Source organism: Sulfitobacter sp. PR48 (assembly GCF_028807335.1).
GTDB lineage: Bacteria > Pseudomonadota > Alphaproteobacteria > Rhodobacterales > Rhodobacteraceae > Sulfitobacter.
Genome location: NZ_JARAMM010000013.1, coordinates 1 through 55665 on the forward strand (window position 1 = coordinate 1; position 55665 = coordinate 55665).

At 64.0% G+C, this 55665-nt stretch carries 55 protein-coding genes, 1 tRNA gene, 1 pseudogene and 1 riboswitch (1 of these 58 only partly in view); of the genes and pseudogenes, 25 read left to right on the forward strand and 32 right to left on the reverse strand.

What is annotated here, in order from left to right; all coding sequences use genetic code 11:
* Positions 1-517: 517 nt before the first annotated feature.
* Genes PVW51_RS16890 through PVW51_RS16905 form a run of 4 tightly spaced genes read right to left on the reverse strand, consistent with a single transcriptional unit; the run spans position 518 to position 2584 of the window.
* Positions 518-1006 carry a periplasmic heavy metal sensor gene (locus tag PVW51_RS16890; RefSeq protein WP_274576191.1) on the reverse strand — a complete coding sequence of 163 codons (489 nt, stop codon included), beginning with the start codon at positions 1004-1006 and terminating at the stop codon, positions 518-520.
* Between the two features lie 36 nt (positions 1007-1042).
* Positions 1043-1390 (reverse strand): hypothetical protein, encoded by a 348-nt coding sequence (locus tag PVW51_RS16895; protein ID WP_269365495.1) that lies wholly within the window; start codon positions 1388-1390, stop codon positions 1043-1045.
* A complete protein-coding gene (locus tag PVW51_RS16900; protein ID WP_274576196.1) occupies positions 1387-1968 on the reverse strand; it encodes an RNA polymerase sigma factor in 582 nt (193 codons plus the stop codon). Before PVW51_RS16900 ends, PVW51_RS16895 begins: the two co-directional genes overlap by 4 nt.
* Positions 1969-2023: 55 nt before the next feature.
* Positions 2024-2584 (reverse strand): EF-hand domain-containing protein, encoded by a 561-nt coding sequence (locus PVW51_RS16905; protein ID WP_274576198.1) that lies wholly within the window; start codon positions 2582-2584, stop codon positions 2024-2026.
* 201 nt (positions 2585-2785) lie between these two features.
* On the opposite strand from PVW51_RS16905, the gene PVW51_RS16910 reads away from it, so the two are divergent.
* Positions 2786-3202: a DUF983 domain-containing protein gene (locus tag PVW51_RS16910; RefSeq protein WP_114273154.1), complete on the forward strand. Its 417-nt coding sequence runs from the start codon at positions 2786-2788 to the stop codon at positions 3200-3202.
* A gap of 35 nt (positions 3203-3237) precedes the next feature.
* On the forward strand, positions 3238-3933 hold the full coding sequence (locus tag PVW51_RS16915; RefSeq protein ID WP_274576201.1) for an NUDIX hydrolase: 696 nt from the start codon (positions 3238-3240) through the stop codon (positions 3931-3933).
* A 179-nt stretch (positions 3934-4112) separates the two neighbouring features.
* On the opposite strand, the gene PVW51_RS16920 is transcribed toward PVW51_RS16915, so the two are convergent.
* Complete coding sequence (locus tag PVW51_RS16920; protein WP_274576203.1) at positions 4113-5030, reverse strand: DMT family transporter; 918 nt, start codon at positions 5028-5030, stop codon at positions 4113-4115.
* Between the two features lie 14 nt (positions 5031-5044).
* Positions 5045-5998: a fatty acid desaturase gene (locus tag PVW51_RS16925; RefSeq protein ID WP_274576206.1), complete on the reverse strand. Its 954-nt coding sequence runs from the start codon at positions 5996-5998 to the stop codon at positions 5045-5047.
* Between the two features lie 107 nt (positions 5999-6105).
* Between PVW51_RS16925 and PVW51_RS16930 the strand changes: the two genes are divergently transcribed.
* On the forward strand, positions 6106-6966 hold the full coding sequence (locus PVW51_RS16930; RefSeq protein WP_274576208.1) for a helix-turn-helix domain-containing protein: 861 nt from the start codon (positions 6106-6108) through the stop codon (positions 6964-6966).
* Positions 6967-7249: 283 nt separating this feature from the next.
* Here the strand turns inward: PVW51_RS16930 and PVW51_RS16935 are convergent, their stop codons facing one another.
* From PVW51_RS16935 to PVW51_RS16955, 5 genes are read right to left on the reverse strand one after another with little or no spacing between them, the layout of a single operon-like run.
* Entirely contained in the window at positions 7250-7996 is a 747-nt protein-coding gene (locus PVW51_RS16935; protein WP_274576210.1) for an SDR family oxidoreductase, read from the reverse strand.
* The gene (locus tag PVW51_RS16940; RefSeq protein ID WP_274576211.1) at positions 7993-9465 is read right to left on the reverse strand and encodes a carnitine 3-dehydrogenase; all 1473 of its coding nucleotides are present in this window, start codon (positions 9463-9465) and stop codon (positions 7993-7995) included. The genes PVW51_RS16935 and PVW51_RS16940 overlap by 4 nt, the downstream gene beginning before the upstream one ends.
* Positions 9462-9635 carry a hypothetical protein gene (locus tag PVW51_RS16945; protein WP_269365510.1) on the reverse strand — a complete coding sequence of 58 codons (174 nt, stop codon included), beginning with the start codon at positions 9633-9635 and terminating at the stop codon, positions 9462-9464. The genes PVW51_RS16940 and PVW51_RS16945 overlap by 4 nt, the downstream gene beginning before the upstream one ends.
* Positions 9632-10114: a lipocalin gene (locus tag PVW51_RS16950; RefSeq protein ID WP_274576212.1), complete on the reverse strand. Its 483-nt coding sequence runs from the start codon at positions 10112-10114 to the stop codon at positions 9632-9634. The genes PVW51_RS16945 and PVW51_RS16950 overlap by 4 nt, the downstream gene beginning before the upstream one ends.
* Positions 10115-10119: 5 nt before the next feature.
* Positions 10120-11031, reverse strand: coding sequence for a 3-keto-5-aminohexanoate cleavage protein (locus PVW51_RS16955; RefSeq protein ID WP_274576214.1), 912 nt, complete (start codon positions 11029-11031; stop codon positions 10120-10122).
* A gap of 79 nt (positions 11032-11110) precedes the next feature.
* Here PVW51_RS16955 and PVW51_RS16960 point away from each other — a divergent pair, with 79 nt between their 5' ends.
* Positions 11111-12058: a GlxA family transcriptional regulator gene (locus PVW51_RS16960; RefSeq protein ID WP_274576216.1), complete on the forward strand. Its 948-nt coding sequence runs from the start codon at positions 11111-11113 to the stop codon at positions 12056-12058.
* Positions 12059-12573: 515 nt separating this feature from the next.
* Here the strand turns inward: PVW51_RS16960 and PVW51_RS16965 are convergent.
* Positions 12574-13617, reverse strand: coding sequence for an aldo/keto reductase (locus tag PVW51_RS16965; protein WP_274576217.1), 1044 nt, complete (start codon positions 13615-13617; stop codon positions 12574-12576).
* Between the two features lie 182 nt (positions 13618-13799).
* On the opposite strand from PVW51_RS16965, the gene PVW51_RS16970 reads away from it, so the two are divergent.
* Positions 13800-15032 carry an MFS transporter gene (locus PVW51_RS16970; RefSeq protein ID WP_274576219.1) on the forward strand — a complete coding sequence of 411 codons (1233 nt, stop codon included), beginning with the start codon at positions 13800-13802 and terminating at the stop codon, positions 15030-15032.
* A gap of 64 nt (positions 15033-15096) precedes the next feature.
* Positions 15097-16809 carry a methionine--tRNA ligase gene (gene metG / locus PVW51_RS16975; protein ID WP_274576221.1) on the forward strand — a complete coding sequence of 571 codons (1713 nt, stop codon included), beginning with the start codon at positions 15097-15099 and terminating at the stop codon, positions 16807-16809.
* Positions 16810-16898: 89 nt separating this feature from the next.
* Here metG and PVW51_RS16980 read toward each other — a convergent pair whose 3' ends face one another.
* On the reverse strand, positions 16899-19487 hold the full coding sequence (locus tag PVW51_RS16980) for a methyl-accepting chemotaxis protein (RefSeq protein ID WP_274576223.1): 2589 nt from the start codon (positions 19485-19487) through the stop codon (positions 16899-16901).
* Positions 19488-19643: 156 nt separating this feature from the next.
* On the reverse strand, positions 19644-20570 hold the full coding sequence (locus tag PVW51_RS16985) for a hydrogen peroxide-inducible genes activator (RefSeq protein WP_274576225.1): 927 nt from the start codon (positions 20568-20570) through the stop codon (positions 19644-19646).
* Positions 20571-20666: 96 nt separating this feature from the next.
* Here PVW51_RS16985 and katG point away from each other — a divergent pair, with 96 nt between their 5' ends.
* Positions 20667-22892, forward strand: a complete 2226-nt coding sequence (gene katG, locus PVW51_RS16990) for a catalase/peroxidase HPI (protein WP_274576227.1) — start codon at positions 20667-20669, stop codon at positions 22890-22892.
* A gap of 434 nt (positions 22893-23326) precedes the next feature.
* Positions 23327-24331, forward strand: coding sequence for an aminoglycoside phosphotransferase family protein (locus tag PVW51_RS16995; protein ID WP_274576228.1), 1005 nt, complete (start codon positions 23327-23329; stop codon positions 24329-24331).
* Positions 24332-24591: 260 nt separating this feature from the next.
* Here PVW51_RS16995 and PVW51_RS17000 read toward each other — a convergent pair.
* Positions 24592-24675: transfer RNA gene (locus tag PVW51_RS17000), tRNA-Leu, on the reverse strand.
* A 163-nt stretch (positions 24676-24838) separates the two neighbouring features.
* On the opposite strand from PVW51_RS17000, the gene PVW51_RS17005 reads away from it, so the two are divergent.
* Complete coding sequence (locus tag PVW51_RS17005; RefSeq protein ID WP_269365531.1) at positions 24839-25360, forward strand: Hint domain-containing protein; 522 nt, start codon at positions 24839-24841, stop codon at positions 25358-25360.
* A gap of 2 nt (positions 25361-25362) precedes the next feature.
* On the opposite strand, the gene PVW51_RS17010 is transcribed toward PVW51_RS17005, so the two are convergent.
* Positions 25363-26967 (reverse strand): NAD(P)H-hydrate dehydratase, encoded by a 1605-nt coding sequence (locus tag PVW51_RS17010; protein ID WP_274576230.1) that lies wholly within the window; start codon positions 26965-26967, stop codon positions 25363-25365.
* A 175-nt stretch (positions 26968-27142) separates the two neighbouring features.
* Here PVW51_RS17010 and PVW51_RS17015 point away from each other — a divergent pair, with 175 nt between their 5' ends.
* From PVW51_RS17015 to PVW51_RS17035, 5 genes are all read left to right on the forward strand, one after another.
* Positions 27143-27481, forward strand: coding sequence for a P-II family nitrogen regulator (locus tag PVW51_RS17015; RefSeq protein WP_114273140.1), 339 nt, complete (start codon positions 27143-27145; stop codon positions 27479-27481).
* A gap of 31 nt (positions 27482-27512) precedes the next feature.
* On the forward strand, positions 27513-28919 hold the full coding sequence (gene glnA, locus PVW51_RS17020) for a type I glutamate--ammonia ligase (protein ID WP_269365535.1): 1407 nt from the start codon (positions 27513-27515) through the stop codon (positions 28917-28919).
* Between the two features lie 160 nt (positions 28920-29079).
* Entirely contained in the window at positions 29080-29328 is a 249-nt protein-coding gene (locus PVW51_RS17025; RefSeq protein WP_274576231.1) for a hypothetical protein, read from the forward strand.
* Positions 29329-29438: 110 nt separating this feature from the next.
* Complete coding sequence (locus PVW51_RS17030; protein WP_269365539.1) at positions 29439-30242, forward strand: lytic murein transglycosylase; 804 nt, start codon at positions 29439-29441, stop codon at positions 30240-30242.
* Positions 30243-30506: 264 nt separating this feature from the next.
* On the forward strand, positions 30507-30959 hold the full coding sequence (locus PVW51_RS17035) for a glyoxalase superfamily protein (RefSeq protein WP_274576233.1): 453 nt from the start codon (positions 30507-30509) through the stop codon (positions 30957-30959).
* A gap of 398 nt (positions 30960-31357) precedes the next feature.
* Here the strand turns inward: PVW51_RS17035 and PVW51_RS17040 are convergent, their stop codons facing one another.
* The gene (locus PVW51_RS17040) at positions 31358-32074 is read right to left on the reverse strand and encodes a heme-dependent oxidative N-demethylase family protein (protein WP_269365543.1); all 717 of its coding nucleotides are present in this window, start codon (positions 32072-32074) and stop codon (positions 31358-31360) included.
* 123 nt (positions 32075-32197) lie between these two features.
* On the opposite strand from PVW51_RS17040, the gene dddP reads away from it, so the two are divergent.
* Positions 32198-33541, forward strand: coding sequence for a dimethylsulfonioproprionate lyase DddP (gene dddP, locus PVW51_RS17045; RefSeq protein ID WP_274576234.1), 1344 nt, complete (start codon positions 32198-32200; stop codon positions 33539-33541).
* Between the two features lie 13 nt (positions 33542-33554).
* Here dddP and PVW51_RS17050 read toward each other — a convergent pair whose 3' ends face one another.
* Both PVW51_RS17050 and PVW51_RS17055 read right to left on the reverse strand, forming a co-directional pair.
* A complete protein-coding gene (locus tag PVW51_RS17050; RefSeq protein WP_274576235.1) occupies positions 33555-34031 on the reverse strand; it encodes a TetR/AcrR family transcriptional regulator in 477 nt (158 codons plus the stop codon).
* Positions 34015-34242, reverse strand: a complete 228-nt coding sequence (locus PVW51_RS17055; protein ID WP_274576236.1) for a hypothetical protein — start codon at positions 34240-34242, stop codon at positions 34015-34017. The genes PVW51_RS17050 and PVW51_RS17055 overlap by 17 nt, the downstream gene beginning before the upstream one ends.
* On the opposite strand from PVW51_RS17055, the gene PVW51_RS17060 reads away from it, so the two are divergent.
* Positions 34207-34887 (forward strand): DUF1295 domain-containing protein, encoded by a 681-nt coding sequence (locus PVW51_RS17060; RefSeq protein ID WP_274576237.1) that lies wholly within the window; start codon positions 34207-34209, stop codon positions 34885-34887. The two genes, PVW51_RS17055 and PVW51_RS17060, sit on opposite strands and share 36 nt — an antisense overlap.
* A 456-nt stretch (positions 34888-35343) precedes the next feature.
* On the opposite strand, the gene PVW51_RS17065 is transcribed toward PVW51_RS17060, so the two are convergent.
* Positions 35344-36498 carry a trans-sulfuration enzyme family protein gene (locus tag PVW51_RS17065; protein ID WP_269365550.1) on the reverse strand — a complete coding sequence of 385 codons (1155 nt, stop codon included), beginning with the start codon at positions 36496-36498 and terminating at the stop codon, positions 35344-35346.
* Between the two features lie 163 nt (positions 36499-36661).
* On the opposite strand from PVW51_RS17065, the gene PVW51_RS17070 reads away from it, so the two are divergent.
* On the forward strand, positions 36662-37876 hold the full coding sequence (locus PVW51_RS17070) for a bifunctional alpha/beta hydrolase/OsmC family protein (RefSeq protein ID WP_274576239.1): 1215 nt from the start codon (positions 36662-36664) through the stop codon (positions 37874-37876).
* Positions 37877-37890: 14 nt separating this feature from the next.
* Here PVW51_RS17070 and PVW51_RS17075 read toward each other — a convergent pair whose 3' ends face one another.
* The gene (locus PVW51_RS17075) at positions 37891-38109 is read right to left on the reverse strand and encodes a DUF6500 family protein (protein ID WP_274576240.1); all 219 of its coding nucleotides are present in this window, start codon (positions 38107-38109) and stop codon (positions 37891-37893) included.
* A 205-nt stretch (positions 38110-38314) separates the two neighbouring features.
* Between PVW51_RS17075 and purB the strand changes: the two genes are divergently transcribed.
* Positions 38315-39634: an adenylosuccinate lyase gene (purB, locus tag PVW51_RS17080; RefSeq protein WP_269365554.1), complete on the forward strand. Its 1320-nt coding sequence runs from the start codon at positions 38315-38317 to the stop codon at positions 39632-39634.
* A gap of 338 nt (positions 39635-39972) precedes the next feature.
* Here purB and PVW51_RS17085 read toward each other — a convergent pair whose 3' ends face one another.
* Entirely contained in the window at positions 39973-40521 is a 549-nt protein-coding gene (locus PVW51_RS17085) for a contact-dependent growth inhibition system immunity protein (RefSeq protein WP_274576241.1), read from the reverse strand.
* On the reverse strand, positions 40518-42086 hold the full coding sequence (locus tag PVW51_RS17090) for a minor capsid protein (protein WP_274576365.1): 1569 nt from the start codon (positions 42084-42086) through the stop codon (positions 40518-40520). Before PVW51_RS17090 ends, PVW51_RS17085 begins: the two co-directional genes overlap by 4 nt.
* A 408-nt stretch (positions 42087-42494) precedes the next feature.
* Between PVW51_RS17090 and PVW51_RS17095 the strand changes: the two genes are divergently transcribed.
* The 4 genes from PVW51_RS17095 (at position 42495) to PVW51_RS17110 (ending at position 45503) form a co-directional block, all read left to right on the forward strand.
* The gene (locus PVW51_RS17095) at positions 42495-42656 is read left to right on the forward strand and encodes a hypothetical protein (RefSeq protein WP_205388116.1); all 162 of its coding nucleotides are present in this window, start codon (positions 42495-42497) and stop codon (positions 42654-42656) included.
* 199 nt (positions 42657-42855) lie between these two features.
* Positions 42856-43383 (forward strand): tetratricopeptide repeat protein, encoded by a 528-nt coding sequence (locus PVW51_RS17100; protein ID WP_274576242.1) that lies wholly within the window; start codon positions 42856-42858, stop codon positions 43381-43383.
* Between the two features lie 62 nt (positions 43384-43445).
* Entirely contained in the window at positions 43446-44525 is a 1080-nt protein-coding gene (locus PVW51_RS17105; RefSeq protein ID WP_274576243.1) for a flagellar motor switch protein FliG, read from the forward strand.
* Positions 44526-44606: 81 nt separating this feature from the next.
* Positions 44607-45503 carry a lysophospholipid acyltransferase family protein gene (locus PVW51_RS17110; protein WP_274576244.1) on the forward strand — a complete coding sequence of 299 codons (897 nt, stop codon included), beginning with the start codon at positions 44607-44609 and terminating at the stop codon, positions 45501-45503.
* Positions 45504-45934: 431 nt separating this feature from the next.
* Here the strand turns inward: PVW51_RS17110 and PVW51_RS17115 are convergent, their stop codons facing one another.
* From PVW51_RS17115 to PVW51_RS17125, 3 genes are all read right to left on the reverse strand, one after another.
* Entirely contained in the window at positions 45935-46234 is a 300-nt protein-coding gene (locus PVW51_RS17115; protein WP_274576245.1) for a DUF6958 family protein, read from the reverse strand.
* A complete protein-coding gene (locus PVW51_RS17120; RefSeq protein ID WP_274576249.1) occupies positions 46227-46748 on the reverse strand; it encodes a GFA family protein in 522 nt (173 codons plus the stop codon). Before PVW51_RS17120 ends, PVW51_RS17115 begins: the two co-directional genes overlap by 8 nt.
* 446 nt (positions 46749-47194) lie before the next feature.
* Positions 47195-47893: a DUF1223 domain-containing protein gene (locus tag PVW51_RS17125; protein WP_274576252.1), complete on the reverse strand. Its 699-nt coding sequence runs from the start codon at positions 47891-47893 to the stop codon at positions 47195-47197.
* Positions 47894-48117: 224 nt separating this feature from the next.
* Here PVW51_RS17125 and acnA point away from each other — a divergent pair, with 224 nt between their 5' ends.
* Positions 48118-50907, forward strand: a complete 2790-nt coding sequence (gene acnA, locus PVW51_RS17130; protein ID WP_274576257.1) for an aconitate hydratase AcnA — start codon at positions 48118-48120, stop codon at positions 50905-50907.
* 201 nt (positions 50908-51108) lie between these two features.
* Positions 51109-51795 (forward strand): SDR family NAD(P)-dependent oxidoreductase, encoded by a 687-nt coding sequence (locus PVW51_RS17135; RefSeq protein ID WP_274576260.1) that lies wholly within the window; start codon positions 51109-51111, stop codon positions 51793-51795.
* 69 nt (positions 51796-51864) lie between these two features.
* Here the strand turns inward: PVW51_RS17135 and PVW51_RS17140 are convergent, their stop codons facing one another.
* The 6 genes from PVW51_RS17140 to PVW51_RS17165 all read right to left on the reverse strand — a co-directional run bounded on the left by PVW51_RS17140 (position 51865) and on the right by PVW51_RS17165 (position 55077).
* The gene (locus tag PVW51_RS17140) at positions 51865-52398 is read right to left on the reverse strand and encodes a DsbE family thiol:disulfide interchange protein (protein ID WP_274576263.1); all 534 of its coding nucleotides are present in this window, start codon (positions 52396-52398) and stop codon (positions 51865-51867) included.
* A complete protein-coding gene (ccmD, locus tag PVW51_RS17145; protein ID WP_443288316.1) occupies positions 52391-52546 on the reverse strand; it encodes a heme exporter protein CcmD in 156 nt (51 codons plus the stop codon). The genes PVW51_RS17140 and ccmD overlap by 8 nt, the downstream gene beginning before the upstream one ends.
* On the reverse strand, positions 52546-53280 hold the full coding sequence (locus PVW51_RS17150; RefSeq protein ID WP_269365577.1) for a heme ABC transporter permease: 735 nt from the start codon (positions 53278-53280) through the stop codon (positions 52546-52548). Before PVW51_RS17150 ends, ccmD begins: the two co-directional genes overlap by 1 nt.
* 83 nt (positions 53281-53363) lie before the next feature.
* Positions 53364-54020: a heme exporter protein CcmB gene (gene ccmB / locus PVW51_RS17155; protein WP_274576265.1), complete on the reverse strand. Its 657-nt coding sequence runs from the start codon at positions 54018-54020 to the stop codon at positions 53364-53366.
* Positions 54017-54634, reverse strand: coding sequence for a heme ABC exporter ATP-binding protein CcmA (gene ccmA, locus PVW51_RS17160; protein WP_274576266.1), 618 nt, complete (start codon positions 54632-54634; stop codon positions 54017-54019). The genes ccmB and ccmA overlap by 4 nt, the downstream gene beginning before the upstream one ends.
* Before the next feature lie 89 nt (positions 54635-54723).
* Positions 54724-55077, reverse strand: coding sequence for an Mth938-like domain-containing protein (locus tag PVW51_RS17165; RefSeq protein WP_274576269.1), 354 nt, complete (start codon positions 55075-55077; stop codon positions 54724-54726).
* A 165-nt stretch (positions 55078-55242) separates the two neighbouring features.
* Positions 55243-55449, forward strand: a riboswitch (cobalamin riboswitch).
* 125 nt (positions 55450-55574) lie between these two features.
* Between PVW51_RS17165 and PVW51_RS24325 the strand changes: the two are divergent.
* Positions 55575-55665 (forward strand): annotated as a pseudogene (locus tag PVW51_RS24325) (TonB-dependent receptor) (it continues 505 nt past the right edge of the window).

The window sequence follows — 55665 nt, forward strand, 5'->3', positions numbered from 1 at the left end:
GCCATTGGCGCGGTGCATACCCCCAAGCGCCTCCGCCCGGCGTCAGCCGGGCATCGCCCGACCTCCCCCCGGAGGGCGATTTTGCACTGTCAGCCAAGCCATGATCCGGTCTGCGGGCTGAAACGTTTCCCATCACATGCAGGTCAGGAACGCCCTCCAGGTCGGGCGATACCCGGCTGACGCCTCATGTCACTCCGGACTCAATCCCGCCGTTCACTGCAATTTTCACGGATGACCGCCTGGCCCCTGCCCCGTCCTTCGGTCGTAGCGCCGCGCTCCGGTTCAGCGATGTGACGCAAAAATCGGTTTAGCCTGGCAACTGACACACGCCCCGGATGTGAGACCGGTCAGGGTTCGGCAAAGTCAGGCCGCACCCTCGATCATGTCATCTTTTGGTTGATCCCCAACATTCGGCAAACGTGGTCCCAGCTTTGCGGTTGCAAAAACAGCGCAAGATCCCGGCCGTTCACGCGCGCACCACGCCGGAACAATCAGCCAGCTGCCCGGAATTCCGCCGTCAATCCTCGGCTTCACGGCCCTCGCGCGGCTTCTTTCCGTGTTTGCCCGGCCTGCGCGTCAGCTCCGCCGCGACCCGGTCGGCATAGGCGGCCCGTTCCTCCGGCGACATCGAAGACACCTCGGCCAGCCATGCGCCTTCCGCAGCGGTCTGCAGCGCCAGCGCCACGCGCCCCTGTTCACGCAGGACATCCTCCACCTCTGCGGCGTCAAACGGCTCCTGGCGCAGGGCGGCAAGCACCCGGTCAAAAAGCGCCCGCCGCTCCGACCGGCTGGGCATGCCGCTGCCCGACCGGCGCAGATCACGGAACATTGCGCGCCGCACCTCGCGCGGCAACGCCCTGACATAGGGCGTGGCATAGCTGCGCGCGCCCGGACCACGGGCATGATCCCCCGCACCCGGCCCGCCCGCATGGCGATAGGCCGCCCCGGCAATCAGCCCGACGAAAATCAGGTTCAGCGCCAGCGACGCAATCAGAACCCAGCGCATCCGGCGCCTTGCAGCTGTGCCTGTCTTATCCATCCATCAACCCTCTTCGCTGTCCCATCCGAAACCGGACAAATCCGGCGCGGTTTCATCCATCACCACCTGCTGACCCAGGATCTGATCGGCCAGGTCCGGCATCCCGTCCGGTGGCGCCACGCCCAGCCAGAAGCCGACGCAGGTCGCCGTGACCAGCCCGCCCAGACCCGGCAGACCACCCAGCATCCGCCACCATCCGCCAAAGAGGCTGCCGGCGCGGGTGGGTTGCAGGTGCCGGGCATCGTCAAGGACCCGCGCCAGCAGATGCTCCGGCATTTCCGGCGGATGTGACCGCGCCCGGGCAAAGAGCGCCTCCAGCGCTCTGTCGTCGTCATGTTCTGACTTAGTCATGTTTCATACCCCAATGCCTCTTTCTGCCCCGCAAGGGCCACCGCAAGCCCCCGCTTGCCCCGCGCCGTCAGGCTCTCGACCGCCTCCACCCCGATGTCGAGGATCTGCGCGATCTCGGGGTTGGCCAGCCCCTCGATATGCCGCAAGACCACCGCCTGCCGCTGCCGGTCCGGCAGGCTTTGCAAGGCGGCCTGCAAGGCATCGACCCTTGCGCGTTGCTGCAACTGCTGCGCGGCGTCCGGGCGCGGGTCTTCGGGCTCGGCCACCTCGTCCAGCGGCACCGACCGGCGCTTGCGCAGCCGGTCCGTGCACAGGTTGGCCACCACCCGGTAACACCAGGTGCTGACCTTCGCCTCGCCCGCCCGCCAGTCCGGGGCGATCTTCCACAGGCGCAGCAAAGCCTCCTGCGTCACATCCTCGGCCTCGTGACCGTCGCCCAGCACCCGGACCGCATGGGCAAAAAGCCGGGGCGCAAGCTGCACCGCCAGCAGGCGCGCCGCCGCAGCATCGCCGCCGGCATAGCGCGCCAGCAGCAAGGCCTCCGCATCGGGGGCGGGATCGGGCGGAAAATGACGCATAGGTTCAGGGCGTAGCGCGACCGGGCCCGCCAGGCAAGCAGGCCCGGACCGCATCTCAGCCCTTGTCGCCGTGGTGCCGCTTGCCGTGATGCCCGCGCATCTTGCCAAATTCCTCGGCACTCAATGCCCCGTCACCATCCGCATCCAGCTTGTCGAACATCCTGGCCGGATCGCGCCGGGCCGTCATCTCCTCAAGGCTCAGCTTGCCGTCCTTGTCGCCATCCATGCGGTCCATCATCCGGGCCTGCCATTTGCCGCCCCGCCCCGCACCTGCGCGGCCTTCGCCCCGCGCGGCAAGTTCCTCGGCGTTCAGGGCACCATCGCCATCCTTGTCCAGTTCCCTGACCATCCGGGCAGAGCGTTCGAGCCGCATCGCATCGCGCGCCGCCGTCATCTCTTCCGGTGTCAGGAAACCGTCACCATCCGCATCTGCCGCCGCAAAGCGGGCTGCGGCATGTGCGGCAAGCTCTTCCTGTGTGATGGCGCCATCGCCATCGGCGTCAATCTTGCTGAACATCCCGGCGCGGTCGCCGGTCCTGGCCTGGGCGCCTGCAACCGCAGCCACCGCGATCAATGTGCTGAGGGCAACCAACTGGACTTGTGCTCGAAGTTTCATGTGATCTCTCCATTGTTCCCGCGCCCCTTCGTGCGGCGCGATACCCCCTCTAACGGGGCGGACTCTCACTTCCGTCGCGAAACGCCGGATTTTTTCGTCCCAACCCCGCCGGGCTTTGCGACACAGCGCCGCAAGGCCCGCCTTTGCTCTTCCATTCCAGGCGCCTTGCTTCCATTTAGATGCAAGACCAAGGAACAGCTCATGCAACAGAACCTCGACACCGCCTCCATCGAAACATCCCCGGCCGACCACCAGGATCGCGCCCGCTGGCCCGCCATGCGCAGGGGATGGCGCGGCAAATGCCCGAACTGCGGCTCGGGCCCCCTGCTCAAGGGCTATCTCAAGGTCAACCACGACTGTGCCGTCTGCCGCGAGGAATTCCACCATCACCGCGCCGATGACGGGCCGGCCTATCTGACCATTCTGCTTGTCGGCCATCTGATGGCCCCGACACTGCATCTGGCCTTTGTGACCTGGCGTCCGGAGCCGCTGACCCTGTTCACGATTTTTGCGGTTGGCTGCGTCGGCCTCTCGCTCTACCTTCTGCCCAGACTGAAGGGGGCCATGATCGGCTTTCAATGGGCCAAGGGCATGGGCGGCTTCGCAACCTCGGCCTGATCTCCCCTTTCGGCAGTGCTGAACCGGGGGAACAGATGACCATCGACAAAAGCCAGATCCGCAATGCCGCCACGGTGATCGTACTGCGCGACAGGTTCGACGCGCCGCGCATCCTGATGGGGCAGCGCGGGTCCAAGGCCGTTTTCATGCCCAACAAATTCGTCTTTCCCGGTGGCGCCGTGGATGCGGGCGATGCCGAGGTGCCCCTGGCCAGCCCCCTGCCCGAGACCTGTGCCGCCCGCATTGCAGAGGATGCGGAGCCCGGTCTGGCCCATGCCATCGCCGTGGCCGCCATCCGCGAACTCTGGGAGGAAACCGGCCTGATCCTGGGCCGCCCCGGCAGTTGGGACAGGCCCCCGCCCCCCGATTGGGAAAGCTTTGCCGCCACCGGCCATGTCCCCCATGCCGCCCCGCTGCAATTCACCTTCCGCGCGCTCACCCCGCCGGGCCGCCCGCGCCGCTTTGACGCGCGGTTCTTCCTGGTGGATGCCGATGACATCGCCTCCGACCTCGATGATTTCGACGCCGCCTGCGATGAACTCAGCCACCTGCAATGGGTGCCGCTGTCAGAGGCGCGGTCCTTTGACATGCCCTTCATCACCGAAGTCGTCATGGCCGAGGTCGAGGCCCGCGCCCGCGACCGCAACCCGCCCGCATCCGTCCCGTTCTTCAAGAACAATGATGAGGAAAGCCTGTTCCTGCGCCTGCGGGGGAAGCTGCCGACCGGTTAGCAAAGAAACAGGGCAGATGATGGCCATCGCCCGCAACACGATCTGCTTCTGGCACGACAGGGATGCGGAAACGGCGGCGCGCCGGGGCCGATCAACAGAAATAAATTAACCCATTGTTGGGTTTCGCGGCGAAACCTCTTCTGCTTCGGGGGCACGAAGCCTGCCCGGCATCGCGCCGCTCAGATCACCAGGATCAGCATCAGGATCGACGCCACCAGCACCGCCATCCCGGCCCATTCGCGTCTGGTGATCTTTTCGTGGAAGAACAGCGTGGTGGCCGCCACGCTCAGAATCAGTTCAACCTGCCCCAGCGCCTTCACATAGGCCGCGTTCTGCAGGGTGAAGGCGATGAACCAGCACAACGATCCGCCCATCGAGGTCAGCCCGATCCACAGCGCCAGCCGCCGCGCCGCCCAGACGGCCCTGATCTGCCCCGGCTCGCGCCACCGCAGCCAGACCAGCATGATCGCAGTCTGCATCACCACCACCGCCGCCAGCGTCACCGCCGCGCGCAGGATCGGATCGGCCTCCGCCACGCTCAGCGAGGCGCCCCGGTAGGTCACCGCCGAAATCGCGAACAGCACGCCCGAGGCGATGCCCAGCCCCGCCGCCCGGTTGCGCATGTCACGCCAATGGAACCCGGTCACCTCCGGCCCGCCGGAAAGCAGCAGCAGCCCGACGATGCCCAGCGCAATGGCCGCGAAACCGGGCAGGGACACCCCCTCGCCCAGCACGATCCAGCCTACCAGCACGGTCTGGATGACTTCGGTCTTCTTGAAGGTGATGCCCACGGCAAAATTGCGCTGCTTGAACAGCATCACCACGCAGACCGTCGCCAGGATCTGTGCCGAGGCCCCCGCCAACCCATAAAGCCAGAACCCGTCGCCCAGGGCCGGAAGCGGCTTGTCCGCCGCCACCAGGTATACCGCCAGCAACAGCAGGATGAAGGGAACCGAATAGAGAAACCGCGAAAACGTGGCCCCCGCGGCAGAGAGCGTCGCTGTCGCCAGATGTTTTTGCAGCATGAAGCGCACCGTCTGAAACGATGCGGCGGCAAGGGTGACGAGAATCCAAAGATCGGGCAAAACAGCACTCATGCCCACCGATTAGGTCAATCCTGCGACCCACGCCAGAGCGGATGTGCCACCGGGTCCTTTGCCGAGAAGAGATGCCGACGGAACACCTCGGCATAGCTGCGGTAGACATAGCCATGATTGCGGCGCAGAAACTTGTCCCGCCGCGCCGCATAGACCCCCGGCAGCCGGTACCAGGGCAGCTGCGGATGCACGTGATGCACCACATGGAAATTGTTGTTCAGAAACAGCAGCGCCAGCAGCCCCCGGTCCTCCACCACCACAGTCCGCCCCGAGGCGCGGGCATGGGCCTGATGCTCCAGAAAGGTGCGGATCTTCAGCACCGACAGGGCACCGTAACAGGCCACCAGATACAGCCAGACCGGCAAGGGCGACCAGGCGACCACCAGCAGCGTCACCACAACCCCCGGCAGATGCAGCAGCCAGTGGCGGCGGACTTCGGCATGGCCCGCCCTGATCAGGCGCAGGTCATCGCGCAGAAAGGCCCCCATCCCCACCAGCGGCCCCAGCAACATCCGGCCCGCAAGGGTGTTGTTCAGCATCAGCACACGGCGGTGCCAGCGCGGCAGCTGCTCCCAGCGGTCGGGGTCCAGATAATTGCTTTCCGGATCGTCGTAGGGATCGGTCAGGCGGGAATCCTGGTGATGTTCCAGATGCAGCGCCTTGAAACGCAGATAGGGCACAAAAAGCCCCGGCTGTATCAGACCCAGCATCGTGCCCGCCCGGACCGAGCGGAACGGACCCCCATGCAGGAATTCGTGGCTGAGCGAGGAATGCAGCGTCAGCGCCAGGACCAGCAGGATCAGCGATACGCCCCCCGAGGTCAGCAGCACCGCAACAGCCCAGATCAGGACAACCGCCAGGAACAGGCCGATCGTGGGCCATTCCCAGCCCGCCATGGCCCGCAGCGCGGACCGCAGATACCGGGGGATGGGGGTGGCGTGGTTCTGCCCGGCCTCGCTCAAATGCATCGCTGGTTCCCTGTAAAAGTCCTTTGCCGCAAGGTGATCGCCCTTGCGCGATCAGACCATTCCGATAATGATGAACAAAGCTTACAATTGGTGATAAAAGTTAACACATGCCTAAGGCAGACAACAAATCGGCACGCGCCCAGGTCTTTCGCACCCGTCTTGCACAGGCGATCCGCACCGCCGGGATCAGCCAGAGCGCGCTGGCACGCGGCATCGGCGTTGACCGTTCCACCCTGTCCCAGGCGCTCTCGGACCATGGCGCCCGCCTGCCCGGCGGCCATGTTGTCGGTGCCTGCGCCCAGGTGCTCGGCGTCTCTGCCGACTGGCTGCTGGGAATCTCGGACCGCCCTGAATCCGCCGCCGATCTGATGTCCAACAGCATCTCCATGTCACAGGCTCCGCGCGCCTTTGTCGATGATCAGCTTTTTGTCTGGCACCAGGAGGCACGGGGTTACAAGATCCGCCATGTCCCCGCCGCCCTGCCCGACATGCTGAAAACCGACGACATGCTGGCCTGGGAATACGGCCCCCACCTGCGCCGCACCGCGCAACAGGCGATCAACGCCTCGCGCGACCGGCTCGACCTGATGCTGGACGCCACCTCCGAATATGAAATCGCCCTGCCGCTTTATGAGCTGGACTGCTTTGTGCGTGGCACAGGCTATTACCGTGGCCTGCCCGCTCCCGTCCGTCTGGCACAATGCGACCATATGATCCGGCTCTCGCGGCAGCTTTACCCCCGGCTGCGGCTCTACCAGTTCGACGCCCGCAGGCTTTATTCCGCCCCGATCACCATCTTCGGCCCGCTCATCGCGGTCCTTTATACCGGCGGCCACTACATGGCCTTCCGCGACCGCGCCCGGATCGACATTTTCACCCAGGACTTCGACACCCTGGTGCGCGAAGCCTCCAACACCGCCCGCGATTTCCCCGATCAGCTGAGCGAGATGCGCGCCCTGATCCGCTGACCCGCCTCTGGTCCGGAGCCGCCCTCGCTTGAGACCGGGACGGCGCGGCGCAGACCGGCGGTCCGGCAAAATCGCCGAGGGGCCCCGCATCGCGGGGAGACGGCTATTTTGCTGGAGGGACGGGCGGCGCGGTGCCAGACCGGGGATCAATCGCGGGCGGCTCCGGGCCTCTGGGACGGTGAGACCCGAAGCGGCAAACCAGGAATGGAATGCGCGCGCAGCGCGCGCCTTTTGACAACACCAAAAGCCAGAACACCAAAGGACACGTTACCAAAACATACATTCACGGCTTCGGGTCGGGGTTCTCCGTATGCCCATCCACCGCGATCACCTGCCCCGAGACCCTGCGCGCCGCGTCAGAGGCCAGAAAAACCGCCATCTCCGCAACATCGCGTGCCTCGACAAAGGACCGCATCGACGTACCTGCCGCATAGCCCTGATAGACCTGATCGCGGGTCATGCCCTTGGCCGCAGCTTCACGCGCCAGCACAGCTTCCATGCGCGGCCCCTCAACCGCGCCGGGGCAGATCGCATTGGCCCGCACCCCGAAGGGACCCAGCTCCATCGCCAGCGTCTTCATCAGCCCGATCACCGCCCATTTCGCCGCCGCATAGGGCGCGCGGTTCGGATAGCCGAATATCCCCGCAGTGGAGGAGGTCAGGATCATCGCCCCCTGCCCGGCCTGTTTCATCAGCGGGGCGGCATGTTTGGCGGCCAGGAAAGCGCCCTCAAGATTGACACTGACACAGGCGCGCCAGTCTTCCAGCGCCACATCCTCCACCCGCGCGGTCGGCCCCGCGATACCGGCATTGGCGCAGAGCACGTCAAGCGCTCCCATCTCGGCAAAGGCCCCGCGCATGGCCTCTTCATCGGCCGCCCCGGCTTCGCGGCACTGCCAGGTGGCGGGACAGCCCGCGAGGGCCGCCCGGTCCAGATCCGTCACCCAGACCTCATAGCCCGCCGCGTCAAATGCTTCCCCCATCGCCCTGCCGATGCCCGAGGCACCGGCGGTGATCAGGACAGACTTCACCGCGGCGCGCCGATGTGGCGACCGGCTCCGTCCGGCGCAGGGAGCGCCGCGTGAGCTTCGGCGAAACGTCTCAGCGCCGCCTCGATCCCGGCAGAGGGCGCCGAGGGCTTGCGGGTCTCCAGCGAGACATGCAGCAGGAAATGCTCGCCCGTGGCCAGCAGCCTGTCACCCTCCGTCATCTCATGGAACAGATGCATCTTCTTGCCCGCCCCGGCGATCACCCGGGTCCGGATCTCGATCACCGCCCCGGCATGGACCTCGTCCAGGTGCCGGATATGGGTTTCGGCGGTAAAATAACTGCCACCCGAGGCGATATATGCCGCATCGCAGCCGATGATCTCCATGAAACGGTCGGTGGCATCGGCAAAGGCGTGCAGATAGCGCGATTCCGTCATATGGCCGTTATAATCGGTCCAGTCCAGCGGCACGGTCCGGCGGGCGGTCAGCACCGGAGCATCGGCGGGCAGGTCTGCTGCCCGGGCACCCAGGGCGGTGCCGGAGCGCATGGCCTTCTCCTGCACGTTCAGCAGGGCGCCTGCGCCCCAGTCCTGTGCTTTCAGCCCCCGCATCATGGTCACCAGGTTGTTGTCGCGGATGCGCTCCAGTTCCCGGATCGAATGCGCGCCCGATTGCGCGTCCGACTGGCCCGCGATCAGATCCACCAGCTCTTCGGTGAACTCCGGCACATCGGTGAGCTTTGTCCAGGGCCATTGCAGGCAGGGCCCGAACTGCGCCATGAAATGCTTCATGCCTGCCTCGCCCCCGGCGACGCGGTAGGTCTCGAACAGGCCCATCTGCGCCCAGCGGATGCCGAAACCGTAGCGGATGGCGTTGTCGATCTCCTCGGTCGTGGCAATGCCATCCTTGACCAGCCACAGCGCCTCGCGCCAGACCGCCTCAAGAAACCGATCCGCCACATGGGCGTCGATTTCCTTTTTCAGGTGCAGCGGATACATCCCCAGGCCGGTCAGGATCTCTTTCGCCCGGTCCACCATCGGCCCGTCGATCCCGTTGCCCGGCACCAGTTCGACCAGCGGCAGCAGATAGACCGGGTTGAAGGGATGGGCGACCATGATCTGTTCGGGCCGCGCCGCGCCCTGCTGCAGCTCGCTCGGCTTGAAGCCGGAGGTGGAGGAGCCGATGACCGCGGCCGGATCGCAGGCCTGCTGGATCGCACCAAAGGTCTTGTGCTTGATGTCCAGCCGCTCCGGCACGCTTTCCTGGATCCAGGCCGCGCCCTCGACCGCCTCATGGATGCTGTCGTGAAAGGTGATCGCCCCCTCGGCGGGCAGCGCCACGTCGGTCAGCCCCGGCAGGGACCGCCGCGCATTGGCCATGACCTCGCCGATCTTGCGCGCCGCTTGCCGGTCGGGGTCAAAGACCCGCGCGTTCCAGCCGTTCAGCGCAAAGCGCGCCGCCCAGCCGCCGCCGATCACACCGCCGCCGATGATTGCTGCCGTCTTGGTCATATGTTCAATCCCATCAAAATCACGCCCGCCAGCGCCATCCCCGCACAGAGCGATGCACAGGCCCTGACGCTCCAGCCGAAGGGCGGCGTGTCACGCACCCCCAGCACCATGCCGCCAACCCAGAAGGCGCCAAAGGCCAGAGCCACGACAATCAGAAGAACACCGATCATTGTGCCACCCCCCGCAATTGGCTGACGTCCCAGCCGTTGAAATCAAGTATCTCGCGCGCCGCTGCGATCCGGTCGGCCCCGCCGGTCAGGCTGCGGTCGATGATCGCGGCGCGGCTGCCGTCCGCCAGCCCGACGGCGGCGGTGCGGAACCCCTCGTCGACCCACATCACCACCAGCACATCATCGCCCGCCGTCGCGCGCAGGACGCCCGGCGCATCCGGCAGATAGGCGCGGCTGCCCCGTGCGTCACTTTCGGAAACCGCGCCGGTCAGGCTTTGGGTAAAGCTGACCGATGGCACGCAGGGCCCCATGCAGGCGCGTGTCACCCAGTCACCGGAAAAGCGCCCCGGATCGAAGCGCGCGCTGCCGCCCAGCGGGGCCGTCGGGTTGCGCAGCGGCAGCGTGCCAGTGGGATAGCCCGCCTGTTTTGCCGCGCAGGCCGCCAGCGCCAGAACCCCGGCGATTGCAAGGGCGCGCAAAAGCCTCACGCCTTGGGCGCCCGTTTGGTCAGGCCCAGCTTCTCGCGGACCTCTGCCGGGCCGATGATGCGCGCGCCCATGTTCTCGATGATGGTCCCGGCCCGTTCGACCAGCTGCCAGTTTTCCGCCAGTTGCCCCTTGCCGAGCCAGAGGTTGTCCTCAAGCCCCACCCGCACGTTGCCGCCCGCCAGCACCGCGGCGGCGACATAGGCCATCTGGTTGCGCCCCAGCGCAAAGGCGGAAAACGTCCAGTCTTCCGGCACATTGTTGACCATCGCCATGAAGGTGTTCAGATCGTCCGGCGCGCCCCAGGGCACGCCCATGCAAAGCTGCACCAGTGCCGGCGCGTCCAGCACACCGTCCTTCACAAGCTGCTTGGCGTACCAAAGGTGACCGGTGTCAAAGGCCTCGATCTCGGGCTTGACGCCAAGATGCGTCATCATCGACCCCATGGCGGTCAGCATGCCGGGGGTGTTGGTCATCACGTAATCGGCTTCGGCGAAATTCATCGTGCCGCAATCCAGCGTGCAGATCTCCGGCAGGCATTCCGCGATGTGCTGGACCCGTTCGGAAGCGCCGATCATGTCGGTGCCTGCAATCGGGGGCATCGGGTGTTCGGTGGGGCCAAAGACAATGTCGCCCCCCATGCCGGCGGTCAGGTTCAACACCACGTCGGTCTCGGATTCGCGGATCCGCTCCGTCACCTCGCGGTAATAGGCCAGATCCCGGCTGGGTTTCCCGCTTTCGGGCTCGCGCACATGGCAATGCACGATCGCCGCCCCGGCCCTGGCCGCCGCAATGGCGCTCTCGGCGATCTGGGCGGGGCTGCGCGGCACATGCGGGCTGCGCTCCTGGGTACTGCCCGATCCGGTCACGGCGCAGGTGATGAACACCTCCTGGTTCATAGTCAGCGGCATGGCATGGTCCTTTCTGATGCTTGCCGCGATCATGACGACACTTGGCAAAGAGCGCTTTGCACAATACGAAGGATGATTGATGAAATCCGCAGAAATCACCCATACCACCCTTCTGGTTCTCGACGGCTGCAACACGCTCACCCTGGCCGCGGCGGTCGATCCGCTGCGCGCGGCAAACCGGCAGGCGGGGCGGCCGCTGTATGAATGGCACTTCGCCACCCCGCGCGACCGGGCGGTGCAGCTGACCAGCGGTCTGGAAATTCCCGCAGCACCGATCCACAAGATGCCTGCCACCGATCTGCTGATCATCGTCGCAGGATTTGCGGTGGAGGCGCAGACCACGCCGCAGCTGACCGCCAGCCTGCGCCGGATCGCGGCGCAGGGCGCGATTGTGGCCGGGATCGACGGCGGCCCCTGGGTGATGGCGCGGGCCGGTATTCTGGATGGGCACAGCGCCACCACCCATTGGGAGGATTTCGAAGGGTTTTCCCATAACTTTCCGGCAGTTGAGCTGATCAACACCCGCTATCAGGTCAGTGGCAAACGGCTGACCTCCGCCGGGGCGGCCCCGGCGCTGGAGATGATGCTGCACCTGATCGGGGACCGGCACGGTGCAACGCTGGCCGGGCGCATCGCCACCGCCTTCATCTTTGACCCGGCGCCGCCGCGCCCGCAAAGCCGCGCCCAGAACCCGCGCCATTCCCGGCTGACCGCCCGCGCCCAGCAGAGGATGGAAGCGGCGCTGGAAACGCCCCTGCCCCTGCGGGACATCGCGGCGGAGCTTGGGGTTTCCGACCGGGCCTTGCAACAGCAGTTCCGGACCCATCTGGGGGTGACCCCGCAGGCGCATTACCTTGCCCTGCGGCTGTCACAGGCGGAACGGTTGGTGCGCGACACCCGGTTGCCACTGCAGGAGATCGCGCTGAACACCGGTTTCGGCTCTCCGGCCAGCTTTGCGCGGGCCTTCAGGACGCGGTTCCAGATGTCGGCAAGCCAAATGCGACAGCGGACAGGCAAGTCTGGCTAGCCGATTTTTTTGAAAAAAATCGGGCCGGAATTTTGCAAAATTCCGCCCGACTGTCAGATGTCAGGCAAAACCGGCTTTTGCGTCACATCGCTGAGCCGGAGCGCGGCGATACGTCCGAAGCACGCGACAGGGGCCAAACGGTCATTCGTGAAGAATGCGGCGAAGGGCGGGAAGGAGGCCAACCTGTGCTCTCAAAGTAAGGACCCATTGCCAAAGCAAAGCTTTGGCAGCGCCCGAACCGCCCCCGTCGCGCCGGAGGCGCGCCAGTTCATTTGCAAGAGGCACGCCTGAGGCGTGACGCGGGCGCTACTCGCCCACCCCTCGGTTCGGGCGCGACCTGTTTCGAATGTCGGACATGGCAGCAAAGTCCCGCTCACCTAACCTTGCCCCATACCAGACCCAAGGTCTGGCTTGGGTCGGAATTGCCTGGCACGGTCCGCTGACGAAATTCAGAAAACTCGCCCCCAAGAGGCGGAAATGCGCGGCATTCGACACCCTGCATCCGACAGGTCGTCTCAATAGGGCATCGGATGCGCCTTGTGGACCGCGTTCAGCGCCGCGTTGACCTCATCGCTCAGCGTCAGATCCGCCGCGCCCAGCGCGCGTTCCACATGGGCGGTGCTGGTCGCGCCAAAGATCACCGACCCCATGAAAGGCCGCGCCCGGCACCAGGCCAGCGCCATCTGCACCGGGTCCAGATCGTGATCGCGCGCCACCTGCAGATAGGCGTCAACCGCGTCAAAAACCCGCTCGGTCTTGCGCCCGCCCAGATCGCCATTCAGCGCCATGCGCGAGCCCTCGGGCACCGCACCGCCCTGGTATTTGCCCGTCAAAAGGCCCGCCGCCAGGGGGGAAAAGGCAAAAAGATCAATGTTTTCGTTGATGCAGGCCTCTGCCACATCGGTATCGGCCAGACGGCAGAGCAGCGAATATTCATTCTGCACCGAAACCGGCCTTGGCCCGCCAATACGGTCGGCCACATGCGCCCATTGGCTCATGCCCCAGGCGCTTTCATTGCTCAGCCCGAAGGCACGGATCGTGCCGCGTTTCACCTCGGCCTGAAGCGCGCCCAGCGCGTCCTCCATATGGGCGATGGTTTCCGCGCGGTTCTGATCGGAGGGGTCGAAATCCCAGTTCTTGCGGAACATGTAGCTGCCCCGGTTCGGCCAGTGAAACTGGTAGAGGTCGATGTAATCGGTCTGCAGCCTGCGCAGGGACCCTTCGATGGCGGCCGGGATCGTCGCTGCCGAAATCGGCGCGCCGTCGCGGGCATGGGCCATGCCTTCGCCGGAGTGTTTGGTGGCCAGCACCACCTCCGCGCGCCGGTTGTCGCGTTCGAACCACAGCCCGATGATCCGTTCGGTCCGGCCAATGGTCTCGGCGCGGATCGGGTTGACCGGATACATCTCTGCGGTGTCGATGAAATTCACCCCCGCATCCAGCGCCAGATCAATCTGGTCATGCCCCTCTTCGGCGGTGTTCTGCGTGCCCCAGGTCATCGACCCCAGGCACAGGTCTGTCACGGCCAGGTCGCTGCCGCCCAATTTCCGTTTTTGCATCGTCGTCCCCTTGTTTGGCGGGCAGACTACCCGGCAGCAATCCGGCTGCAAGCGTCAATGCCCCGGCAGGTGACCATAACTTTCTCACAAAAGATTAAGATTTCGGGACCAAACCCTGAAATGCGACGCGCCCTGTCGGGTTTCGGCTTGGGTTGGGCGCAAGGATGGACCAATGATGCCCCATGCGTTTGCTGATTTCATTTGCCGCCCTGTTTTTCTCGGTCATCCTTTTGCAGCTGTCCTCTGGCGGCGTGGGGCCGCTTGATGTGTTATCCGGCACTGTCCTTGGGTTTTCGCGGCAGGAAATCGGCCTGCTCGGCTCCGCGCATTTCCTGGGCTTCTTCATCGGTTGCTGGTGGGCGCCGCGCCTGATGGGATCGGTGGGCCACAGCCGCGCCTTTGCCGCCTTTACCGCAGCCGGTTCCATCGGGCTGATGGCGCATATGCTGGTGGTGGATGCCTTTGCCTGGACATTGATGCGCGTCGCCTCGGGGCTTTGCGTGGCGGGCTGCTATACGGTGATCGAGGCCTGGCTGCAGGCCAAGGTCACCAATGAAACGCGCGGGCGCACCATGGGCATCTACCGGATCGTGGACATGACCGGGTCGATGGCCGCGCAGATGATCGTCGGCATCCTCGCACCCGCGTCCTATGTCTCCTACAACATCCTTGCCATAGTCTGCTGTGCCGCCCTGCTGCCGATTACACTGTCCACGGTGCGGCAGCCCGAAACACCAAGCCAGCCGCGTCTGCGGCCGCGTCTGGCCTTTGACCGCTCCCCGCTTGCCGCGGCCGGCGTCGTGGTCGCGGCCCTGTCGAGCGCATCCTTCCGGATGGTCGGCCCGATCTACGGCCAGGAAGTCGGGCTGAGTGCGGCACAGATCGCCTGGTTTCTGACCGCCTTCGTTCTTGGCGGCGCCATTGCGCAATGGCCGGTGGGCTGGCTTGCCGACAAGTTCGACCGGCGCTGGGTGCTGATCTGGCTGTCGGTGGCCGCGATGATGGCCTGCGGGGTCACGGTCTCTTCCGCCGGGCTGGGGACGGTGGGCATCTTCCTGACCGCCGGGCTGTTCGGGTTGACCACCTTTCCGATCTATTCGGTGGCCGCGGCCCATGCCCATGATTTTGCCAGCGACGACGAAAGGGTCGAACTTTCCGCCGCGCTGATGTTCTGGTTCGCGGCCGGGGCCATCTTTGCCCCCTATATCGCCTCGGTGCTGATCGAGAACTTCGGGCCTTCCGCGCTTTTCATGATGATCTCGGTCGGGCATGGGGTGCTGGTGGTCTTTGGCCTGCTGCGGATGCACAGGGGCCGGACCGGGGCGAAACGCACACGTTATGTCTATGCGCCGCGCACCAGCTTCCTGATCGGACGGCTCACGGGTCGCGCCCGCGACAGCCAGCGTCGCGATTGACGGGCTGGCATGCGGCATGCGGTGCTGATAAAGCAGCGCTGTTCACTGACCAAAGGCCGGCCCCTTGACCCGACATCTCATCACTTCCGCGATCCCCTATATCAACGGCATCAAGCACCTGGGAAACCTCGTGGGCAGCCAATTGCCTGCCGACCTTTATGCCCGCTATCTGCGCGGCCGGGGGCATGAGGTTCTGTTTCTCTGTGCCACCGATGAACATGGCACCCCGGCAGAGCTGGCCGCCGCCAAGGCAGGCAAGCCGGTGGCCGAATATTGCGCCGAGATGCATCAGGTGCAGGCGCGCATCGCCGAAGGCTTCGGGCTGTCCTTCGATCATTTCGGGCGGTCCTCGTCGCCGCAGAACCGCGTGTTGACCCAGCATTTCGCGGGTGTGCTGGCAGATGCCGGGTTGATCGAGGAAGTCTCCCAGGAACAGATCTATTCCCCCACCGACGGGCGTTTCCTGCCGGATCGCTATGTCGAGGGGACCTGCCCCAACTGCGGATTCGAGGATGCGCGCGGCGATCAATGCGACAATTGCACCAAGCAGCTGGACCCCGCCGAGCTGATCAATCCGCGCAGCACGATCTCGGGCGCCACCGACCTTGAGATGCGCGAGACAAAGCACCTGATGCTGCGCCAGAGCCAGATGAAGGATCAGTTGAACGACTGGATCAATGCCAAGGCCGACTGGCCGGTGCTGACCACCTCCATTGCAAAGAAATGGCTGCATGATGGCGACGGGCTGCAGGACAGGGGCATCACCCGCGACCTGAACTGGGGCGTGCCGGTCAAACGCGGTGATGCCGATTGGCCGGGGATGGAGGGCAAGGTATTCTACGTCTGGTTCGATGCGCCGATCGAATATATCGCCTCCGCCCAGGAATGGGTGGACGCGGGCAAGGGGTCCGACTGGGAGCGCTGGTGGCGCACCGACAAGGGGGCCGATGACGTGCGCTATACCCAGTTCATGGGCAAGGACAACGTGCCCTTCCACACCCTCAGCTTTCCGGCGACGATCATGGGGTCGGGCGAGCCCTGGAAGCTTGTCGATTACATCAAGTCCTTCAACTACCTGACCTATGACGGCGGGCAGTTCTCCACCTCCCGGGGGCGCGGGGTGTTCATGGATCAGGCGCTTGAGATCCTGCCGGCGGATTACTGGCGCTGGTGGCTGCTGAGCCATGCGCCGGAAACTTCGGATGCGGAATTCACCTGGGAAAATTTCCAGGCTTCGGTGAACAAGGACCTTGCCGATGTGCTGGGCAACTTCGTCAGCCGGATCACGAAATTCTGCCGCTCCAAGTTCGGCGAGGCGGTGCCGGAAGCAGGCAGCTATGGTCCGGAGGAAGAGGCGCTGATCGCGGATATCACCGCGCGCGTCGCACGCTATCAGGCGCAGATGGATGCGGTGGAGGTGCGCAAATCAGCCGCCGAATTGCGTGCGATCTGGGCGGCGGGCAACGAATACCTGCAGGCACAGGCCCCCTGGTCCGTGTTCAAGACCGACCCGGACAGGGCGGCGGCACAGGTGCGGCTGGCCCTGAACCTGATCCCGCTTTATGCCAGGCTTTCGGCCCCTTTCATCCCCGATGCCGCGGCGCGGATGCTGGCCGCGATGCGGGTCGAGGCCCCGGTCTGGCCCGATGACGTCCCCGCCGCCCTCGCCGCGCTGCCGCCGGGACATGGCTTTGACGTGCCGGAGGTCTTGTTTGCAAAGATCACCGATGAAGAGCGTGAAGGCTGGGCGGAACGGTTTGCGGGCAAACGGGACTGACCCGCCTGCCCGCATTTTCGTTTCCTGAAGCTGACCGGATCATCCGGTAGCGCCTGACCGGCGAGGCGGATGACCTGCGCCTGCGCGCCTCAGAATTCTTCCCATCCGTCTGCATCCACGTCCTGTGACATGTCCAGCGCCGCATTGCCCTGGGTGGCCGGGGCCACGGCGCGCGGCGGGGTCATGGGCACCGATGCGGCGGCGGGCCTGGGTGCGGTTGCGCCCGCGGTTTCGCCGTTCAGCCGGAACCGCGCCACGGCAGCCGCCAGGGCATCGGCCTCGGCGGTCAGCGCATGGCTGGCGGCGGTGGTTTCCTCGAACATGGCGGCGTTTTGCTGGGTCACGTGATCCAGTTCGTTGACGGCGGTGTTGATTTCCGCCAGCCCGCTGGATTGCTCCCGCGCCGATGTGGCGATGTTCGACACCCGGTTGGAGATTTCAGACACGGAAGTCACGATGGCGGCAAGGGCGGAGCCGGTGCGGTCCACCAGATCGACACCCTGGCTGACCTGTTCGCCGCTGGAGGAGATCAGCGCGTTGATCTCCCGCGCGGCATCCGAGGAGCGTTGCGCGAGGGCCCGCACCTCTGTCGCGACGACGGCAAAACCGCGCCCCGCCTCACCGGCGCGGGCGGCTTCGACACCCGCGTTCAGCGCCAGCAGATTGGTCTGGAAAGCGATATCGTCGATGACGGAGGTGATTTTCGAGATCTCCTGCGAAGAGGTTCTGATGCCGTCCATCGCAGCCACGGCCTGACGCGCGATCTCTCCGCCCTGCTGGGCATTTTTCTGCGCTTCGGCGGACATGCTGCTGGCATCGTCGGCACCTTCGGCGGCAGATCGCACCGACACCGTCAGTTCATCAAGCGCCGCGGCGGTTTCCTCAAGGGTTGCCGCCTGTTTCTCGGTCCGCCGCGACAGGTCGTCGGCCGCGGAGGTGATTTCTGCAGTCTCGTTGCGGATTGAATCGGCATTGTGCATGACCGCCGACATCGCTTCGCGCAGGGATTCGACCGTGCCGTTGAAATCGCGGCGCAGCTTTTCGTAAGAGGCGGGCATATCGCTGGTCAGATCGGCCCGCAGATCGCCATTGGCCAGCTTGTTCAGCGCATCGCCAAGCAGGCTGACCACATTGGCCTGCTCTGCGGCGCTTTGCTCGCGGGCGGCTTCGGCGGCACGCATGGCCCGGTCCTGCTCCGTCACGTCGCTGCCCAGGAAGATGAGCCTGTGCGGCTTGCGTTTATGGTCGGTCAGAACGGCGAAACTGCCGTCGATCACAAAGGTCTTCTGCGCATGGACGCTAAAGACGTTGAAGCGGCCCCGCATGGGTTCTCCGGAAATGACCTTGGTGACAAATTTGCTGCCATCGTGGTCGCCGTCGAGGTTCTTGGCAAACATCGAGGCCAGGTTGCACGCGCGGGTGTCTTCCTTGGTCCCGTCAATCAGGTCAAGGAAGTTCTGGTTTGCATCCTGTATCTTGCCCTTCAGGTCGTATTCCACCGTCAGCTGGTTCGAATCCAGCGCATGGTGCAATGCAGCGTTGCGCTGCGCATCGGTCCGGTCCGTCCATTCAATGACGCAGCCGATCATCTCCCCCTCCTGCCCCAGCGCCGCATTCAGCGATATCCGCAGCAGGCGGTCGCCCATCTGCACCATCTCGTTGACGGTCTCTGTTCCGCCGCGCAGGCCGCCACGCTCGACCTGTGCAACGGCATCCCGCACGGGCTGGAAATTGCGCAGGTCGCCGCCGATCAAGGTCTGGCCCTGCAGGTCCGGCCATACCTTTGCCAGTTCTTCCAGATTGGCCTTTACCAGTTCCTCGCAGGCAGGGTTGGCAAAAATCACCCGGAAATCACGATCCACCATCATCAGGGAGGCCGAAGACCCTGCAAATGCCGCGCTCTTGAATGCGGTTTCATGGGCTGCTGCATCTGCCTCGCGCAGCACCGCGCGCAGGGCCTCCAGCTGGGTGGCCATCAGGCCGATCTCATCCCGGCGGACGGTATGCGGGACAGCGGTTTCATAATCCCCCTGCGCCACAGATTTCATCGAACGGCCCAGTACGTTGAGGGGTGCCGTGATCAGTTTGTGCAGCAGAAAGGACGCGCCGGCCAGCGCGCAAAGCAGCGCCAGCAGCCCGGCCAGAAGGCTTTGAAAGGCCGAAGCCCTGTAGTCTGCCAGAATGAATTCATCCGTCCAGCGCGTTGCGATGGCACCGACCGGCAAGCTCTGGTCTCCGAAAAGGACTGGCGTCGCCATGATCAGCCGGTTCCGGTCCACGACCGGTTCACCAGTTTTCATTGCTTCGCGGGCAAAGGCAAGCAACTCTGGCTCCGGCGGCGGGCCCTGAACGGCCTGCATGGCGGCCCCCGCCGCATCGACTGCGGCGGCCGCAACCGCGTCCGGTCTGGAGTGTTCCAGCGTACCCACCACGATTTCCGACAGCGCGTCGTAATTCTCGAATTTGATGGCCCCGCCCAGTTGCAGGGCCAGCAGATCCGTCATTTCCGTCGCGCGGGTCATGATCGTATCGTGCAGGCGCGCCTGTGCGGTCCGCATATTGATCACCTCGATCGCGGCCACAACGCCAATGGCGCAAATCGCCACAATAAGAGCCGTCTTGAAAAACAGGCTGCGCATCGGATGAACGCGGGCAGGCTTCTTTGCCGGTTCTGACATTGACATTTTCCCTTCGAAGAACAGATTCGGCCCGGCCTCGGGCGATGATGCTGAACCATAGGGACCCATGTCTTACGACCCGCTTAACGCGGATGCGGGCATCCCCGGCTCCGGCGCGGCGCGAATGCATTGGATTTTAGGCAAACCGTCCCGGTTTCAGCCCTGCGGGCGCTCTTCGGGCCGGATATCCGCCGCATCCCCGGCGGCCTGTCGCACCAGCTGGGCAAATGCGGCCTGGTGCCGGGTCAGGGGGCTGGCCTTGCGCCAGATCATGCCCACGGTGCGCTTGGGCTGCGGTCCGGCAAAGGGCACCCAATCCACCGCGGCCGAGCGGGTTTCCACCCGCACGGCCATCTGCGGGATCACGGTCACCCCGATCCCCGCGCCGACCATCTGCACCAGCGTTGCCAGCGAACTGCCGTCCAGACCGGTGCGCGGGACCGATGCGGGCCGGTTGCAGAAAGCCAGCGCCTGATCCCGGAAACAATGGCCCTCCTCCAGCAGCAGCACCCGCATGTCGGCCAGATCCCTGCCGCCTGGCGCCGGCTGGCCGGCAGCGGCCTCGGGCCGGACAAAGACAAAACGCTCGGAAAAGACCGGCACCTCTGTCAGCGAGGGCACAGAGACCGGCAGCGCCACGATCGCCGCATCGAGCCGTCCATCCTGCAATTCCTGCACCAGCCGCGATGTCAGCGTCTCGCGGACATGCAGGTCAATGCCGGGATAGGCTGCGGTCAGCGGGCCAATCAGCCTGGGCAGCAGATAAGGCGCGATTGTCGGAATGACGCCAAGGCGGAACTGCCCCGCAAGATCGCCCTGCGCCTCGCGGGCAAAATTCTCAAGCGCCTCGACCTGTTCCAGCACCGCGCGCACATGGCCTGCGAATTCAACACCAAAGGCGGTCGGGCGCACCTGTCTTGGCCCCCGCTCGAACAGCGGTTTGCCAAGGGTGGTCTCCATCTCCTTGATCTGGGTAGAAAGTGCGGGCTGCGAAATCGCGCAGACCTGGGCCGCGCGGCCGAAATGGCGCTGTTCGGCAATCGCCTCAAAATAACGAAACTGTCTTATGGTAAGATTCTTCATAACCTTAGACTATCAAGACAATCAGCAAATCCAACTTATAAATCCCTGCCCGCCGGGTTATAACGATTCTAATTCCGTAACCTGAGGAGACATAAAATGGATGGCAACGATATCGACCAAAAGGGCGGCTGCCCCGTCATGCACGGCAGTGGCAAGCACACGACCTTTGACATGCGCTCCAACAAGGATTGGTGGCCGAACCAGCTTAACCTGAAGATCCTGCACCAGAATTCCCCGCTTGGCGATCCGATGGGCGACACCTTCAACTATGCCGAGGAGTTCAAGAAGCTGGATCTCGACGCGGTCAAGAAGGACCTCGCCGACCTGATGACGGACAGCCAGGACTGGTGGCCCGCGGATTACGGCCACTACGGCCCGATGTTCGTGCGCATGGCCTGGCACTCCGCCGGGACATACCGCACCGGTGACGGCCGCGGCGGCTCCGGCTCCGGCTCGCAACGCTTTGCACCGCTGAACTCCTGGCCGGACAACGGCAACCTGGACAAGGCCCGCCGCCTGCTCTGGCCGATCAAGCAGAAATATGGCCGCGCCCTGTCCTGGGCCGACCTGATGATCCTGACCGGCAACGTCGCGATGGAAACCATGGGCTTCAAGACCTTCGGCTTTGCCGGTGGCCGCGAGGACATCTGGGAACCCGAGGAAGACATCTATTGGGGCACCGAAGAGGAATGGCTCGCCACTTCCGACAAGCCCGGCAGCCGCTATTCCGGCGAACGCGTCCTGGAAAACCCGCTGGCCGCCGTGCAGATGGGCCTGATCTACGTCAACCCCGAAGGTCCCGATGGCAACCCCGATCCGCAGCTGTCGGCCAATGACATCCGCGAAACCTTTGCCCGGATGGCGATGGACGACGCGGAAACCGTGGCGCTGACCGCGGGCGGCCACACTTTCGGCAAGGCGCATGGCGCGGGCGATGCGAGCCTGGTGGGTGCCGAACCCGAAGCAGGCGCCATCGAAGACATGGGGCTCGGCTGGAAAAGCAGCTTTGAGAGCGGCATCGGCGTGCACGCCATCACCTCCGGCATCGAAGGCGCCTGGACCGCAACGCCGACGACCTGGGACATGTCCTATCTTGAGACTCTGCTGAACAACGAATGGGAACTGACAAAAAGCCCCGCAGGTGCCAACCAGTGGAAGCCGAAAGGCGATGCGCTGGCCGGGACCGTGCCGGATGCCCATGACGGCAGCCGCAGACATCAGCCGATGATGACGACCGCCGACATGGCAATGAAGGTCGATCCGGAATATGCCAGGATCGCCCGGCATTACCTTGAAAACCCGGATGTCTTTGCCGATGCCTATGCCCGCGCCTGGTTCAAGCTGACCCACCGCGACATGGGGCCGAAAACCCGCTACCTGGGCAAGGAAGTGCCGGCGGAAGACCTGATCTGGCAGGATCCGATCCCGGCTGTGGATCACCCGCTGGTCGATCAGGGCGACATCGCGGCGCTCAAGGAGAAAATCCTGGCAACGGGTCTCAGCACTGCCGAACTGGTCTCGGTCGCCTGGGCCTCGGCCTCCACTTTCCGCGGCTCGGACAAGCGCGGCGGTGCCAATGGCGCGCGCATCCGTCTGGCCCCGCAGAAGGACTGGGAAGTCAACGAACCGGCCAAGCTGGCCAAGGTGCTGGACGCGCTGGAAACCATCCAGGCCGACTTCAACGCCAGTGCCTCCGGCGGCAAGAAGGTCTCGCTTGCGGACCTGATCGTGCTGGGTGGCAATGTCGGCGTGGAACAGGCGGCCAAAGCGGCCGGTCACACCCTCGAAGTGCCCTTCCGCCCCGGCCGCATGGACGCCAGCGCCGAGCAGACCGACGCGGAAAGCTTTGAGGTGCTGGAGCCGCAGGCGGATGGTTTCCGCAACTACCTGAAGGCGGAATTCGCCGTACCGACCGAGAAACTGCTGGTGGACCGGGCGCAGCTGCTGACCCTGAGCGCACCCGAAATGACGGTGCTGGTGGGCGGCCTGCGGGTGCTGGGTGCAAACTACGGCGGCACCAGGCATGGCGTCTTTACCGACAAGCCCGGCACGCTGACGAACGACTTCTTCGTCAACATTCTCGACATGACCCACACCTGGAAAGCCGTCGACGACAGCCAGCAGGTGTTCGAGGCCACGGACCGCAAGACCGGCCAGGTCACCCATACCGCGACACGCGCCGATCTGATCTTTGGCTCCAACTCGCAGCTGCGGGCGCTGGCCGAGGTCTATGGCGCGGACGATGCGGCCGACACCTTTGTCGCCGATTTCGTCAAGGCATGGACCAAGGTGATGGAAGCGGACCGCTTCGACCTCGCCTGATCCGGGTCTGAATACGAAAAAAAGCGGCGCCCCGATCCGGGGCGCCGCAGATTGCTGACAAACCCGGAAACGGCTGCCGCCGGAGGTAAATCGTTCTTCTGCGCTCTGCGTTACGTTTTCGAACGAAGGGCCGCGCCCGAGCCTGGGAGGGCGCATTGAGACGCGCATTCGGAGCGCCTCCCTTACAAATATCAATGTTGTCAGTGTGATACGAGAAGTCACCAAAAGCGCCCTCCCGGGGGGAGGGTCGGGCGCGGCCCGGGCTGACACCCGGGCCAAGGCTTGTGGCTGGCGTCGTGGAAGAACGATTTCGTTGTTTCGGGGGGAGCGGGTGCAGGAACGTGCTTTTTCAGCAGCCTCCGGCGCCCCGATCCGGGGCGCCGTTTGCATTTGTGGTGCTTGCAAGCCTGGCGCAAAATGTCCGATATGCGCCCATGAGCACATCAGAGCCCGATCACCAATCCTTCCTCGCCCGTCATGGCCACGGCCAGGCGGTGCTCACCCCCCTGCCCGGCGATGCCTCTGCCCGGCGGTATCTGCGGATCAAGGGGGCGGACCTGCTGCTGATGGAGGATCGTCAAGATCCGACCGGCTTTGCCGCCTTTGTCCGGCTGGCCCGGCACCTGAGCGACCTTGGGCTGAGCGCGCCAAGGGTGCTGGCCACGGATGCGGACAAGGGCCTGGCCCTGATCGAGGATTTCGGCACCGCGACTTATGGGGCGCTGCTGGATCAGGGCGCGGATGAGGGGGCGCTTTACGAACTTGCCATCGACGCATTGCTGCATCTGCATGCCGCGCCGCAGGCGGTCCAGGTGCTTGTGCCGCGCTATGATGTCGCCACGCTGCTGGATGAGGTCAGCATCTTTTCACAATGGTTCATGCCCGCCCTGCGCCCCGACCTGCCGGTGGCCGGTTTCGATGCGCCCTGGCGCGCGCTCTGGCAAGAGGCCCTTGCCCCGCTGGAAGCCGCGCAGGATGCGCTGGTGCTGCGGGATTTTCACATCGACAACCTGATGCTCCTGCCCGGGCGTCAGGGCGTTGCGCGCTGCGGGTTGCTGGATTTTCAGGATGCCGTGCTGGGACCGCCGGAATATGATCTGCTGTCCCTGCTACAGGATGCGCGGCGCGATCTGGCACCGGGGCTGGAGGCGCGCATGCTGGAGCGTTACCTGGCCGCCGCCCCGGCAGGAATGGGACCCGATGCCGGGATCCTGCACCGCTATTACCTTCTGGGCGCGCAGCGGCACACGCGGATCGCAGGGCTGTTCCCCCGCCTGAACAAACGCGACGGCAAACCGGGATACCTGCGGTTCATGCCAAGGGTGCTGGGACAAATGCAGACCGCCCTGCAGGATGCGGGGCTGACCGGGATTTCCGGCTACCTTGACGACACCCTGCCCGGCTGGCGCAGCGCCGGGGCGCGCCTCTCCTCGGTCTGAAGCCGGGAGCCTTGGGGGTGCTGGCGCTGATCAGTGGCACCCAAAGCCCGGAACAAGCCGAAGGCGCCGGGCCATCGCCTGCCCGCCGGTCGGGCGGGCGATGGCCCGGCTTGCGTTTAGTCGCCGAGGTCCGGGAGGGCCTGAGTTCGGACTTTCGCCGCGCGCTGGCCTTGCACGTTAGCAGATGGTGCAGGTGAGAGGACAAACCTCAAACCAAAACTGTACCCAATTAGCGCTCCGCGCGGTAGCACAACAAAAGTTGGTGCGGGTGAAGGGACTCGAACCCCCACGCCAAAGGCGCCAGAACCTAAATCTGGTGCGTCTACCAATTCCGCCACACCCGCACGCGGCCCCGTTCGCGGCCTGAACCGCTGATTACCAAACCCGGCAGCGATAGGCGAGACCAAAAAAGCCGGGCCGCCGGTCTAAAAAAAGGCAAGACATTAACAAGTTGTTGTCATATGTTCGGGATAACCTGAGGCAGGTACAGATAAGAAAGAGACGCCCATGAAACCGAATACGGTCGGGCGCGTAGGCGAGGAAGATCGCCATGCGGGCCAATACACCCCCTACGCCGTCCTGGACACAGGACTGGTCCAAGGTGCCATGTTACTGACGCTTGACGGCGAAATTCCGGTGGAATTTCTCTCTGTCGGGGACAAGATCATCACCCGCGACACCGGCATTTCCAAGGTCAGACACATCCAGCGCAGCACGCGCATCGTGCATCAGATCGGGCTGTCCGCAGGCTCCCTCGGCCATACCCGGCCCGAGCGGGACGCGATCCTCGCGGGGGACCAGATGGTGCTGATCCGCGACTGGCGCGCAAGGGCACTGTTCAACTCCGAACGCGCGCTTGTGGCGGCACGGGCGCTGGTGGACAACGAATTCATCACCGACCTCGGCAGCCATGAGACCACCTTGTTCCAGGTCTTCTGCGACGGGCCGCATATCCTTTATGCGGACGGGCTGGAACTGGGTACGGCGGATGCCGCCAAGGCACGCGGCGCGGTGCTGCACGCCGCCTGAACCTACAGGCCCAGACCCCTCAGAACCTTCGGCAATTGCTCCGGCAGATCTTCGGCGATCAGGCCAGGGCCAAAGCTGCGCGCGCATTCGACGTGCAGCCAGGCGGCGGTTCCAGCCGCGCACAAAGGCGTAAACTGCCCCCGCGCCAACAGACCGGTGATCATCCCCGCCAGCACATCCCCCGACCCTGCCGTGGCAAGCCATGGGGCCGCGCGGTCATATTGGGCTGAATGCACGCTGCAGCTACCGTCGGGATGGGCGATCACGCTGTCGGGCCCCTTGAAAAGAACGGTACACCCCGCCCGTTTTGCAGCGTCCCGCGTGGCGTCCACCTTGGAATAGGCCGGGCCTTTGGTCGCCGGGGCAGCCAGCCTTGCCGCGATATCGGGAAAAAGCCGCGCGAACTCACCACCATGCGGGGTCAGCACGCAGCGATCATGCAGCGCATCGAAAAGGCTCTGATCCTGCGCCACCAGCGTCAAGGCATCCGCGTCGAATACGACGTAGGGTGTGTGCTTTGCACGCACCGCAGCCGCCACCAACGCGGCCTCGCGCTCCCCGGTGCCCAACCCCGGCCCGATACAGATCGCCTTGACCCTTTCGTCTTCACATATCCGCGCCGCGGCCGCCGCGTCCTTGACGCTGCGCAGCATGATCGCATTCAGCTGTGCGGCGTTTTCGATCAATGCGGCGGGCGGACAGGCCAAGGTAACAAGGCCCGCCCCGATGCGCAGCGCGCCCCGCGCGGCAAGCCGTGCCGCACCGCCTTTGCCGACGCCCCCTGAAAAGATCAGCGCATGGCCATGGCCGTATTTGTGGCCCTCTACATCCTTGCGCAGCCAGTCCGGGTGCACCGCCTCGCACAGGCTGACGCGATGTTCGTGCGGAACCCCTTTGCGGGCAGGCTCCTCCGAAAGGCCGATGTCCTTGACCGCCAGCTTGCCGCATTGGCGGGGACCCTCCGCCAGAAAATGCCCCAGCTTGGGCCGGTGGAAGGTCACGGTCAGATGGGCGGCCACGGAAAACCGATGATGCGCGTCTTCGTGTGGAAACTCACGCCCGCTGTCAGCGCAGATCCCGCTTGGCATATCCACCGCGACAATCGCCGGGCGTCCGATCTTGTGACCGGGCTCGACGGCGAAACAATCGACCATGTCCTCCATGTTCCAGAAGAGATTTCCGAGCGCTTTCAATCCGCGCTTCAGGCCGATGCCGAAAAGCGCATCAATCAACAGATCGCAGCCCCAGCCCTCCGACCTCTCCCAATCGGCCAGAGCGCCGGTTGTGCCGATGCCGGCCCAACGGTCGTAATTCACCTTGGCGTCCGGCGGCAGCTTCTCCGCATCGCCGTAGAGGCAAGCAGCAACCTGCCAGCCTGCCTCCTGCAACAGCCGCGCGATGACAAACCCGTCGCCGCCGTTGTTGCCCGGCCCGCAGAGAACGACGGCGCGGTGCGGCCCCTCGGCCAGCACCGGCCATTCCTCGAAAACCGCCTCGACAACACCGCGCCCGGCCCGTTCCATCAGCTCCAGCCCGGTCACCTGGCCCGAGTCAATCGCCCGCGCCTCGATGGCACGCATCTCCTTGCTGCTGAGCAATTCGGCCATGCTGATCCCCGCTCCGTTTCAATACTGCCTATCATTTAGGCGCTTTGCCTATTTTAACACCGCAGCGTGCGGATTAACCTGCATCCGCATGACAGAGGCTGGACCTTTTATGGATTCCCCTCTGTCAAAATGAAATGCCTTTGCAAGCCAACGCTTTCCGCGAAAAGGGACCGACATGAAAAAGATCGAAGCGATCATCAAGCCTTTCAAACTCGACGAGGTGAAAGAGGCCTTGCAGGACGTCGGCGTTCAGGGACTCTCTGTCATCGAGGTTAAGGGGTTCGGCCGCCAGAAGGGCCACACCGAACTCTACCGCGGTGCGGAATATGTCGTGGATTTCCTGCCCAAGGTGAAGGTCGAAGTCGTGCTGGACGACGACCAGGTGGACGCGGCAATCGCGGCCATCATCGAAGCGGCCAAAACCGAAAAGATCGGCGACGGCAAGATCTTCGTGACACCCGTTGAACAAACCATCCGCATCCGCACCGGCGAAACCGGTTCGGACGCTTTGTAAACTGCATTACCTGCCAAAAGGATCACAGCCCATGAGCACCAAAGACTTCCTCAAAAAGATCAAGGATGAAGACATCGAATATGTCGATGTCCGCTTTACCGACACGCGCGGCAAGCTGCAGCACGTGACCGTCGTCAGCGATCTGGTGGACGAGGACTTCATCGAAGAGGGTTTCATGTTCGACGGCTCCTCGATCGCGGGCTGGAAAAGCATCGAAGCTTCCGACATGAAACTGATGCTGGATGTCGAAAGCGCCTATATCGACCCCTTCTATGCCGAAAAAACCATCTGCGTGCATTGTTCGATCGTCGAACCCGACACCGGCGAAAGCTATGAGCGTGACCCGCGCGGCACCGCCGAAAAGGCCGAAGCCTATCTGATCTCCTCCGGCATCGGCGACCAGTCGTTCTTTGGCCCGGAAGCTGAGTTCTTCCTCTTCGACAACGTGAAGTTCTCCAACTCGATCAACAAGGTATCCTACGAAGTTGATGCCTCCGACGCATCCTGGAACACGGATACGGATTACGAGATGGGCAACATGGGCCACCGCCCCGGCCTGAAGGGCGGCTATTTCCCGGTCAACCCGGTTGACGAGGCACAGGACCTGCGCGCCGAGATGCTGTCGACCATGAAACGGCTCGGCATGAAGGTGGACAAGCACCACCACGAGGTTGCCTCCTGCCAGCACGAACTGGGTCTGATCTTTGGCTCGCTGACCAAACAGGCTGACGAGCTGCAGAAATACAAATACGTGATCCACAACGTGGCCCACGCCTATGGCAAATCCGCGACCTTCATGCCCAAGCCGATCTATGGTGACAACGGCTCCGGCATGCATGTGAACATGTCGATCTGGAAAGACGGCAAGCCGCTGTTTGCAGGCGACAAATATGCCGACCTGAGCCAGGAAGCACTGTGGTACATCGGCGGCATCCTCAAGCATGCGAAATCGCTGAACGCCTTCACCAACCCCTCGACCAACTCCTACAAGCGCCTGATCCCCGGCTTCGAAGCCCCCGTGCTGCGCGCCTATTCCGCGCGCAACCGCTCGGGCTGCGTGCGTATCCCGTGGACAGAATCGCCCAAGGCAAAACGTGTCGAGGCGCGTTTCCCCGATCCGGCGTCCAACCCCTATCTGTGCTTCGCGGCCCTGCTGATGGCCGGTCTTGACGGGATCAAGAACAAGATCGACCCGGGCGAGGCGATGGACAAGAACCTCTACGACCTGCCCGCAGAAGAGCTGGCGGACATCCCGACAGTCTGCGGCAGCCTGCGCGAAGCGCTGGAAGAGCTGCAGGCCGATATGGACTACCTGCTGGCCGGTGACGTGTTCACCCGCGACCAGATCGAAGGCTATATCGAGCTGAAGATGGAAGAAGTGCACAAGTACGAGCACACACCCCATCCGGTCGAATTCGGCATGTATTACAGCTGCTGATCGCGATCCGAGATCGTGCAAACAAATGGGCATCCCTGCGGGGGTGCCCTTTTTCTTGCCGGAACCTTCCGAAATTGACCCCATGCCGGTCACAATTCGAACCGAATTTGAGACGATACCGGAAACTGCCAAAGGCCCTGAACCAGCGGAAAGATCCGATATGCCCAATGCAGCAAACGAAGCCGTCTTTGCCAGTCGTGTGGCCCGGATCGAGAAACATGCCCGCAAGCTGGACCGCCAGCGCAAGAAGCGCCGCACGCGTAGCCTGGGCAGCTATATGGTGACCCCGCTGATGCTGTGTTTCTTCATGGCTGGGGGCACGGTTTTTGCCTGGGACGCGATGGATCGCCCCACCAGTTCCCCGCTGGAGATGGCCAGCATCCTGACCTCGAAAATCCTGTCCTACTGAGCGGCCCGCCACCGACGTTTCAGAGTTTTCCTTTTCACGAAGTTCCTGCCGGTCTAAGCTGCAGGTCGCGGCACGCCTGTCCGTCGTTTTACAATTGGCTGAGGATTATCATGCGCCCTTTCAAATCTGTTGTTGTTTCATTGAGTGTTATTACCGCCCTCGCCGCGCCCGGTTTTGCCGCGACCTGCGGCAACAATGCGGGCGGGTTCAACGCATGGAAAGCGGCCTTTGCCGGCGAGGCCAAGGCAGCCGGGGTGGGGCAACGCGGGCTCGATGCGCTGGCGCAGGCCAGCTATGCCACCGGCACCATCGCGGCGGACCGCAACCAGAAGTCGTTCAAATATTCCCTGTCCAAGTTCATGCAGGTGCGCGGGGCCGATACCATCGTGGCGCAGGGGCGCAAGCGCAAGGGGCAGAACCCGGGCTTTTACCAGTCGCTGGAACGCGCCTACGGCGTGCCTGCGGGCGTGCTGCTTGCCATTCACGGGATGGAAACCGGCTTTGGCGGGTTCATGGGCAATTCCTCCGTGGTCTCCGCGATCACGACGCTGGCCTATGACTGCCGTCGCTCCAGCTTTTTCGTGCCGCATGCCATCGGCGCGCTGAAACTGGTGGACCGTGGCGCGATCACCGTGAACACCAAGGGCGCCAAGCACGGCGAGTTGGGCCATACCCAGTTCCTGCCGGGCAATGCCCTGCAATACGGTGTCGATGGCAATGGCGACGGGCGGGTGGATTTCTACAACCAGGCTGATGCCATGGCCTCCACCGCGAACTTCCTGCGCCGCAAGGGCTGGCAGCCCGGACAGGGCTATCAGGAAGGCCAGCCGAACTTCCGCGTGATCAAGCAATGGAACGCCGCCACCGTCTATCAACAGGCGATCGCGATCATGGGCGCGCGCATCGACGGCTGATCGGCCCTTCGGGCCCTGGGCGTCACCCATGCCCGGGCCTCGTGCTTTTCTGATATCTGCCGGGAATACTCAAAAGCCACAGTGCCGCCGGATGCGCCGCCCCGGCCCTTGCGCAAATCCGCCCTGCGCCCTATCTGGGCGTCAGGGTCAGGCCCCTGCCGTCCGCAGTCCGGTGAAGTCCTGAACGATGATCTACCTTCAATCTCGCAAGATTGATGGGCAACGCGGACCCCCACGTCACTTCATGCGAGACGGAGTGTAAACATGACTACCCCTTCCCGTGACGTCCTCAAGGCGCAGGCCAAACGCCTGCGCGCCGATCTGGCTGCCCGTGGCCAGACCCTCAGCCATGCCGAAGCGCTGGAAACCGTGGCCCATCAATGGGGCGCGCGCGACTGGAACACCATCGCCGCCCGTGCCGCCAACAGCCACCCCGGCTGGGCCCCCGGCCAGCGCGTGACCGGCCGCTACCTCGGCCATCCCTTTGTCGGAGAGGTCAAGGCCGCGCGGCAGTCCTCCTCGGGCTACTGGGCGCTGACCCTGCGGTTCGACCGGCCCATCGACGTGGTCACCTCGGAACTGTTCAGCGCGTTCCGGCGGCAGGTCAACACCACCGTGAACGCCCATGGCCAGTCACCGCAGAAAACTTCTGACGGTCAGCCGCATATGGTGCTAGAGCGCCCGACCTTAAGCCAGAGCGCTTCGGGACATACCTGAATCACTTCTACGCTGCCCCTCCCTTTGGCCCCAGGCGAAAAGTGATGTGGGATGTTTCAAGCCTATCCCGAAACGAACCAGGCACAAGCGCCGCCGCCAGCCTTACGTTTTCTTCAAAGAAAACGGCCCGGAGTTTTCAAAAACTCCGGCGCGCGGCGCGCCACAATCAGGGAAACGACAGCCGAAAGCGCCGGAACCAGGCACAAGCGCTGCCGCCAGCCTTGCGTTTTCTTCAAAGAAAACGGACCGGAGTTTTCAAAAACTCCGGCGCGCGGCGCGCAACAGTCAGGAAAACGACAGCCGAACGTGCCGGAACCAGGCACATGCGCCGCCGCCAGCCTTGCGTTTTCTTCAAAGAAAACGGACCGGAGTTTTCAAAAACTCCGGCACGCGGCGGCTCAGCCCGCCGCGCGCCGCACCACATGGGTGTGGATGCTGAAAACCACGGCCCGCGTGCGCGGCATCCGCACCACGCATTGCCGCTCTGCCCGTTCGTACCGGCGCACCAGGCCCTGATCCTTCCGGGCGGGCTGATGCAGATCGGCGTCGCCATAGGCCAGCCGGTTGAACCGCCACAGCGGCCGGCCCACCTGCACCCCGTCAAACAACCGCTGCACCCGGCGGGCGATCCCGGCGTCATAGGCATCGACGGGCAGATGGATATCGGTCAGCGGGCGGCCCGCCTTTTCCGCCAGCCGCCAGTTCGCCGGAAAACACAGGACCGCAGCCACCAGCACATGCTGGTCGCCCTGCTTGTCCATCACGCAGATGTCCTGTTGCACCAGCTGCCCCAGCGTGCGCAGCGGCGCGGTGCGGTCCAGCGCCACCTCGCGGCCATCGGGGCAACGCACCTGGTCCCCCTGCACCGCAAACCCCTTCCCCGGCAGCAGCGCCAGAGCCTCCTCCAGCACTTCGAGCGCGGCGTCACGGGATGCGGCAGGTTCCCACAGCACCGCCTGCGGCTTTTCCGCCAGCAGGGCCAGCCGGTAGCGCATCTGCGCGCCATAGGTCTCATCCACCCGCAGCCAGTCGTCAGCCGCACAGGGGGCCACGCCCGGCAGAGCGGGGGGCACCGCCATCTCGGGCGGCAAATCTTCGTGCAGGATCTCTTTCATCGCCGGGCAACCTAACGCCATCCCCTGCCCGCGTCCTGCGAAAACGACATCTCCGGGGGTCGGTTTTTACCAAACATCCCCCGGCCACCTCCGGCATCCTGGTCCAACACAAGGAGGCCCGCCATGAACAAGCACTTCCGCGACACCCGCAAGATCGACCCCGCCCATGGCCCGGCGCTGCCCGATGGCAGCCCCAATGATGCCGACCGGGTGGAGATCGGGCCAACGCGCCTGGCCTTCGACGAATGGGCGGCAGCGGGGCTGCAGCTGCCGGACCTGCCCGCCATGCGCCAGTTCCGCTGGGAACGGCTGACCGCGCAGATCGCGGCACGCGGGCTGGCCGGGCTGCTGATGTTCGACCCGCTGAACATCCGCTATGCCACCGACAGCACCAACATGCAGCTCTGGAACACCCATAACCCGTTCCGCGCCGTGCTGCTCTGCGCCGATGGCTACATGGTGATCTGGGACTACAAGAACGGCATCTTCCTCAGCGAATTCAACCCGCTGGTGCGCGAACGGCGATCCGGCGCGGACCTGTTCTATTTCGACCGGGGCGACAAGATTGATGTGGCCGCCGATACCTTTGCCAACGAGGTCCGCCTTCTCTGCGCCGAACACGCAGGCCCCGGCAACATGTGGATCGCAGTGGACAAGATCATGTTGCACGGTCTGCGCGCGCTGGAGGCGCAGGGGTTCACCGTTGTGGACGGCGAGGAGATCACCGAGAAATCCCGCGCCATCAAGGGCCCCGAGGAAATCCGCGCCATGCGCTGCGCCAGCCACGCCTGCGAAACCGCTGTCCGCGCGATGGAGGATTTCGCCCGCGCGCAGGTGCCCGTGGCGTCAGTGACGGAGAATGACATCTGGGCGGTCCTGCACGCCGAAAACATCCGGCGCGGCGGCGAATGGATCGAAACCCGCCTGCTCGCCTCCGGCCCGCGCACCAATCCCTGGTTCCAGGAATGCGGCCCGCGCGTGGTGCAGAACAATGAAATCATCGCCTTCGACACCGATCTGGTGGGCAGCTACGGCATCTGCGTGGACATCAGCCGCACATGGTGGGTGGGCGACCGGAAACCGCGCCCCGACATGATCTATGCCATGCAGCATGGCGTCGAACACATCATGCAGAACATGGAAATGCTGAAACCCGGTGTGATGATCCCGGAGCTGACCGCAGGCACCCATGTGCTGGATGCGCAATTCCAGAAACAGAAATACGGCTGCCTGATGCACGGCGTCGGCCTCTGCGATGAATGGCCGCTGGTGGCCTATCCCGACAAGGCGGTGGCCGGGGCCTATGATTACCCGCTGGAAGCCGGGATGACACTTTGCGTGGAGGCGCTGGTCTCTCCCGAGGGGGGCGATTTTTCCATCAAGCTGGAGGATCAGGTGCTGATCACCGAAGACGGTTTCGAGCGGTTGACCGAATATGAATGGGATGCGGCGCTGATGGGGGGCTGAACCCTGTTGCCCCTCACCTTCCCGAACAATATTCCAGCAGCAGCGTCCCGAGCAGCCGGGCCAGGGTTTCCTCGGCCCGCGCCTGCCCGACGATGCGCTCAACCAGCGCGCGGTAGCTCTCCATTGCCATCTGCATCGCTTCGTCCTGTGCGATCTCTGCCCGCGTCTTGCCCCGCAGATAGTCGAAGACCAGCGCCATTTCCGCGCCGAAATTCACCCGCATGACCTCCAGCAGGCGGTCCAGGTTCTCCTGTTCCGACGCCCCGGGATCGACCAGGGCGGAATCGAGGCCCGCCATGATCTGTCTGGTGCAGGCCAGAAACAGTGCCTCCTTGTTCGGGAAATAATGGTAGAGCGCACTTTTCGACACGCCCAGATGGTCGGCAATCTGGCGCATCCCGGTCCCGGCATAGCCATGGGCCGAGAAATAGGCCGCGGCCCGTTTGGCCAGCGCCCGGCTGTAGGCCTCGTGGTCAACTCTTTTCGGCATCTTTTTCGTCCATCTGGTCAATTAAAAATTGACACATCCCGCCGGCAAGGTCTATCCCCGCTTTATAGACCAAGTGGACGATAAAGGCGAAGTGGATGCCCGACCTCTGGCGCGGCCCGGACACCGCCGAACCGAAAACCGCCACATCATCCGCAGGACATGAAAGGAACAATTGATGGCAGCCCCGCAAGGCGGCGTCGACCGCCGGCATGACCCTTCCCTGCGCATAAAGCTGATCTTTGCCACGCTGCATGGCGCCATCGTTGTGATCGCCCTCTGGCTCGCCTTCGGCCCGTTCGACTGGGCCGACCCCACCCGCGCCAGGAATCTGGCGGGATGCGCCCTGCTCTACTGGCTGCGGCATCTGGTGACCCTGTTCGTGCTGATGCAACGCCGGGTCGCGATTGCGGAGGCTTTGGGGCTAAGCGCCTTCATGGCCGTCTTCGAACTGGGCTTCTTGCTGCTGGGTGCGGGCTTCCTCTCGGGCACCGCCGCGCCTCTCACCGGCTGGGACGGGGCGGGTGCCGCCCTGCTGCTGATCGGCTCGTACCTGAACACCGGGTCCGAACTGCAGCGCCGCGCCTGGAAGCAACAGCCCGGCGCGAAGGGGCATTGCTACACCGGCGGTCTTTTTGCCTATTCCATGCATATCAACTACTTCGGCGATACAATGTTGTTCACCGGATGGGCGATGCTGACAGCCTCGCTCTGGGCCTTTTCGATCCCGCTGCTGATGGCGGCAATGTTCGTCTTTTACCACATCCCGCCGCTCGACGCCTATCTCGCCGAACGCTATGGCGCGGAATTCAGGGCCTATGCAAAACGCACCGCGCGGTTCGTGCCCTTTATCTACTGAGCGGCGGTCGGCGGGGGATCATTGCCGAAACCGCTCACCAGAGCGGAGTGCAAAATGGACGCGCGTGGCTGGCGCAGCGGTGGTACGGTGTGCGCCCCAACCTGTGCCCTCAAAGTGAAGACCCATTGCCAAAGCATAGCTTTGGCAGCGCCCGAACCGCCCCCGTCGCGCCGGAGGCGCGCCAGTTCAATTGCCGGAGGCGCGCCAGTTCAATTGCAGGAGGCACGCCTGCGGCGTGTCGCGGGCGCTACTCGCCCACCCCTCGGTTCGGGCGCGACCAGTTCGAATGTCGGACATGGCAACAAAGTCCGCACTGCGGCCCCTCGCGCATCCCGTCAAAAGTCCGGTCAGAGACAGAAACACCCGGCCGTCAGGTCAGGATCGCCTCGCCCAACCTCCCGACAAGAATCAGAACATCCGGGATTCGAGCCGCCTTAGCATGGCATGCGACACCCGCTACTGCCCCAGCGCCTGCGCCAGATCATCGCGCAGATCGCCCGCGTCCTCGATCCCGACGGAGAGGCGCAGCAACCCTTCGGGAATGCCGGTATGCGGCTCGATGGTATGGCGATGCTCCACCAGGCTTTCCACCCCGCCAAGCGAGGTGGCGCGGTGAAACAACTGCAACCGCCCTGCCGCGCGCAAGGCCGCCTCGGCCCCGCCCTTGACGACAAAGGACAGCAAACCGCCAAAACCGCCCCGCATCTGGCGGGCGGCCAGCGCATGGCCCTTGTGGCCCGGCAGGCCGGGGTACATGACCTCTTCCACCTGCGGATGGTCCGACAGGAATTCCGCCAGCGCCATGGCATTGCGCGACATTTCCCGCATCCTCAGCGGCAGGGTGCGCATGCCGCGCGTCAGCAGCCAGGCCTCCATCGGGGCCATGACCGCCCCGGCGGTGTCGCGGTCCTCGCGGATCATCTGCCAGATCGCGCTGTCCGCATCCGCCACGCAAAGCGCACCGGAAAGCACGTCGGAATGGCCGTTGATCCCCTTGGTCGCCGAATGCATCACGATATCCGCCCCGAAGGACAGCGGCTGGCTCAGCACCGGGCTGGCCGCGGTGCTGTCCACCACCAGCCTGGCACCCACCGCATGGGCCGCATCCGCCGCGGCGGCGATATCCACGATCCGCAGCCAGGGGTTCGACGGCGTCTCCACCCAGGCAATCGCCGGGCGATGCGCGGCACAGGCCGCGGCAAAGGCATCGCTGTCCGCGGCTTCGACCTCATGCAGCGTGATCCCGCGCCGCGCGCAAAACCCCCTGATCCAGGCGGTTGTGCCCCAGTAGATCTGGCTTTGCACCAGCACGCTGGCCCCGTTCGGCACTGTCCGGAACACCGCCGCCACCGCCGCCATGCCGGAGGGGAAGAGCAGCGTATCCGCCGCCCCTTCCAGCCGCGTCAGCAGCCGCTCGGCCACCCGCACGTTTTCATTGTGCGACCGCAGGTAGGTATTGCCGGGCACAAGCTGCGCATAGGATTCGTCACGCGCAAAGGTGGTTGCCATATGCACCGCCGGGACCACGCCGCCGGTCTGTTCATCCGTGGCCCCCGCCGCCTGCGCCGCAAGGGTGGCAGGGTGCAATGCTCTGTCTGCTGTATCGGCCATAGGGCGCTCTCCCGGATCAGGTATTTCCCCTTGCTACACCCGGTTCCTGCCCCCTTCCAGCCCCGTTCACGGCGATGCGCGGGGCGTCACACTGGTGTGACCCGGGCTTGCGCGATGCCGCGGAGCGGATCACTTTGGCACCAGACCAGTATCGGAGTATCCCATGGCCCCCCAGCGCATCACCTTTCCCGGCCATGACGGCAACGAGCTGGCGGCAAGGCTGGACATGCCGGACGGGCCGCATCTGGCCACGGCGCTCTTTGCCCATTGTTTCACCTGCGGCAAGGATATCCCCGCCGCCCGCCGCATCGCGGCCCGGCTGGCAGGCATGGGGATTGCCGTCTTGCGGTTCGATTTCACCGGGCTGGGCCACTCCCGGGGGGAATTTGCCAATACTTCCTTCACCTCCAACGTCGGTGACCTGATCGCGGCCTCCCGCTATCTGGAGGAGCGCGGCATGGCCCCCGCCCTGCTGATCGGTCATTCGCTGGGCGGTGCCGCCGTGCTCAAGGCCGCGCCGCTGCTGCCGCAGGTCAGGGCGGTGGCAACCATCGGCGCCCCGTTCGACCCCGGCCATGTGACCCATAACTTTGCCGATGCCCTGCCACGCATCATGGCCGAGGGCGCGGCAGAGGTATCGCTGGGCGGCAGGCCCTTCCGCATCGGCAAAGCCTTTGTGGAGGATGTGGCGGATGCCGCGCTGGCCCCGGCGATTGCCGGTCTGAAGGCCGCATTGCTGATCCTGCATGCCCCGACCGACGAGATCGTGGGGATCGACAACGCCAGCCAGATCTTCCTGGCTGCCAAACACCCCAAGAGTTTCGTCAGCCTCGATGGCGCCGCACATCTGATCCTCCGTGCGCGGGACGCGGAATATGCCGCAGGGGTCATCGCCACCTGGGCGGGCCGCTACCTGCCGCTGACGCCCCCGGCCCCGCCCCCCGGTGCGCCGGAAGGCGTGCTGCGCGTCTCCGAAGCGGATGCGGAAGGCTTTCTGCAGGACATCAACAGTGGCCCGCACCACCATGTTCTGGCGGATGAACCACACGCCTATGGCGGCACTAACAAGGGCATGTCGCCCTATGGTTTCCTTTCTGCCGGGCTGGGGGCCTGCACCTCGATGACAATCCGCATGTACGCCCGGCGCAAAGGCTGGCCGCTGGATCATGTCAGCGTGGATGTCTGCCATGACAAGGTCCATGCACAGGACGCCGAAACCGGCTCCGGTGACAAGATCGACACCTGGCGGCGCCGGATCCGGCTGACTGGCGATCTGACAGCGGACCAGCGCCAGCGCCTGCTGGAAATCGCGGACAAATGCCCGGTGCACCGCACGCTTGAGCGGTCCTCGGAGGTGGTCACCGAACTGGTGGCCTAGCGCCCCTTGGCGGCTCAGACGCCGGAGGAGATCATCTCCCGGATTTTCACCGCCTTCTCGAAATGGTCAAGCTCATGCGTCCTGATCCACCACTCCGCCGCTTCCATCAGAAGTTCCGGGTCATCATTGCGGTTGGCAAAGAACGCATAGAACGACAGACCCACCGTCTCGCCCTTCTTTGCGATCTTCTCATTGCAAACCGCGATGGCTTTGGCTCTGAGCGTGGCTCTCATGAGGGTGGGTCCTTCCTGTCTTTGACAGGCCTGGACCTGTCGCAACCGGAACATACCGCGAACATCTGGCATGTACAATCCGGTCTCTGCCACGCAACCCGGCTTTCGCCGCTGTTGCGCCGCGTGCAAAGCTGCCGCCCGCTTGTCCTTGTCCCCCTCCCGGTCTATGCACCGGGCGAACGTCAGCTTTCCAGGTAGGTGCCCCATGATCCCCCGCTATTCCCGCCCCGAGATGGTCTCCATCTGGTCTCCCGAGACCAAGTTCCGCATCTGGTTCGAGATCGAAGCCCATGCCTGCGACGCCATGGCCGAGCTTGGCGTGATCCCGCGCGAGAACGCGCAGGCGGTCTGGAAGGCCAGGGACGTGGAATTCGACGTCGCCCGGATTGACGAGATCGAAGCCGTGACCAAACACGATGTCATCGCCTTCCTGACCCATCTGGCCGAACATGTGGGCAGTGACGAGGCGCGCTTCGTGCATCAGGGCATGACCTCTTCCGATGTGCTTGACACCTGTTTCAACGTGCAGCTGACCCGCGCCGCCGACATCCTGATCGCTGACACCCAGGCGCTGCTGGCCGCGCTGAAGCGCCGCGCGCTGGAGCACAAGGACACCCTGCGCGTCGGCCGCAGCCACGGCATCCACGCCGAGCCCACCACCATGGGCCTGACCTTTGCCCGCTTTTACGCCGAGATGGACCGCAACCTGCGCCGCCTGAAAACCGCGCGTGAGGAAATCGCGACCGGGGCGATTTCCGGCGCTGTCGGCACCTTTGCCAACATCGACCCGCGCGTCGAGGAACATGTCTGCGCCCAGCTGGGTCTGACGCCCGAACCGATCAGCACCCAGGTCATCCCCCGCGACCGCCACGCCGCGTTCTTTGCAGCACTCGGGCTGGTGGCCAGCTCGATCGAGAACATCGCGACCGAAGTGCGCCACATGCAGCGTACCGAGGTGCTGGAAGGAGCCGAGTTCTTCTCCGCCGGGCAAAAGGGTTCTTCCGCGATGCCGCACAAGAAGAACCCGGTGCTGACCGAGAACCTGACCGGCCTCGCACGCACCGTGCGCATGGCGGTGATCCCGGCCATGGAGAACGTGACCCTCTGGCACGAACGCGACATCTCGCACTCATCCGTCGAACGCGCCATTGGCCCCGATACCACGATCACCCTCGATTTCGCGCTGAACCGGTTGACCGGGGTCATCGACAAGATGCTGATCTACCCCGACAACATGCTGGCCAACATGAACAAGTTCAGCGGTCTGGTGATGTCCCAGCGCGTGCTGCTGGCCCTGACACAGGCAGGTGTCAGCCGCGAAGACAGCTACCGGCTGGTGCAGCGCAACGCGATGAAGGTCTGGGAAGAGGGCGCGGATTTCAAGACCGAGCTTCTGGCGGACGCAGAGGTGCTGGCCGCGCTCTCTCCCGCGGAGATCGAAGAGAAATTCGACATGGGCTATCACACCAAACATGTGGACACGATCTTTGCCCGTGTCTTTGGCGACCACAGCGTTTCGGGATAAAGCTGACACATCGCAGTCCCCTTTTCGCGCTCGACCGTAGGGAGAGGTGGCGAACAAGCGAGTCAAGCATATCCTGAAACGCTTCAGGCTCTGACCGTCGCCCCCTGGCGTCTTATGCCGGAATCACTTTATCCGCCCCCACCGCAGCGGTGGGGCACGGTGGCGCTGTCGAACGCCGCGCATCTTTGGCTCGGTGCAACGGATTCATGCATTCTGTCAGCGGCGGTCGTCACCTGATGTTGGCCCATTACCGGCGCTTCTCTGCAAGGCGCGTGAAGGTCAGGTGAGCGGGACGAAGCGGAAATTCGCTGCGACTGCGCCAATGTCGGCATTCACATCTACGAAACCGATCCACCCTTTGCCAGCGCCCGCAGATATGCCTCACCCAATTCAATCGCGCTGGCCGAGGCGGGGACGGTTTCCTTGCCCGAGGCGTCTGTCTTCTTGCTCCAGAAATACCGTCCCTTGCGGCGGGCGAAGGCGTAGGTCTTGATCTCGTCCCAGTCGGAATGCAGCGTCACGTTCACGCCCCTGGCGCCACGATAAAGGCTGGCCTTGGTCTTCACGCCTGCCAGCCGCATCAGTTCCGCATCGTAGGCGTCGACCAGCTCTGCCGCCTTGCGTTCCTTGAACAGCGCATCGAAATCGGGGTGCGACGGGTGGATGAAGCGGGCATGCGACAGCGCGTCGAGGATCGCGGTGCCGAGCTGTTCGGCATCGGCATCGGGGGGCAGGACATGGCGGATGCCTTCGGGGTCGGGCAGAGCGCCACGGTAGCAGACCTTGGATTCGATCAAATAGAATTTGGTGAACGCGTTCGCGGTGACGCTGAAATGTTCACGCGCATCTCCGTTCGGTAGATTGTGATAGCTGCGATCCTCGCTCATCCCGTCACCTCCACAATCATCTCTATCCCCAAATCCTCAGCCAAGTCGACCGCCCGCCGGATTTGCGACATTTGTTCCGGCGAACCTTCGGGGACGGCCAATTGAAGAACGCGAGCCTCGACCTTGCCGGGATCGATCAATCCTTCTCCTCCGTCAAACTCCGCCAAGTCTCGCAGATACTGACTTAACGTACCGTAAATCTGCGATGGCGAGGTTCGGTAGGTATAGGCATCCAAATCAAGCGTTTTCACGCTGGTCGCCTGACCGGTCTCGAAGTTGAAGAAATCTACCCCAGGGTGGTCGCGGAACTCTTCTTCCAACCAGATCCCCCGGCCCTCGTCATCTTTCCGATCCCTCAGATTGCGTTCGTAGGACAGCCCACGATCCTTGACCGTTCCCGCCTCCCAATCCACATCGCCCACATCAATGCCACGAAACCCACGCGGCAGGGTTGGCACTAATACTCGCTCGGTCAGTTTGCGCAACGCGTCGGCATCGCTCAGCCCATCCGCATCATCGCCCAGAACCCGCAATAGCTTGCGGGACCGTGCTGCAATCGTTCCGATCAGTCCGATTGCGGGAACGGCAGCAATCGCGACGCTCGCCTTCAGATAGGCTTCTTCGCGGATGGCCTCGCGAAGCTCTGTTTCGCTGACTTCGCAGCGAAGATACGCGATACGCATCTCACCGGCGCGTTGCGTCACCGCATCGGCGTAATCCAGAAATGCGGCAGCAAGATCGGGCAGGCCACGGATCGCCCCCACCAGCTGGTCCAAACGCTTGTCGTAATTTTCGATTTCAAAGGCGATTTGCTCGCGAACCTGCTCAACCTCGGCTGCCCGTTCGTCGCCCGCGATCCCAAGCAGGACAGCCAGTTCCGAGACGCCGTAGTTAACAGTTTCAACCGCCAGCTTTGCCAAATCGAAAAGGCCACCAACCAGATTCAGACCGAAATCCCTGGCTGCTTCCGCGTAGCCAATGATTGCGGCGGATTCGATTGTTGCGGTAAGCGACAGCCCTAGTTTCGGCTCGCACAGACCAGGGGACAGGACGGGTTCCGCGTAACAGCGACAGCTGAAATCCTCGCCGGGAAACCCGCCCGGCAAACGCTCGTCCCAAGAAAAGGTCTGGTCGTCTCTGGCAGCGTGCGTTGAACGAACCCGATTATCATCTTGTGAACGCCAGATGTAATGTGAAATGCCGAGCGTCTGCTGCCGTCGCGCGTTCAGTTTTGCATCAAATTGACGCGTGATCCCGTTCAGTACAGGGTCTTCATCAAGGCCAGCCCCGCCAGTTTCTGCAAACCTGCTGCGCAGTTCCTCTCGCACCCAGGCCTGTAAACCTTCAACGGGAACACCCTCAATCGCGGCTTGGGCATCGTCCCCGAGGAAGCTCATCAAGAATGAGATGTTGTCTGCGTTTGCGTGCCCAATGAGGGACTCGATGGAGACGCCAACTGTAGGATCCGATTTGGTTTCAAAGCCAGTTCGTTCGCTCCAGGGAATAACGATCTCGCCGTTTCCGCCGCTTCGAATGAAGCGTTCAAATTTTGACCCGAATTCCATCGACAAGCCTCTTCCGCGTGAGGCCTATTCGATACGGTCAAATTCCAAACGTTCTTCTACCGTACCGTACGGTTGGTGTTGCATCAGGCGACGAGCGCCCCCAGAACGGTTATCTGTCAATGTCGCAGCATCCGATCCACTGGGCTCAGATCTGCCCTTCGCTGCGCTCGCTACGAAGGTCGGCTTTCCCGGCAATCCGTAATCCGCGTCAGCGAAGTTCCAGGAAAATCGGTTTTGCCTGGCATCTGACAGGCGCAGTGCCAAATCACAGTCCCCTGCCCGGAATCCGGGCAGATCTCTGCCGGGTTACCGCACAGGTTGCGGGATTGTTTGAAATGATGCGCAATCGGTGTAGATTAGGGTCAGGCCCCATTCATCCCAAGCCAATCAAGCAAAAGGAGACCGATCATGACGTTCAAGACCCTTGCGATTGCCCTTGCCCTCACCGCGGTGCCCACGCTCAGCCTTGCGGAGGGATGTTTCCACGGCAAGGAGAAACAGGCGATGTCCTGTGCCACCGGCACGACCTATGACAGCGCCACCAAGTCCTGCATGCCGGTCAGCACCTGATCCGGCCAGATGATGAAGACAGAGCGCTGCCTGTCCTGTCGGCGCTCTTTCCCGTTTCCGCGCCGATGTTACGAAAAACCGGCCCCGCGGTCACAATCGCGCGACCCTGTCTTACTTCTGCGCTTTTGATGCTACTCTTCTCTAGATTACCTTTAACTTAAAAAGTCACCCTCTCGTAACGATAGCCCGGAGATTCCTGATGAAGGCTCTTACCCTCGCAATTGTCCTTGTTCTGCCGCTGGCCGCAGGCCCGCTGCTTGCTGCCGGAAGTGGCAATGAAACCGCGCCGGAAAAACCCAAGTGCGAAGACGGCCAGGTCTATGACAAGAAAACCAAGACCTGCGTCGATGCACAGGACAGCCGGCTGGACATGGACAGCCTATATGAAACCGTGCGCGAACTGGCCTATGCGGGCCGCTATGCCGATGCGCAGGTCGTGCTGGCCGAAATGCCCCAGGACGATGACCGCACCCTGACCTATCTGGGCTTTACCCACCGCAAGATGGGCCAGACCGATCTGGCGATGGGCTATTACCAGCGCGCGCTGGCGGTCAACCCGGCCAATGTGCTGGCCCGGTCCTACATGGGTCAGGGCTTTGTCGCCGAAGGCAAGGTGGCCGATGCCATGGAGCAGCTCAAGGCGATCCGCGCGCATGGCGGCTCCGGCACCTGGGCCGAGGCCTCGCTGCGGCAGGCCATCGCGACGGGCCAGACTTTCAGCTACTGATTTCAGAATTCGTTCATCTTTGCCTGTCACAACCACCCCGGTTCAGACAGGAAACAGCAAAGATGAACGACATGGTGCCCATGGGCTCCCTCGCGCCGCTGCCCTCTTTTGACACGGGCAGCGCGCGGCCTTCTCTCAGCCGGCGTGCCAAGGCGGCGATCGTGGTGCGCCTGCTGCTCAACGAAGGGGCCGACATCCCGCTTGAGGATCTGCCCGATGAGCTGCAGGAGGCGCTGACCCATCAGATGGGGTCGATGCGGCTGGTGGATCGTGACACCCTTTCCGCCGTGGTTGCCGAATTCGCCGATGAAATCGAAAGCATCGGCCTGTCCTTCCCCCCCGGCATCGCGGGCGCGCTGGATGTGCTGGACGGCAAGATCAGCCGCCAGACGGCACTGCGGCTGCGCAAGGAAGCGGGGGTGCGCCAATCGGGCGATCCCTGGGCCCGGCTCAGGGAATTGAGCGCCGACAAACTCCTGCCCGTGCTGCAGAATGAAAGCGTCGAAGTGGCGGCGGTGATGCTGTCGAAACTGCCCGTGCCCCTGGCCGCCGAACTGCTGGGCCAATTGTCCGGACCGCAGGCGCGGCGGATCACCTATGCCGTGTCGTTGACCGGTGCCGTGACTCCGGACGCGGTTGACCGGATCGGCCTGTCCCTGGCCATGCAGCTTGATGCGCAGCCCGCCCGCGCCTTTGACAGCGACCCGGTATCGCGCGTTGGCGCGATCCTGAATTCCTCCAGCACGCTGACCCGCGACGATGTGCTGACCGGGCTGGATGAAACCGACCAGGGCTTTGCCAATGCCGTGCGCAAGGCCATCTTCACCTTTGCCAATATCCCCAGCCGGATTGCCCGCCGCGACATACCGCGCATCCTGCGCGAGGTGCCGCCGGCAAGCCTGCTGACCGCATTGGCCGGGGCCGAGGCGGCGGGGTACGCCGACACCATGGCCTTCATTCTGGATAACATGTCGGGCCGCATGGCCGACCAGCTGCGCGAGGACATCAAGGATGCGGGCAAGGTCAAAGCCGCCGATGCAGAGGAGGCGATGAGCGAGGTTGTCCGCACCATCCGGCAAATGGAAAGCACCGGCAATCTGCTGCTGGTGGAGGCGGAAGACAACAGCGACGACAGCGCCTGACCTGCGGCTGCGGGTCTCGACCCTTGTTGCGCCGTGCTGCGCGGGCTATGTCAGGGCGATCTTCATCAATTACATGGTTTCATGCCCGATCGCTCTGCCGCCCCGCCTGCCCTTGCGCGCAAATTGGGCCACTACCTGACCAATGCGCTGATCGTCGGGATCATCCGCTGCGCCCTTGCCCTGCCCTATGAGACCCGGCTGCGTTTTGTCGGCGCTCTGGTGCAGCGGGTGCTGGGGCCCGCCGCAGGCTACCGCAGGCGCGCGCTGGACAATCTGGCGCGCATCTGTCCCGATCTGCCCCCCGCCCGGCGGCGCGAGATCGCGGATGGCTGCCTGAACAACGCCGGCCGTACCTTTATCGAAAACTACTCGGCGCAGGATTTCCCGGCGCGCATGGCCGATGTCACCCCCGAAGGCCCCGGCATGGGCGCATTAGAAGCGGCCGCCGCCAGGGGCCAGGCGGTGATCCTGGTCACCGGGCATTTCGGCAATTACGAAGCGACCCGCGCCGCCCTGGTGGCGCGCGGCCATGATATCGGCGGTCTCTACCGCGATATGAAGAACCCCTATTTCAACGCGCATTACGTCAAGACGATGGAGGCTTTCGGCGGGCCGGTGTTCCCCCAGGGCCGGCGCGGCACGGCGGGTTTCGTGCGCCACCTGCGGGAGGGGGGGCATCTGGTGCTGCTGTTTGACCAGCATGTGCAATTCGCCCCGGTGCTTGATTTCATGGGCGCGCCCGCGCGCACAGCGGTCTCTGCCGCGGAACTGGCGTTGCGCTATGACGCGCTGCTGATCCCCTTCTATGGCATTCGCCAGCCGGACGGCGTGCATTTCCGCTGCGTGCTAGAGGCGCCGGTGCCGCCAAGCGACCCCGAAACCATGACCCAGGCGCTGAATGACAGCCTGTCCGCACAGGTGCGCGCCCATCCCGAACAATGGTTCTGGGTTCACCGCCGCTGGCGGCCCGAGGAATAACGCATCCGCAACGGCCTGCGGTTGGGGACACGGCGGTAATCGTTCCGGGCCGGGGTGATCCATCTGCCCGGAAAGCCGGGATCGCACCCCAAGTGCAAAGCCGCGCAGCCGCCACGCCCGACAGCCGCATAGCCACTCGGGGGATTGAGCGTTCAGCCGCTCTGGCATTCAACCGCTTTGGCGTTCTGACGTTCAGACGTTCATGACCCTCCCGTGTAGACATGTCATTTTTGACATGTCTACACGGGAGGGTCATGAATCTCGGCCGGGCGAAAGGGTCCCGCGGAAAACGGCCCATGCGGGGCGCATCCAGGAACGCCGCCCCCGATGAGAGGCATCCACAGGCCGCCCTTTCTCCTCGCCCATCGTGCAACGAAACAGAAATTTCCCTAATCCCATCAAGGGATTGCATCATGTCGCACAACTGCCGCTCAGGACGTCAACCGGTACAGCCGCACGGGGCTGCCCTTCGCCCGCGAAATCACCCCCTTGGCCTCAAGGTCAAGCTGCACGGCCTTCAGCCACCACCCGGCTTTCTCGCCCCCGGGAAAGGATGTGGCATCAAGATGGGGCAGCAGCGCCGCCTTTGCCTCGGCCACCTTCAGGCCCGGCGGATCATCCGGCAAGACACGCAGCAGCGCCGCGCGCATCGCATCGTATTTCACGCGGCTCAGGCGCTGGCTGCGCCCCGGTGTATTCGGATTTTCAACCGCAACCCTGTCATCAGGCATGATATACTCCTTTTACATCAACAACTTGCGGATTACGAAACCCCATCCGGACCCAGGACCAGAACAGGCGTGCCATGAAGCCCGCCGATTGCGTTCTGGCATTGTGAATATCATCGCTCAGAACCGTCCCGGGGGGCGCATCGCGGGTCATGGTCCGCAGCGCGGGCGCAGGTGCGCTGCCATCCGGCCAACGGGCGGCATAGATGCTGAGCCAATGCCCGCCCCTGAACTCCAGCCACATCGGCGCGGCGCAGCAGGTGGCGACGATCCGTTGGGTCCCGGATTTCGGGGTCAGGCGGAAAGAAGCAAGATGATCCGACCCCTTCAGGACGCGCAGCCGGTCCTTGCGTTGCATCACGAACCGCGTGCCGCCGTTTTCTTCCTGCACCGGGGGCCGGGGCGCAAGACGCCCTGCCGCATCGCGACAGGAGGTGCAATGACATTCGGCAGTCAGAATCGGCGGCCCGTCCAGGGCAATCGCAACGTTGCCGCAGGTGCAGATAATCTTGGTCACGTCACGTTCTCCCCGGTTCCGGCAGGGCCAGGGCGGCGTGCCGCCCCCGTGCCTTGCTGCGCTGGTGCATCTTGGTCTGGTTGCGTCATGACAATATACATACCAATCGGTATGTATATTGTCAACGGAGCAAACCGCCACCATCGTTGCCTCTTGCCGGGGTTGGGAAACCGGACCTGCACAGAACCCAGAACTGGTCGCGGGGCATATTCCCGCTCCCGCCCTCCCCCCGCGCCAAAGGACGCAGGTCAGGAATTCGCCTGATGATGAGAAGAGGACCAAAGCCATCCCGATCCCGGAACCACCCATGGTCCGGACCCGAACGCGCTTCGGTTTTGATCTGAATTACCCGCCGCGGCCCGAAACCAAAGATTTCAACCCGTCAGGTGGTCGCGCCTGTTTCACGTAAACATCGCAACGCGTCAGCCATGCCTTCACCCCGCAGGCTACCGCAGCCTTTGTGCCGCCAGGATCGGTCCGGTGCCCTTGCTCTGCAGGATCACCACAACCGGCTTGTCGCCTTCCAGAACCGATGTCATCGACAAAGGCGCTGCGGGGTCCCAGCTTCCCAGAACTTCCCAGCCTTCGACGATATTCGCATATCCCAGTGTCTTGCCCTGATTTTCGCCGCGCTCGATCTCCGTTGTGCGGTGCGGGGTGTAGCGCAGCATATGAACCGTCACCGGGCCGGCGAGATTCTCCAGCGCCGTCGCATCGATCCGCAGGGCATTCCCCTCGCGCGCGAGGGTCAGTTCGACCTGTGCCGCGCGCTGTGCATGTTCCGCGATGGCCTTGCCCAGTTTCATCGGCTTGGCGCCGACGATATCGGTCTCGCCCTGCACGATCATCTCGGGCGTGAAGATCGACCGCCGCCCGGCGGTATGCGCATAGGCGCGCTGGCGGTCCGCATGGGCCGCTTCGCCAAAGGGATCTTCCCATCCGATGTAATCCCAATAGTCCACATGCAGCGCCAGCGCGATCACGTCATCACGCTCGGCCAGTTCTTCCAGCATGGCGTCCGCAGGCGGGCAGCTTGAGCATCCTTGGGAGGTGAAAAGCTCCACCACCACGGGATTTTGCTGGGAGGCAGCGGGATATGCGGCGGCCAGACTCAAGGCGGTGACCAGGGGCAGCAGATGTTTCATTTGATTCCATTCGGCAAGTCGGGACCCCGGCAAGTAGTATCTTTGCGCCTTTGAAATAACCAATCAATGTTTCTTGAGATGGCAAAGCGCCGTTTTAACAGGCCTCGGTATACAATAGTATACAATTTCGCGCTTATGCCGGGAATTGCCATTGAAACATGGGCGGCAATAGGTCATCTAGGCCGTAACCACCGCCACCTGTTCATAGCAAAGGGAGCCTATCCATGACGATTCAAGTTGGTCAGGACACCGCCAAAACCCGCAAGACCCTCACCGCAGGCGATCAGAAGATCGCCTATTACTCCATCCCCGCAGCCGAAGCGGCGGGCCTGGGCGATTTCTCCAAACTGCCTGCCGCCCTCAAGGTGGTGCTGGAGAACATGCTGCGTTTCGAAGATGGCAAGACGGTCACTGTGGACGATATCAAGGCCTTTGCCGAATGGGCGCAGAAAGGCGGGCAGAACCCGCGCGAGATCGCCTATCGTCCGGCCCGCGTGCTGATGCAGGATTTCACCGGCGTGCCGGCCGTTGTCGACCTTGCCGCAATGCGTGACGGTCTGGTGGCCCTGGGCGGCGACCCGGACAAGATCAACCCGCTGAACCCGGTGGATCTGGTCATCGACCACTCGGTCATGATCGATGAATTCGGCAACCCCCGCGCCTTCCAGATGAACGTGGACCGTGAATACGAACGCAACATCGAGCGTTACACCTTCCTCAAGTGGGGCCAGAAGGCCTTCAACAACTTCCGCGTCGTGCCCCCCGGCACCGGCATCTGCCACCAGGTGAACCTGGAATACCTCGCGCAGACGGTCTGGTCCGACAAGGATCAGAACGGCGAGGAAGTGGCCTATCCCGATACGCTGGTCGGCACCGACAGCCACACCACCATGGTCAACGGCATGGCCGTTCTGGGCTGGGGCGTCGGCGGGATCGAGGCCGAGGCCGCAATGCTGGGCCAGCCGATCTCCATGCTGATCCCCGAGGTCGTGGGATTCGAGCTGACCGGCAAGATGATGGAAGGCACCACCGGCACCGACCTGGTGCTGAAAGTCGTGGAAATGCTGCGTGAAAAGGGCGTGGTCAGCAAATTCGTGGAATTCTACGGCGACGGGCTCGATACCCTGCCGCTGGCAGACCGCGCGACCATCGCCAACATGGCCCCCGAATACGGTGCCACTTGCGGCTTCTTCCCGATCGACGGCGAGACCCTGCGCTACATGCGCACCACCGGCCGTGACGAGAACCGCATCGCGCTTGTCGAAGCCTATGCCCGCGAGAACGGCATGTGGCGCGACGAAAACTATGCACCGGTCTACACCGACACGCTCACGCTCGACATGGGCACCATCGTGCCCGCAATCTCGGGCCCCAAGCGTCCGCAGGACTATATCGCGCTGACCTCCGCGCACACGGCATTTGGCCAATACGTCAAGGGCCTGCGCGCGGGCAAGGACGCCTCCAAGGCGCAGGAAGTCACCTGGGAAGGTGAAGGTGGCCAGCCCGAGCCCCGCGAGATCCCCGGTGACGAAGGCAGCCACAAGCGCGGCTATGTGCAGACCGAGGATGGCCATTACCAGCTGCATGACGGGTCCATCGTCATTGCCTCCATCACCTCCTGCACCAACACATCGAACCCCTATGTGATGATCGGTGCCGGTCTGGTGGCGCGCAAGGCACGGGCCCTTGGCCTGACTCGCAAGCCCTGGGTCAAGACATCGCTCGCCCCCGGTTCCCAGGTTGTTTCCGCCTATCTTGAGGCGGCCAACCTGCAGGAGGATCTGGATGCCATCGGCTTCAACCTTGTCGGTTACGGCTGCACCACCTGTATCGGCAACTCCGGCCCGCTGGAGCCTGCGATCAGCAAGGCGATCAACGATTATGACCTGATCGGCACCTCGGTCCTCTCGGGCAACCGCAACTTCGAAGGGCGCATCTCGCCCGACGTGCGTGCCAACTACCTCGCTTCTCCGCCGCTTGTGGTGGCCTATGCGCTGGTGGGTGACATGAACGTCGATCTGGCCAATGGCGTGCTGGGTCAGGACAAGGATGGCAATGACGTCTACCTGAAAGACATCTGGCCCACGACACAGGAGATTGCCGAGCTGGTCGAGCAGACCGTGACGCGCGAGAGCTTCCAGTCGAAATATGCCGATGTCTTCAAGGGCGACGAAAAGTGGCAGAGCGTGGAGACCACGGATGCCAAGACCTACAACTGGCCGCCGCAATCCACCTATGTGCAGAACCCGCCCTATTTCCAGGGCATGTCCCCGGAGCCGGGCGTGATCACCAACATCGAGAACGCCAAGGTTCTTGCAATGCTGGGCGACATGATCACCACCGACCACATCAGCCCCGCGGGCTCCTTCAAGGAAAGCACCCCCGCCGGCCAGTATCTGGTCGAGCGTCAGGTGCCGGTGCGGGAGTTCAACTCCTATGGCTCGCGTCGCGGCAACCACGAGGTCATGATGCGCGGCACCTTCGCCAACATCCGCATCAAGAACGAGATGCTGGACGGCGTCGAGGGCGGCTATACCAAGGGCCCCGATGGCAAGCAGACCTCGATCTTTGACGCGGCCATGGCGCATCAGGAAAACGGCACACCGCTGGTGATCTTCGGCGGCGAACAATACGGTGCAGGCTCCTCGCGCGACTGGGCGGCCAAGGGCACGGCCCTGCTGGGCGTCAAGGCGGTGATCGCGGAAAGCTTTGAGCGTATCCACCGCTCCAACCTGGTGGGCATGGGGGTGATCCCCTTCGAGTTCACAGGTGGCGACACCCGCAAATCGCTGGGTCTGACAGGGGATGAAACAGTGTCCATCTCCGGTCTCGACACCATCAAGCCGCTGCAGGAAGTGCCTTGCGAGATCACCATGGGTGACGGCAGCAAGAAAGAGATCATGATCAAGTGCCGGATCGATACGGCGATCGAGATCGAATACATCGAACATGGCGGCGTGCTGCATTACGTGCTGCGCGACCTGGCCAGGGATGACGCCATCGCAGCGGAATAACCCCGCCCGCGAGAGCGACTGAAACCAACCCGCCGCGCCTGTCGCGGCGGGTTTTTTCGTGATCCGGTTGCACTTGGCCGTGACGCGCGCCATGTTGAGGAAACAAGGGAGCCGGATCCCCGCGGGCAACTTTCTGTAAACAACCAGTTAATTCGTCGGGTCCGGATGTTGCGGCGGGGCAGATCAGAAGGCACCAGGAAAATGACGGAAGTTGTTCTTGTGACCGGCGCGGCGCGGGGGATCGGGGGCGCCATCGCATCGGATCTGGCAGGCGACCACCGGGTGGCGGCCACCTATCATGCGACACCGCCCGATGCCTTGCTGGGCGCGCATCCGGCGGTCCATGCGATCAGGGCCGATCTGGCCGACCCTGCGGCGGCGGATCGGATCATCGCGGAGGTCATGAAGGCCTTCGGGCGGCTGGACGTGATCGTCAACAATGCCGGTGCGATCGAGATGGACGATGGCAAGCCGGCGCTGAACCATCTGGTCAATGTGGCGGCCCCCATGGCCCTACTGAACGCCGCCCTGCCGCATCTGTCGCGGGGAGCGCGGGTGATCAACATCTCATCGGTAAACGCGCAGTTCCCCGCAGGCGGGGCTGCCTCCTATTCCGCCAGCAAGGCCGCGCTGAACAGCTGGACCCGCGCCATGGCCAAGGAACTGGGCCCGCGCGGCATTCGCGTGAACGGCGTCGCCCCCGGCGCCATCGAACGGGTGGAAAACCCCCGCCCGCCCGAGCTGATCAAGGCCTTCACCGATCTGACCGCCCTGGGACGTCACGGCGTGCCGGAAGATGTCGCGAAGGTGGTCCGCTTCCTCGCCTCGGATGCGGCAGGGTTCATCACCGGGGAGACCATCACGGTATCGGGCGGCTACCGGCTCTGACAGCCGGGCCCCCGTTTTCTTTTTGGCAAGAAATATTCCCCGCCGGAGGCATTAAGTTCTTTTCCCGCGCTATCGCCCCAGCGCCGCGTTCAGCGCGGGCAGGAAGCGTTGCTCGTAATCCGAGCCGACCAGCGGCCCGGCAAAGCGGAACAGCACGGTGCCGTCACCATCCAGGATGAAGGTTTCCGGCGGCGCGGTCACGCCCCAGTCGATGGCGGTGCGCCCCTGCGGGTCGAAACCAACGCCGACAAAGGGGGTGTCCTCATCCTCAAGGTAGCTGCGCGCGGTGCCTGCCTGATCCTTGAAATTGATCCCGACAATCGGCAGGCCGGCCTTGGCCAGTTCAAGCAGTTTGGGGTGCTCGACCCGGCAGGGCGGGCACCAGCTGGCCCAGAAATTCACCAATGTGACCTCGCCCGATACCAGCATCCGCGCGGTGGCGGGCGGGAATCCTTCCAGCGCCGCTTCGGGAATGCCGGGGGCAGCCTGGCCAACCAGGGTGGAGGGCAGGCCTTCGGGATCGTCGCGGAACATGCCGACAGCGGCCAGCGCGACGAAGGCGGCGAAAATCAGCGGTGGAGCGATCATCAGGGGCTTAACCATGGCGTCCGGCCTCTTTTTCAGCGGCGTCCAGCGTGGCGCGTGCGGCGCGGCCCCGGCGCAGGGTCCAGAGCACCAGCACCGCCAGCAGCAGCAGCGACACCGCATAGGCCGACAGCACTTCGACCGCGTATTTTCCCAGATCGGGCATCATGCCGCCCTGCCCGCCCGCGCCCGCAGCGCGGCGGCGCGGCGCAGCCGGATTTCCGTGCCGGTGCGGTAGAACACCAGCGCGACAAAGAGCAGGCCAAAGCCGATCATGCAGATCACCAGCGGGTAGAAGAACACATCGTCCACACTGCGCCCGCCTGTCGCCACCGGCACCGAGGTGCCCTGGTGCAGACCCTGGTTCCAGAACTGCACGGCATAGCGGCTGAGCACGGCAAAGACCGACCCGACAAGGCACAGGACCGAGGTGAGATCGGCCGCGGTGTCGGGGTCTTCGATGGCTTCCCACAGGGCGATATAGCCGAGGTAGAACAGGAACAGGATCAGAAAGGAGGTAAGCCGGGGATCCCAGGCCCACCAGGTGCCCCACATCGGCTGGCCCCAGATCGCGCCGGTCAGCAGGGCGATCACGGTCATCACCACGCCCACGGGTGCGGCAGCCTTGGCCGCCAGCGCGCTGACATGGTGGCGGCGGATCAGCCAGATCAGCGAGGCGACCAGCATCATGAACCAGGCGTTGATCGCCATCAGGGCGGCGGGGACATGCAGGTAGATGATCTTGACCGTTGCGCCCTGGCGGTAATCCTGGGGCGTGCCGAAGAAGCCCCAGATCAGCCCGGTCGCGACACAGGCCAGCGACAGCACCCAGAGCACGGGTTGTACCCGCGCGCTCAGGGTGAGAAATTTCACCGGGTTTGCGTAACTCCAGATCGACATGGGCTACTCCTACTCTGCCGCGCGGCGGTGCTCAATAGACGACGGCGCGACGGATTGACCGGGGGTATGGGGGGCGGCGCCGCTCATCGCAGCCCCATGCGCAGCACGGCGGCAGAGGCGAAGGGCATCAGGGCGATCACCGCGCAGGTGATCCCGGCCAGCATCAGCAGTGGTGTGGTCACCTCCTGCCCGCCTGCGCCGCGCCGGGCGACCTCGGCCCCGAAGATCAGGGTCGGCACGTAAAGCGGCAGTACCAGCAGCGACAGCAGCAGCCCGCCGCGTTTGATCCCCACGGTAAGCGCCGCGCCGAAACAGCCGATGACCGACAGCGCCGGTGTCCCCAGCGCCAGCGAAACGACAAGCCAGAGGTAGCCTGGCGGTGCGAGGTTCAGCAGCACGCCCAGCACCGGGGCGGCCAGCACCAGCGGCAGGCCCGTGGTCAGCCAATGGGCCAGCGCCTTGACGCTCAGCGCCCCCTCCAGCGGCAGCGGGGCAGTGAGCAGCAGGTCAAGCGTGCCATCCTCGAAATCCAGCGCCAGCAGGCGGTCCAGCGACAAAAGGCAGGCCAGCAGCGCGCCCAGCCAGAGCACGCCGGGGGCGATGAGTTGCAAGAGCGCCGCCTGCGGGCCGACGCTGAAGGGCACCAGCACCGTCACGATCAGGAAGAAGGCAAGCCCCAGGCCAAAGCCGCCCCCGGCCCGGAGCGCGAGCGTCAGGTCGCGGATCAGAAGCGCCCTCACAGAAAGGCCTCGTCGCTGGCGCCGGCGCGGGTGGCAGCACTGGCGCGGAAGGGGGTGATGTCCAGCACCTGCGCCTCGATCCCCAGGTCGATATGGGTGGCGATCAGCGCCGCGCCGCCCTGTGCCAGATGCGCGCGCAGGGCAGCGGCAAAGAGCGCCACCGCCCCGGTGTCGAGCGAAACGGTGGGTTCGTCCAGCACCCAGAGCGGCCGCCCGGTGACCAGAAGCCGCGCCAGTCCCAGACGGCGTTTCTGCCCTGCCGACAGGGTGCCTGCCAGCCGGTCCGCCAGCCCGTGCAGGTCAAAGGCATCCAGCGCCGGGGTGATGTCGGAAGTGCCAAAGGTCCGCGCCCAGAAGGCCAGGTTCTCGGTCACGCTCAGCATCGCTTTCAGCCCGTCGGCATGGGCGGCATAGGCGACACGGTCCTGCGCGCCCTCGATGCGGCCCGAAAGCGGCGGTTGCAGGCCCGCGATGCTGCGCAACAGGGTAGTCTTGCCCGCGCCGTTCGGCCCGCGCAGGATCAGCGCCTGGCCCGGCACCAGCGCAAGGCTGAGACCGGTCAGAACCGGCACACCGCCACGGGCAAGGGTCAGATCATCGACACGTAACATCATGCCCCCTGCGTAACCCATTGGCGGAGCGCGCAAAAGCGGTCATTTGCGGCGCGGCACCCCGGCGGGGCGGGCGCAACGGCCCGGGCATGTCAGACGGGGATCAGCGCGAGGGCAATGCGGCGGCCTTCGCTCAGCAAGATGTTGTAGGTGCGGCAGGCGGCGGGGGATGCCATCGCCTCCACCCCCATACCGGCCTCCTCCAGCGGGCCGGTCAGGGATTCCGGCAGATGGCCGATCTCGGCGCCGGTCCCGACAAAGAGCACGTCAACCTGCCCCTTGAGCGCCAGAAGCGCGGCGTCGTCCTGCAGCCCGGCCCATGTCTGAATGCCACCGGGTCCGGCAATCACCGGGCCATGGATCACCTGCCCGCCGATGCGGAAAAAGCCGGGGCCATAGCCTTCGACGGGTTTCGCATCCGTAAAGACGATCTCGTTCAAGCGCATGTCACATCCCTTTGCAAAGCGGCAGGACGATCATAGCCGATGCGGCCCTGACGTTATAGGCCAGCGCGGTAAAAAGACGCCCCCTGGCGGGGTGCTTTGCCGCGGGCCCCGCCGGGCGGCGCAGAGAATTTTCCCATGCAGGCTTTACCGAAACGATTCGGGCCGCTAACCAAAGGGTACTTCGGTCCGGACGGTTCGCCGTCTGGTTAATAGGGAACGTGGTTCGGCCCTCCGGCCAAATCCACGACTGCCCCCGCAACTGTAGGCGGAGAGCGAAGCCGGCGCATACCACTGTCACAGCATATGTGATGGGAAGGTCCGGCCAAGCAACGACCCGCGAGTCAGGAGACCTGCCGAGGTGTTCACCCTGTTCGGGCGCGAGGGGCGTCGGGACTGCGGAGCTTCCGCTTGTGGTGTTTTCACCGTCTGCGGGGGGCATCCCTCAAAAGACAATTCAACGTCTGGCGGCCCGTCGGGGCCGCAACCGAGGGTATCTCATGCCTCTTGCATCCGCTCTGGCTTCCGCAGCCGTCGTTCCATTCTTCACCACTGCTGCACTGGCTCAGGATCATTTCGATCTGGGCGAAA

Coding starts and splice junctions, on each gene's coding strand:
- PVW51_RS16920 (WP_274576203.1), bottom strand. CDS start 5,030: ATGAGTGCTGTTTTGCCCGATCTTTGGATTCTCGTCACCCTTGCCGCC.
- PVW51_RS17090 (WP_274576365.1), bottom strand. CDS start 42,086: ATGGAATTCGGGTCAAAATTTGAACGCTTCATTCGAAGCGGCGGAAAC.
- PVW51_RS17105 (WP_274576243.1), top strand. CDS start 43,446: ATGAACGACATGGTGCCCATGGGCTCCCTCGCGCCGCTGCCCTCTTTT.
- PVW51_RS17150 (WP_269365577.1), bottom strand. CDS start 53,280: ATGTCGATCTGGAGTTACGCAAACCCGGTGAAATTTCTCACCCTGAGC.
- dddP (WP_274576234.1), top strand. CDS start 32,198: ATGAACAAGCACTTCCGCGACACCCGCAAGATCGACCCCGCCCATGGC.
- PVW51_RS16930 (WP_274576208.1), top strand. CDS start 6,106: ATGCCTAAGGCAGACAACAAATCGGCACGCGCCCAGGTCTTTCGCACC.
- purB (WP_269365554.1), top strand. CDS start 38,315: ATGATCCCCCGCTATTCCCGCCCCGAGATGGTCTCCATCTGGTCTCCC.
- PVW51_RS17100 (WP_274576242.1), top strand. CDS start 42,856: ATGAAGGCTCTTACCCTCGCAATTGTCCTTGTTCTGCCGCTGGCCGCA.
- PVW51_RS16980 (WP_274576223.1), bottom strand. CDS start 19,487: ATGTCAGAACCGGCAAAGAAGCCTGCCCGCGTTCATCCGATGCGCAGC.
- PVW51_RS17165 (WP_274576269.1), bottom strand. CDS start 55,077: ATGCGCTTGAACGAGATCGTCTTTACGGATGCGAAACCCGTCGAAGGC.
- PVW51_RS17005 (WP_269365531.1), top strand. CDS start 24,839: ATGAAACCGAATACGGTCGGGCGCGTAGGCGAGGAAGATCGCCATGCG.
- PVW51_RS17010 (WP_274576230.1), bottom strand. CDS start 26,967: ATGGCCGAATTGCTCAGCAGCAAGGAGATGCGTGCCATCGAGGCGCGG.
- PVW51_RS16970 (WP_274576219.1), top strand. CDS start 13,800: ATGCGTTTGCTGATTTCATTTGCCGCCCTGTTTTTCTCGGTCATCCTT.
- PVW51_RS16895 (WP_269365495.1), bottom strand. CDS start 1,390: ATGACTAAGTCAGAACATGACGACGACAGAGCGCTGGAGGCGCTCTTT.
- PVW51_RS16965 (WP_274576217.1), bottom strand. CDS start 13,617: ATGCAAAAACGGAAATTGGGCGGCAGCGACCTGGCCGTGACAGACCTG.
- PVW51_RS17085 (WP_274576241.1), bottom strand. CDS start 40,521: ATGAGCGAGGATCGCAGCTATCACAATCTACCGAACGGAGATGCGCGT.
- PVW51_RS16910 (WP_114273154.1), top strand. CDS start 2,786: ATGCAACAGAACCTCGACACCGCCTCCATCGAAACATCCCCGGCCGAC.
- ccmD (WP_443288316.1), bottom strand. CDS start 52,546: ATGCCCGATCTGGGAAAATACGCGGTCGAAGTGCTGTCGGCCTATGCG.
- PVW51_RS17140 (WP_274576263.1), bottom strand. CDS start 52,398: ATGGTTAAGCCCCTGATGATCGCTCCACCGCTGATTTTCGCCGCCTTC.
- PVW51_RS16945 (WP_269365510.1), bottom strand. CDS start 9,635: ATGATCGGTGTTCTTCTGATTGTCGTGGCTCTGGCCTTTGGCGCCTTC.
- PVW51_RS17125 (WP_274576252.1), bottom strand. CDS start 47,893: ATGAAACATCTGCTGCCCCTGGTCACCGCCTTGAGTCTGGCCGCCGCA.
- PVW51_RS17075 (WP_274576240.1), bottom strand. CDS start 38,109: ATGAGAGCCACGCTCAGAGCCAAAGCCATCGCGGTTTGCAATGAGAAG.
- PVW51_RS17115 (WP_274576245.1), bottom strand. CDS start 46,234: ATGCCTGATGACAGGGTTGCGGTTGAAAATCCGAATACACCGGGGCGC.
- PVW51_RS17025 (WP_274576231.1), top strand. CDS start 29,080: ATGCCCAATGCAGCAAACGAAGCCGTCTTTGCCAGTCGTGTGGCCCGG.
- PVW51_RS16915 (WP_274576201.1), top strand. CDS start 3,238: ATGACCATCGACAAAAGCCAGATCCGCAATGCCGCCACGGTGATCGTA.
- PVW51_RS17095 (WP_205388116.1), top strand. CDS start 42,495: ATGACGTTCAAGACCCTTGCGATTGCCCTTGCCCTCACCGCGGTGCCC.
- PVW51_RS16900 (WP_274576196.1), bottom strand. CDS start 1,968: ATGCGTCATTTTCCGCCCGATCCCGCCCCCGATGCGGAGGCCTTGCTG.
- PVW51_RS17070 (WP_274576239.1), top strand. CDS start 36,662: ATGGCCCCCCAGCGCATCACCTTTCCCGGCCATGACGGCAACGAGCTG.
- PVW51_RS17055 (WP_274576236.1), bottom strand. CDS start 34,242: ATGCCGGCGGTCGACGCCGCCTTGCGGGGCTGCCATCAATTGTTCCTT.
- acnA (WP_274576257.1), top strand. CDS start 48,118: ATGACGATTCAAGTTGGTCAGGACACCGCCAAAACCCGCAAGACCCTC.
- katG (WP_274576227.1), top strand. CDS start 20,667: ATGGATGGCAACGATATCGACCAAAAGGGCGGCTGCCCCGTCATGCAC.
- PVW51_RS16955 (WP_274576214.1), bottom strand. CDS start 11,031: ATGCCGCTGACTATGAACCAGGAGGTGTTCATCACCTGCGCCGTGACC.
- PVW51_RS17135 (WP_274576260.1), top strand. CDS start 51,109: ATGACGGAAGTTGTTCTTGTGACCGGCGCGGCGCGGGGGATCGGGGGC.
- PVW51_RS16905 (WP_274576198.1), bottom strand. CDS start 2,584: ATGAAACTTCGAGCACAAGTCCAGTTGGTTGCCCTCAGCACATTGATC.
- glnA (WP_269365535.1), top strand. CDS start 27,513: ATGAGCACCAAAGACTTCCTCAAAAAGATCAAGGATGAAGACATCGAA.
- PVW51_RS17035 (WP_274576233.1), top strand. CDS start 30,507: ATGACTACCCCTTCCCGTGACGTCCTCAAGGCGCAGGCCAAACGCCTG.
- PVW51_RS16925 (WP_274576206.1), bottom strand. CDS start 5,998: ATGCATTTGAGCGAGGCCGGGCAGAACCACGCCACCCCCATCCCCCGG.
- PVW51_RS16995 (WP_274576228.1), top strand. CDS start 23,327: ATGAGCACATCAGAGCCCGATCACCAATCCTTCCTCGCCCGTCATGGC.
- PVW51_RS16940 (WP_274576211.1), bottom strand. CDS start 9,465: ATGACCAAGACGGCAGCAATCATCGGCGGCGGTGTGATCGGCGGCGGC.
- PVW51_RS16960 (WP_274576216.1), top strand. CDS start 11,111: ATGAAATCCGCAGAAATCACCCATACCACCCTTCTGGTTCTCGACGGC.
- PVW51_RS17040 (WP_269365543.1), bottom strand. CDS start 32,074: ATGAAAGAGATCCTGCACGAAGATTTGCCGCCCGAGATGGCGGTGCCC.
- PVW51_RS16890 (WP_274576191.1), bottom strand. CDS start 1,006: ATGCGCTGGGTTCTGATTGCGTCGCTGGCGCTGAACCTGATTTTCGTC.
- PVW51_RS17030 (WP_269365539.1), top strand. CDS start 29,439: ATGCGCCCTTTCAAATCTGTTGTTGTTTCATTGAGTGTTATTACCGCC.
- PVW51_RS17050 (WP_274576235.1), bottom strand. CDS start 34,031: ATGCCGAAAAGAGTTGACCACGAGGCCTACAGCCGGGCGCTGGCCAAA.
- PVW51_RS17060 (WP_274576237.1), top strand. CDS start 34,207: ATGGCAGCCCCGCAAGGCGGCGTCGACCGCCGGCATGACCCTTCCCTG.
- PVW51_RS17015 (WP_114273140.1), top strand. CDS start 27,143: ATGAAAAAGATCGAAGCGATCATCAAGCCTTTCAAACTCGACGAGGTG.
- PVW51_RS17065 (WP_269365550.1), bottom strand. CDS start 36,498: ATGGCCGATACAGCAGACAGAGCATTGCACCCTGCCACCCTTGCGGCG.
- PVW51_RS16985 (WP_274576225.1), bottom strand. CDS start 20,570: ATGAAGAATCTTACCATAAGACAGTTTCGTTATTTTGAGGCGATTGCC.
- PVW51_RS17110 (WP_274576244.1), top strand. CDS start 44,607: ATGCCCGATCGCTCTGCCGCCCCGCCTGCCCTTGCGCGCAAATTGGGC.
- ccmA (WP_274576266.1), bottom strand. CDS start 54,634: ATGATGTTACGTGTCGATGATCTGACCCTTGCCCGTGGCGGTGTGCCG.